The sequence below is a fragment of the uncultured Zoogloea sp. genome, assembly GCF_937894855.1.
Lineage (GTDB): Bacteria > Pseudomonadota > Gammaproteobacteria > Burkholderiales > Rhodocyclaceae > Zoogloea > Zoogloea oryzae.
Genome location: NZ_CALAYQ010000173.1, coordinates 1 through 53,973 on the forward strand (window position 1 = coordinate 1; position 53,973 = coordinate 53,973).

The 53,973-nt window shown below is 66.4% G+C and carries 46 protein-coding genes and 1 pseudogene; 21 read left to right on the forward strand and 26 right to left on the reverse strand.

The genetic code is table 11. The features are described from left to right. Positions 1-66: 66 nt before the first annotated feature. Together Q0672_RS19210 and Q0672_RS19215 are read right to left on the reverse strand one after the other, a co-directional pair. Positions 67-270, reverse strand: coding sequence for a heavy-metal-associated domain-containing protein (locus Q0672_RS19210; protein WP_153160540.1), 204 nt, complete (start codon positions 268-270; stop codon positions 67-69). Positions 271-297: 27 nt separating this feature from the next. Continuing rightward, positions 298-747: a PACE efflux transporter gene (locus Q0672_RS19215; RefSeq protein ID WP_298624815.1), complete on the reverse strand. Its 450-nt coding sequence runs from the start codon at positions 745-747 to the stop codon at positions 298-300. A gap of 96 nt (positions 748-843) precedes the next feature. Here Q0672_RS19215 and Q0672_RS19220 point away from each other — a divergent pair, with 96 nt between their 5' ends. Both Q0672_RS19220 and Q0672_RS19225 read left to right on the forward strand, forming a co-directional pair. Then, the gene (locus Q0672_RS19220; RefSeq protein ID WP_298624817.1) at positions 844-1,410 is read left to right on the forward strand and encodes a DOMON-like domain-containing protein; all 567 of its coding nucleotides are present in this window, start codon (positions 844-846) and stop codon (positions 1,408-1,410) included. Continuing rightward, positions 1,407-2,615: a DUF1343 domain-containing protein gene (locus Q0672_RS19225; RefSeq protein WP_298624819.1), complete on the forward strand. Its 1,209-nt coding sequence runs from the start codon at positions 1,407-1,409 to the stop codon at positions 2,613-2,615. Before Q0672_RS19220 ends, Q0672_RS19225 begins: the two co-directional genes overlap by 4 nt. 66 nt (positions 2,616-2,681) lie before the next feature. Here the strand turns inward: Q0672_RS19225 and fliW are convergent, their stop codons facing one another. Beyond that, the gene (gene fliW / locus Q0672_RS19230; protein ID WP_153160536.1) at positions 2,682-3,110 is read right to left on the reverse strand and encodes a flagellar assembly protein FliW; all 429 of its coding nucleotides are present in this window, start codon (positions 3,108-3,110) and stop codon (positions 2,682-2,684) included. Positions 3,111-3,318: 208 nt separating this feature from the next. Next, positions 3,319-4,884, reverse strand: a complete 1,566-nt coding sequence (locus Q0672_RS19235; RefSeq protein ID WP_153160535.1) for a DEAD/DEAH box helicase — start codon at positions 4,882-4,884, stop codon at positions 3,319-3,321. A 243-nt stretch (positions 4,885-5,127) separates the two neighbouring features. Here Q0672_RS19235 and Q0672_RS19240 point away from each other — a divergent pair, with 243 nt between their 5' ends. Both Q0672_RS19240 and Q0672_RS19245 read left to right on the forward strand, forming a co-directional pair. Beyond that, positions 5,128-5,268, forward strand: a complete 141-nt coding sequence (locus tag Q0672_RS19240) for a hypothetical protein (protein ID WP_298624822.1) — start codon at positions 5,128-5,130, stop codon at positions 5,266-5,268. Between the two features lie 24 nt (positions 5,269-5,292). After that, the gene (locus Q0672_RS19245; RefSeq protein WP_153160534.1) at positions 5,293-6,150 is read left to right on the forward strand and encodes a neutral zinc metallopeptidase; all 858 of its coding nucleotides are present in this window, start codon (positions 5,293-5,295) and stop codon (positions 6,148-6,150) included. 31 nt (positions 6,151-6,181) lie between these two features. Here Q0672_RS19245 and Q0672_RS19250 read toward each other — a convergent pair whose 3' ends face one another. Continuing rightward, positions 6,182-8,104: a transporter substrate-binding domain-containing protein gene (locus Q0672_RS19250; RefSeq protein WP_298624846.1), complete on the reverse strand. Its 1,923-nt coding sequence runs from the start codon at positions 8,102-8,104 to the stop codon at positions 6,182-6,184. Between the two features lie 95 nt (positions 8,105-8,199). After that, the gene (locus tag Q0672_RS19255; protein WP_153160532.1) at positions 8,200-8,673 is read right to left on the reverse strand and encodes a VOC family protein; all 474 of its coding nucleotides are present in this window, start codon (positions 8,671-8,673) and stop codon (positions 8,200-8,202) included. Positions 8,674-8,946: 273 nt separating this feature from the next. On the opposite strand from Q0672_RS19255, the gene Q0672_RS19260 reads away from it, so the two are divergent. Then, on the forward strand, positions 8,947-9,951 hold the full coding sequence (locus Q0672_RS19260) for a cytochrome-c peroxidase (RefSeq protein WP_298624849.1): 1,005 nt from the start codon (positions 8,947-8,949) through the stop codon (positions 9,949-9,951). 66 nt (positions 9,952-10,017) lie between these two features. Here Q0672_RS19260 and Q0672_RS19265 read toward each other — a convergent pair whose 3' ends face one another. The 4 genes from Q0672_RS19265 to Q0672_RS19280 are packed head-to-tail and all read right to left on the reverse strand — an operon-like array spanning position 10,018 to position 15,903. After that, positions 10,018-10,740: a response regulator transcription factor gene (locus tag Q0672_RS19265; protein WP_153160530.1), complete on the reverse strand. Its 723-nt coding sequence runs from the start codon at positions 10,738-10,740 to the stop codon at positions 10,018-10,020. Further along, positions 10,737-12,788: a PAS-domain containing protein gene (locus Q0672_RS19270; protein ID WP_298624852.1), complete on the reverse strand. Its 2,052-nt coding sequence runs from the start codon at positions 12,786-12,788 to the stop codon at positions 10,737-10,739. Before Q0672_RS19270 ends, Q0672_RS19265 begins: the two co-directional genes overlap by 4 nt. Beyond that, entirely contained in the window at positions 12,785-14,881 is a 2,097-nt protein-coding gene (locus tag Q0672_RS19275; RefSeq protein WP_298624854.1) for an EAL domain-containing protein, read from the reverse strand. The genes Q0672_RS19270 and Q0672_RS19275 overlap by 4 nt, the downstream gene beginning before the upstream one ends. A gap of 29 nt (positions 14,882-14,910) precedes the next feature. Next, complete coding sequence (locus tag Q0672_RS19280; protein ID WP_298624856.1) at positions 14,911-15,903, reverse strand: AraC family transcriptional regulator; 993 nt, start codon at positions 15,901-15,903, stop codon at positions 14,911-14,913. 220 nt (positions 15,904-16,123) lie between these two features. Here Q0672_RS19280 and icmF point away from each other — a divergent pair, with 220 nt between their 5' ends. Continuing rightward, positions 16,124-19,390 (forward strand): fused isobutyryl-CoA mutase/GTPase IcmF, encoded by a 3,267-nt coding sequence (icmF, locus tag Q0672_RS19285; protein ID WP_298624858.1) that lies wholly within the window; start codon positions 16,124-16,126, stop codon positions 19,388-19,390. A gap of 125 nt (positions 19,391-19,515) precedes the next feature. Here icmF and Q0672_RS19290 read toward each other — a convergent pair whose 3' ends face one another. The 4 genes from Q0672_RS19290 to Q0672_RS19305 form a co-directional block, all read right to left on the reverse strand. After that, positions 19,516-20,862 (reverse strand): hypothetical protein, encoded by a 1,347-nt coding sequence (locus Q0672_RS19290; RefSeq protein ID WP_298624860.1) that lies wholly within the window; start codon positions 20,860-20,862, stop codon positions 19,516-19,518. A 70-nt stretch (positions 20,863-20,932) separates the two neighbouring features. Continuing rightward, complete coding sequence (locus tag Q0672_RS19295; RefSeq protein ID WP_298624862.1) at positions 20,933-22,654, reverse strand: DUF2235 domain-containing protein; 1,722 nt, start codon at positions 22,652-22,654, stop codon at positions 20,933-20,935. A gap of 86 nt (positions 22,655-22,740) precedes the next feature. Further along, a complete protein-coding gene (locus tag Q0672_RS19300) occupies positions 22,741-23,454 on the reverse strand; it encodes a site-2 protease family protein (RefSeq protein WP_298624864.1) in 714 nt (237 codons plus the stop codon). Positions 23,455-23,584: 130 nt separating this feature from the next. Beyond that, complete coding sequence (locus Q0672_RS19305; RefSeq protein ID WP_298624866.1) at positions 23,585-24,490, reverse strand: DUF2167 domain-containing protein; 906 nt, start codon at positions 24,488-24,490, stop codon at positions 23,585-23,587. A 198-nt stretch (positions 24,491-24,688) separates the two neighbouring features. On the opposite strand from Q0672_RS19305, the gene Q0672_RS19310 reads away from it, so the two are divergent. The 13 genes from Q0672_RS19310 to Q0672_RS19370 all read left to right on the forward strand — a co-directional run bounded on the left by Q0672_RS19310 (position 24,689) and on the right by Q0672_RS19370 (position 38,677). Continuing rightward, entirely contained in the window at positions 24,689-25,654 is a 966-nt protein-coding gene (locus Q0672_RS19310; protein ID WP_298624868.1) for a hypothetical protein, read from the forward strand. A 218-nt stretch (positions 25,655-25,872) separates the two neighbouring features. Further along, positions 25,873-26,202, forward strand: coding sequence for a hypothetical protein (locus Q0672_RS19315; RefSeq protein ID WP_298624870.1), 330 nt, complete (start codon positions 25,873-25,875; stop codon positions 26,200-26,202). Positions 26,203-26,315: 113 nt separating this feature from the next. Next, on the forward strand, positions 26,316-27,095 hold the full coding sequence (gene blaOXA, locus Q0672_RS19320; protein WP_153160519.1) for a class D beta-lactamase: 780 nt from the start codon (positions 26,316-26,318) through the stop codon (positions 27,093-27,095). A 486-nt stretch (positions 27,096-27,581) separates the two neighbouring features. After that, positions 27,582-27,806, forward strand: coding sequence for a hypothetical protein (locus tag Q0672_RS19325; RefSeq protein ID WP_298624872.1), 225 nt, complete (start codon positions 27,582-27,584; stop codon positions 27,804-27,806). A gap of 206 nt (positions 27,807-28,012) precedes the next feature. Further along, positions 28,013-29,983: a long-chain fatty acid--CoA ligase gene (locus Q0672_RS19330; RefSeq protein ID WP_298624874.1), complete on the forward strand. Its 1,971-nt coding sequence runs from the start codon at positions 28,013-28,015 to the stop codon at positions 29,981-29,983. A 12-nt stretch (positions 29,984-29,995) separates the two neighbouring features. Then, positions 29,996-30,778, forward strand: a complete 783-nt coding sequence (locus tag Q0672_RS19335; protein WP_284187078.1) for an ABC transporter ATP-binding protein — start codon at positions 29,996-29,998, stop codon at positions 30,776-30,778. A 15-nt stretch (positions 30,779-30,793) separates the two neighbouring features. After that, positions 30,794-31,720 carry a branched-chain amino acid ABC transporter permease gene (locus Q0672_RS19340; protein WP_284187077.1) on the forward strand — a complete coding sequence of 309 codons (927 nt, stop codon included), beginning with the start codon at positions 30,794-30,796 and terminating at the stop codon, positions 31,718-31,720. 14 nt (positions 31,721-31,734) lie between these two features. Further along, positions 31,735-32,160 carry a hypothetical protein gene (locus Q0672_RS19345; RefSeq protein ID WP_298624878.1) on the forward strand — a complete coding sequence of 142 codons (426 nt, stop codon included), beginning with the start codon at positions 31,735-31,737 and terminating at the stop codon, positions 32,158-32,160. Between the two features lie 20 nt (positions 32,161-32,180). Next, a complete protein-coding gene (locus tag Q0672_RS19350; RefSeq protein ID WP_284187075.1) occupies positions 32,181-33,248 on the forward strand; it encodes a branched-chain amino acid ABC transporter permease in 1,068 nt (355 codons plus the stop codon). Between the two features lie 174 nt (positions 33,249-33,422). Beyond that, on the forward strand, positions 33,423-34,745 hold the full coding sequence (locus tag Q0672_RS19355; protein WP_284187074.1) for an ABC transporter substrate-binding protein: 1,323 nt from the start codon (positions 33,423-33,425) through the stop codon (positions 34,743-34,745). 160 nt (positions 34,746-34,905) lie between these two features. Then, positions 34,906-35,706, forward strand: a complete 801-nt coding sequence (locus tag Q0672_RS19360) for an ABC transporter ATP-binding protein (RefSeq protein WP_284187073.1) — start codon at positions 34,906-34,908, stop codon at positions 35,704-35,706. A gap of 722 nt (positions 35,707-36,428) precedes the next feature. Then, positions 36,429-37,664, forward strand: a complete 1,236-nt coding sequence (locus tag Q0672_RS19365; RefSeq protein WP_153163140.1) for a phenylacetate--CoA ligase family protein — start codon at positions 36,429-36,431, stop codon at positions 37,662-37,664. Positions 37,665-37,777: 113 nt separating this feature from the next. After that, positions 37,778-38,677 carry an AEC family transporter gene (locus Q0672_RS19370; RefSeq protein ID WP_298624882.1) on the forward strand — a complete coding sequence of 300 codons (900 nt, stop codon included), beginning with the start codon at positions 37,778-37,780 and terminating at the stop codon, positions 38,675-38,677. Positions 38,678-38,721: 44 nt separating this feature from the next. Here the strand turns inward: Q0672_RS19370 and Q0672_RS19375 are convergent, their stop codons facing one another. The 5 genes and pseudogenes from Q0672_RS19375 to Q0672_RS23550 form a co-directional block, all read right to left on the reverse strand. Beyond that, positions 38,722-39,135, reverse strand: a complete 414-nt coding sequence (locus tag Q0672_RS19375; RefSeq protein WP_153163142.1) for a PhaM family polyhydroxyalkanoate granule multifunctional regulatory protein — start codon at positions 39,133-39,135, stop codon at positions 38,722-38,724. Between the two features lie 67 nt (positions 39,136-39,202). Further along, positions 39,203-41,086, reverse strand: coding sequence for an ATP-binding protein (locus Q0672_RS19380; RefSeq protein ID WP_298624885.1), 1,884 nt, complete (start codon positions 41,084-41,086; stop codon positions 39,203-39,205). Continuing rightward, entirely contained in the window at positions 41,083-42,012 is a 930-nt protein-coding gene (locus Q0672_RS19385) for an ABC transporter substrate binding protein (RefSeq protein ID WP_298624887.1), read from the reverse strand. Before Q0672_RS19385 ends, Q0672_RS19380 begins: the two co-directional genes overlap by 4 nt. A 6-nt stretch (positions 42,013-42,018) precedes the next feature. Further along, a complete protein-coding gene (locus Q0672_RS19390) occupies positions 42,019-43,614 on the reverse strand; it encodes a TonB-dependent siderophore receptor (RefSeq protein ID WP_298624889.1) in 1,596 nt (531 codons plus the stop codon). 73 nt (positions 43,615-43,687) lie between these two features. Then, positions 43,688-44,209 (reverse strand): annotated as a pseudogene (locus Q0672_RS23550) (TonB-dependent receptor plug domain-containing protein); the annotation flags it as partial. Here Q0672_RS23550 and Q0672_RS19395 point away from each other — a divergent pair. Both Q0672_RS19395 and Q0672_RS19400 read left to right on the forward strand, forming a co-directional pair. Continuing rightward, positions 44,174-44,824 carry a response regulator transcription factor gene (locus Q0672_RS19395; RefSeq protein WP_298624891.1) on the forward strand — a complete coding sequence of 217 codons (651 nt, stop codon included), beginning with the start codon at positions 44,174-44,176 and terminating at the stop codon, positions 44,822-44,824. The pseudogene Q0672_RS23550 and the gene Q0672_RS19395 sit on opposite strands and share 36 nt — an antisense overlap. Positions 44,825-44,988: 164 nt before the next feature. Next, positions 44,989-47,019, forward strand: coding sequence for a ferrous iron transporter B (locus Q0672_RS19400; protein ID WP_298624893.1), 2,031 nt, complete (start codon positions 44,989-44,991; stop codon positions 47,017-47,019). 6 nt (positions 47,020-47,025) lie between these two features. Here Q0672_RS19400 and Q0672_RS19405 read toward each other — a convergent pair whose 3' ends face one another. The 7 genes from Q0672_RS19405 to Q0672_RS19435 are packed head-to-tail and all read right to left on the reverse strand — an operon-like array spanning position 47,026 to position 53,865. Continuing rightward, entirely contained in the window at positions 47,026-48,354 is a 1,329-nt protein-coding gene (locus Q0672_RS19405) for a type II secretion system protein GspD (protein ID WP_298624895.1), read from the reverse strand. After that, positions 48,351-48,695 (reverse strand): hypothetical protein, encoded by a 345-nt coding sequence (locus tag Q0672_RS19410; RefSeq protein WP_298624897.1) that lies wholly within the window; start codon positions 48,693-48,695, stop codon positions 48,351-48,353. The genes Q0672_RS19405 and Q0672_RS19410 overlap by 4 nt, the downstream gene beginning before the upstream one ends. Next, the gene (locus tag Q0672_RS19415) at positions 48,692-49,240 is read right to left on the reverse strand and encodes a hypothetical protein (RefSeq protein WP_298624899.1); all 549 of its coding nucleotides are present in this window, start codon (positions 49,238-49,240) and stop codon (positions 48,692-48,694) included. Before Q0672_RS19415 ends, Q0672_RS19410 begins: the two co-directional genes overlap by 4 nt. Beyond that, complete coding sequence (locus Q0672_RS19420) at positions 49,237-49,833, reverse strand: DUF6752 domain-containing protein (protein ID WP_298624901.1); 597 nt, start codon at positions 49,831-49,833, stop codon at positions 49,237-49,239. Before Q0672_RS19420 ends, Q0672_RS19415 begins: the two co-directional genes overlap by 4 nt. A gap of 1 nt (position 49,834) precedes the next feature. Next, complete coding sequence (pilM, locus tag Q0672_RS19425) at positions 49,835-50,932, reverse strand: pilus assembly protein PilM (protein ID WP_298624903.1); 1,098 nt, start codon at positions 50,930-50,932, stop codon at positions 49,835-49,837. 45 nt (positions 50,933-50,977) lie between these two features. Next, positions 50,978-53,140, reverse strand: coding sequence for a DNRLRE domain-containing protein (locus Q0672_RS19430; protein WP_298624905.1), 2,163 nt, complete (start codon positions 53,138-53,140; stop codon positions 50,978-50,980). After that, the gene (locus Q0672_RS19435; protein WP_298624907.1) at positions 53,137-53,865 is read right to left on the reverse strand and encodes a PilW family protein; all 729 of its coding nucleotides are present in this window, start codon (positions 53,863-53,865) and stop codon (positions 53,137-53,139) included. The genes Q0672_RS19430 and Q0672_RS19435 overlap by 4 nt, the downstream gene beginning before the upstream one ends. Between the last annotated feature and the right edge of the window lie 108 nt (positions 53,866-53,973).

Here is a 53,973-nt window from a genome sequence, read left to right on the forward strand (position 1 = left end):
CAGTCTGGCTCATCGAAGCCGTTTCAGGAGGGAGGAGTCCATCTCATTGACCTACAGGGTCGGGTGTCAGCGGGTGGGGAAGCCGGCGTCCTCGATCGCTGCGCGGATGTCGCCTTCGGATACCAGCGTGCCGTGCTCGATCTCGGCGTGGCCGGTTTCGAGGGACACCTCCACGTAGCCGATGTGGGGCAGATCCTGGATGGCGTTCATCACGGTGCGCAGGCATTCGTCCGACTGCATGCCGGAAATGGTGAGGGTGGTGGTGGGCATGGCGGGGCTCCGGGGGTGGATGTGCGCTCAGTGGGCGCGGGGTTCGATGGGGAAGAGGCGGTCGTAGGCCACGTTGAAGACGAAGGCGTAGGCGGTGTAGGCGGCGGCGAGGCCCAGGTCGGCCACCAGCGCCTCGATCCAGCCCATGGTGGTCCACCAGACGATCACCGGCAGGGTCATGAGCAGCAGCCCGCCTTCGAAGCCGGCCGCGTGGAGGATGCGCAGCGGCCACGGGCGGCGGTCTGCGGTGCGGCCGGTGAGGCGGCCTTCGATCCAGTCGTAGCTGCTGTTGTAGGCGCCGTTCCACACGGCAGCCATCAGCGCCAGCACGGCGAGCAGGGCGAGGGATTCCTTCGGCGGCACGCCGGACAGCCACACGAAGGGCGGCGTGATGAGCAGCAGCCCGCCCACTTCAAACAGGGCGATCTGGCGGAGGCGGTCGGGCAGGCTGCGCAGGGCGGGCGCGGTGGCGGACATGGGGCGGGGCTGGTTACAAACTGAGAGGGTTGCGGAGTTTAACGCGCCGGGCGAGACCGGCTAAACTGCCGGGCCGCCCGATCTCGATCCGACACCATGCCCGCTGCCGTGTTCCCGACCGAACCGCTCGAACTGCGCTCCCTCGTCTGCCACCCGGCGCTGCCGGACGGCGCGGTGAGCGGCATCGCCGTGACGCTGGCCGCCGGCCCGGACGGGCTGGTCATCCGCTACCGCCTCGACGGCGACCTCGCCGCGCTGCGCGTGCCCGACCCGGCCACGCCGCTGCCGCCCGAGCGCCTGTGGGCCCACACCTGCTTCGAGCTGTTCGTCGCTCAGGCGGGCGTGGCGGGCTACCGGGAGTTCAATTTCTCGCCCAATGGCCAGTGGATGCGCTTCGACTTTGCGGATTACCGCCAGCGCATTGCGTCGCCGGCCAGCCCCGCGCCGCGCATCGAAACCCGCCGGGATGCCGCCGGGCTGGAACTGGACGTCACCCTGGGCGTCGAACAGTTTCCGCCGGGCGATCTCGTCATCGGCCTCACCGCCGTCGTCGAACACGCCGATGGCAGCCACGCTTACTGGGCCCTGCGCCATCCCGCCGCCCAGCCCGATTTCCACCATCGCGACGGCTTTGCCCTCGCCCTGAAAGCTGTGAACCCATGATCCAATTCGGCCTCGACCGTCTGCTCGCCGACCCCGCCCTGCGCAAGCCGCTGGCCGGCAAGCGCGTGGCGCTGCTCGCCCACCCGGCCTCCGTCACCCGCGACCTGACCCACGCCCTCGATGCCCTGATGGCCCTCCAGGATCTGCACATCACCGCCGCCTTCGGCCCCCAGCACGGCCTGCGTGGTGACAAGCAGGACAACATGGTCGAGTCGCCCGACTACTTCGATCCCCAGCACGGCATTCCGGTGTTCAGCCTGTACGGCGAGGTGCGCCGCCCGACGGCCACCATGCTCGACCGCTTCGACGTGCTGCTGGTGGATCTGCAGGACCTCGGCTGCCGCATCTACACCTTCATCACCACCCTGCGCTACGTGCTGGAGGCCGCTGCGAAGCACAAGAAGGCGGTGTGGGTGCTTGACCGCCCGAACCCCGCCGGCCGCCCGATTGAAGGCACGCTGCTCCAGCCCGGCTGGGAGAGCTTCGTGGGCGCCGGCCCGCTGCCGATGCGCCACGGCATGACGATGGGCGAGCTGGCGAAGTGGTTCATCGCCACCCTCAAGCTGGATGTGGAATGCGAGGTGATCGCGATGCAGGGCTGGGAGCCCGAGGCCGCGCCGGGCTACGGCTGGCCGCTGGCGGAGCGCAGCTGGATCAACCCCAGCCCCAACGCGCCCAACCTGTCGATGGCCCGCGCCTACGCCGGCACGGTGATGCTGGAAGGCACGACGCTCTCGGAAGGCCGTGGCACCACCCGGCCGCTGGAGCTCTTCGGCGCGCCCGATCTCGACGCCCGCCAGATCATCGCCCACATGGAAACCATCGCACCCAAGTGGCTGGCCGGCTGCAAGCTGCGCGAATGCTGGTTCGAGCCCACCTTCCACAAGCACGCCGGCAAGCTGTGCAACGGCGTGCAGATCCACGTGGAAGATCCGCTCCACTACAACCACCAGGCCTTCCGCCCGTGGCGCTTGCAGGCCCTGGCCTTCAAGGCGATCCGCCACCTGCGCCGGGATTACCCCCTGTGGCGCGATTTTCCCTACGAATACGAGCACGACCGGCTGGCGATCGACCTCATCAACGGCTCGGAGATCCTGCGCGAGTGGGTGGATGACCGCAACTCGCGCCCCGGCGATCTCGACGCCCTGGCCCAGGCCGACGAGCGCGAATGGGACGAAACCCGGCGGCCCTTCCTGCTCTACTGAGCGCGGCTGGCCGCAATGAAAAAGGGCGCCCTGGTGGCGCCCTTGTTACATCGGCTGGCAGCGGGGTCAGCCGATGGCCTTGAGGGTGACGCTGGCGTCCACCTTGCCGATGATCTTCTGCAGGCCACGACGGGTGGCGGTGTTGAGCACCAGCGGGGCCATCACGTTGGCGCGCACCGGCGAGGCGCCTTCGCCGCGGCTGACGATCAGCAGCACGCTGGCGTCGTCGGCGCTGCCCAGCTGAAGGGCGGCGACCTCGTCATCGCCGAGGGTGAATTCGTAGTTGAGGCCGAGGATGTCCGGCGTGGTGACGGTGAAGGCGACCTGGGGATCGTCCAGGCACTGGAGCACGAACAGCTTGGGCGCATCGGTGTCGGCGGTATGCACCAGGGTGAACTGGCGGCAGTTCTCGAAGCCCGGCAGGCCGGCCGGAAAGTCGATGACGCGGTCGGCCGAGACTTCCATTTCGCCGACGACAGGACTGGTGATTTTCATGGTTGTTCCCCCTTTGGTGTGAGCGCGGACGGGCACGGATGTCCGCGCCTTCGGATGCGTACTTTCATCATAGGCGGGGCGGGGGGAATCAACCCCGGGAGAAGAGGGGTTTTTTGACGGCTTTCCCGCGCTTGGCGGCCCGGCCGGGGGATGAAAAAAGGGACGTCCGAGGACGTCCCTTGATCTGGCTTGCAGCTACCGCCGCGACTTAGCGGTCGCGGTTGAAGGTGCGGCCGGCACGCGGCTTGCCGCCGTCGCCGCTGCGGCCACCGCCAAAGCCGCTGCCGGCGTTGTGGTGGGTCGAGCTGCGCTTGGCAACATGGGGGAACTCGGTGCGATGTTCCGGGTGACGCGGACGGTCGGCGAATTCGGTGCGACGGTTGTCGCCGAAATCACGGGTGCCTTCGCTGCGGCCGGCCCACGGGCTGGCCGGGCGGCTGTCGCCACGGGTGTCGTCACGACGCTCGTTGCGGTCGAAACGGCCACCGCCGAAACCGCCGGCGGGCTTGTCGCCGAAGCGGGCGCCACCGTGGCCGGCGGACGGACGCTTGTCGCCGAAGCGCGGTGCGTTGCCGAAGCTGCGGCCGCCTTCGCGACGGGGGCCGCCGGGGCGGCGGTCGTCGGCGGGCATGGTGCTGCGCGGCTCGAGGCCCGGCAGGGTGTGCACTGCCAGGGGCTGGCGGGTGTAGCGTTCGATGGCGCGCAGCAGGCGCACGTCACGGCGCTCGGCCAGGCTGATGGCGATGCCGCTGGAGCCGCCACGGCCGGTGCGGCCGATGCGGTGGACGTAATCGGCGGCAACCTTGGGCAGGTCGTAGTTGATCACGTGGCTGATGGTGCGCACGTCGATGCCGCGGGCGGCAACGTCGGTGGCGATCAGCACGCGCAGGTGACCGCGACGGAGTTGATCCAGGGTGCGGGTGCGCATGCGCTGGTTCATGTCGCCGTGCAGGGCGGCAACCGAGTGACCCATGGACTCGAGGTTGAGGGTCAGGGCGTCGGCGTCACGCTTGGTGGCGGTGAACACGATGGCCTGATCCACGCCGACATCGCGCAGCAGGCCGTCGAGCAGGCGGTTCTTGTGGCCGATGTCGTCGGCAACCATCAGGCGCTGTTCGATGTTCTCGTGGCGGGTCTGGGCGGAATCGATCTCGATGCGCTCAGGATCTTTCAGCAGGCGCTGCATCATGCGGGCGACCTGGCCGTCGAGGGTGGCCGAGAAGAACAGAGTCTGGCGGCTGGCGGGCAGCTTAGCGCAGATGGCCTCGATGTCGTCCACGAAGCCCATGTCGAGCATGCGGTCGGCTTCGTCGAGGATCAGGATCTCGAGGCGGGCGAAGTCGATACGGCCGCTGTTCATCTGGTCCATCAGGCGGCCGGGGGTGGCCACGAGGATTTCATAGGGGCTGGACAGCAGCTTGTTCTGCACCGGGTAGGGCATGCCGCCGACGACGCTGACGGCCTTGGCGTAGCGCAGGTTCTTGCCGTAGCGCTTGGTGGCTTCGGTGACCTGCACGGCCAGTTCGCGGGTCGGGGTGAGCACCAGCACGCGGGGGCCGCGGGCCTTGATGGTCGGCTCGGTGGTCAGACGCTCGAGGGAGGGCAGCATGAAGGCGGCCGTCTTGCCGGAGCCGGTCTGGCTGGAGACGACGAGATCCTTGCCGGCGAGAGCGGCAGGGATGGCGGCTTGCTGAACGGAGGTGGGGTCGGTATAGCCGGCTTCGTTGACGGCTTTGACAATGTTCTCGGACAGGCCGAGGCTGGCGAAATCCATGTTCGCTTCCTTTATCTTTGTACTGCGGATGCGGTGCCCGCGAAGAAAAAACGGCAACGCGTCGCGGCGCAGGATGTGCGCGCAACAATAAGGCTGCCTGACTGGCATATCGGCACTAACCGATCAGGACAACCTCTCGTCGAATACGGGAGATATAGAAGGTCAGGGACGATGTGACTCGGTGCGAACCGCTTTGCACCGGACCGAGCACTATAGCGATAATGTCAAGGCGACACAAGGAAAATGTTGCGACGCAAAAAAATCAACCGGCCCGAGGCGGCGCTGCTGCGCGGCAGCCTGTTGTCGGATACGTTACTTTGTGTGTCGAAAAGGGCGCGGGTGGCGGGCTTCCTCGCGCCGGGGCGGCGCCCCGATTATTGTTGACCCCTCATCCAAAAAGGAACATCGATGCGTTTCGACAACAGCCGGGAGAGCAGCAACGTCGAGGACCGGCGCGGCGGAGGTGGCGGTGGAATGCCCATCGGCGGGCGGGGGATCGGCCTGGGCACGATCGTGCTGGCGCTGGTGGCGATGTATTTCGGGGTCGATCCGAGCGTCGTGCTGAACCAGGCGGTGCAGGCGCCGGCGCCCAGCGCGTCGCGCCCCGCGGGGCCGCCGGCCAATGATGCGGAGACGGTGTTCATCCGCCACGTGCTGGCCGAGACCGAAGATACCTGGACCCAGCTTTTCCGCGCCGGCGGCAAGGAATACGTCGAGCCGACGCTGGTGCTGTTCACGGGCGCCACCCGCACCGCCTGCGGGGTGGGCCAGGCGGCGATGGGGCCGTTCTATTGCCCGGCCGACCGCAAGGTGTATATCGACCTGGCCTTCTACCAGGAACTGAAGACCCGCTTCAAGGCGCCGGGCGACTTCGCCCAGGCCTACGTGATCGCCCATGAGGTGGGCCACCACGTGCAGAACCTGCTGGGGATTTCGGAGAAGGTGCAGGCCGCGCGGGAGCGCGCCAGCGAGCGCGAAGCCAATGCGCTGTCGGTGCGGCTCGAGCTGCAGGCCGACTGCCTGGCCGGGGTGTGGGCGAAGAACGCCGACGCGGCCCGGGGCATCCTCGAGGCGGGCGATGTGGACGAGGCGCTGCGCGCCGCCACGGCGATCGGCGATGACAGCCTGCAGAAGCAGGCTCAGGGCTATGCGGTGCCCGACAGCTTCACCCACGGCTCGGCGGAGCAGCGGGTGCGGTGGTTCCGGCGTGGGATGGAATCGGGCCAGCTGAACGCCTGCAACACCTTCCAGGCGCGTTCGCTGTAGCGGCGCGTGAGCCAGACCGCCGGCGGATACCTCAGGTGTCTGCCGGCGGTTTGCCGTTTACGGCGTCGCGAAGGGCGGCTTCGAGCCCGTGCTGGGTGGTCTGGATGAGCCCGGCGAGGTCGATGGCGAGGGCGGGGTCGTCGTCCATCAGCGCCCGCTGCAGGGCGGCGGCATCGCGGCCGAGGTTCTGGTTGAGGGGGGCGAGGGCGCGGGTGAGCGCAGTCAGGCGCGCGTCGGTCTCGCGGCGGGCGAGGCGCTCGCGGGTCAGCCCGAACCCCAGGAGGAGGCAGCCGGCCGTAAGGGCGAGGCCGAGCCACAGGTGCAGCGGCTGGATGGTGGTGATCGGCGTGCTCGGCTGGCCGGGGTTGTACACCGTGTCAAGCCAGCGGTTCTTGGCGGTGGCGATGTCGGTGGGCGTGACCGACTCGAGCGCCCGGCGCAGGATGGCGGCGAGCTCGGGGGCGTCTTTGGTGACGCCGAAGTAGAGCTCGCTGTCGCCGTCGGGCACGTGGCCGGCGATGTAGAGGGTGCCGAGAAAGCGCGACTGGATGAGCCGATTGACCGCGTGGAGGTTGCCGATGGCCACGTCGGCCGAGCCGGCGGCCACCAGGCTGAGGGCTTCCTCCTGGGTGGTCACCTCGATCAGCTGGATGCTGGGGTAGGCGCTGCGGATGCGGTTGATCAGGAAGTGATCTTTCAGGAGGGCCAGCTTGCGCCCGGTGAAGCTGGCCAGATCCCACACCTGCTGGAAGTTGCTGCGGGTGACGATGGCGGTGGGGGACGACAGATAGGGGCCGATGAAGTGCAGGTGCTCGCGGCGTTCGGGGGTGTTGGCGACGGCCACCAGCACGTCCATGTCGCCGCCGAAAGCCTTCTTGAGCACCGATGACCACGGGCCGGCGGTCTCGTTGACGGTGAGTCCGGCCTTGTCGCGCAGGAGCCGGAACAGCTCGATGGAGTAGCCCTCGGCTTGGTGATGGCGGTTGGTGTAGCTGAGGGGGTAGAAGGCCTGGTCGTAGCCCATCCGCACCGGCCCGTGGCCGAGCAGCCAGGCCTGTTCGGCTGCGGTGAGCTGGAAGGACACGCCGGGAATGCCGTCGCCCGGGGGCAGGTAGCGGCGCACCAGGGCCTTGCCCTCGTCCTCGCTGATGAAGCGCATCGCCTTTTGCAGGATGCCCATCAGCGTCGGCTGGGTGTTGCTCACCGCGACGGCCAGCGCCGAGAGGTCGGCGTCGAAGCGCTGGCGCACCTGCAGGTTGGCCAGCCCGAGCTGCTCGATGTAGAAATGGGCGACCGCCAGCATGCCCACGTAGGCGTCGGCGTCGCCATTGGAGACGGCGCGCAGGGCGTCGGCGGAGGTGGCGGTTTCGACGAAGATGGCCTTGGGGCGGCTGCGCGTCAGGACGTCGAGGGATGCATGCCCTTTTTCGATGGCGATCCGGATGCCTTCCAGGTTGCCCGGCAGGGCAACCGCGCCGTTGCCGCTGCGGGTGACGATGATGGGCGGGGAGTGCAGGTAGCCACCGGTGAACAGGAACTTGCGCCGACGCGATTCGGTGGGGGTGAGGGTGGGGATGATATCCACCTTGCCGTGCTCCAGGGCCTGCAGCGCGCTGGGGAAGTCGTCGTAACGGGTGAACGTGAAGCGCAGCCCGGTGCGCCGGCTGAGGAGCTCGAGGTAGTCGGCGCTGGGGCCGGTGTAGCGCTTGTCGCGCCATGAATAGAAGGGTTGGTGGTCGGGCCCGTTGCCGACCCGCAGTTCGGGGTGGGCGTCCAGCCACATGAGCTCGGCCTGACTGAGGCTGGCCCGGAAACGCGTCACCGGATCGCCGTCCCAGTCGGTTTCGTTGCGGGCGGCGCTGGCCACCGATGCGGCGAGATATCCGGCAATGGCCAGACAGAGCAGCAGCAGGCGAACGAGGCGTGCAGCCAGGGCCTGGCTGGAGTGATTCATGGCTTCAATCTGATTGGATGGCGCGGGAATGCGAATGGTATTCGTTTTCCCGCGCCGTGGGGGTGCCGGGACGGTTATCTGTCCCTTCGGGGCGATCAGCCCGCGAGTTTGGCGAAGGCGTCCACCACTTCCGGCGGCGCCTGGACCAGCTCGATCAGCACGCCTTCACCGCCGATGGGGAACTCCTCGTTGCCCTTGGGGTGCAGGAAGGTGATGTCGAAACCGGCCGCGCCCTTGCGGATGCCACCCGGCGCAAAGCGCACGCCGTTGGCGCTGAGCCACTCGACGGCCTTCGGCAGGTCGTCCACCCACAGGCCCACGTGGTTGAGCGGGGTGGTGTGCACGGCGGGCTTCTTCTCGGGGTCGAGGGGTTGCATCAGGTCGACCTCGACCTTGAACGGGCCCTTGCCCATGGCGGTGATGTCCTCGTCCACGTTCTCGCGCTCCGACTTGAAGTTGCCGGTGATCTCGAGACCGAACATGTCCACCCACAGGGTGCGCAGGCGATCCTTGGACGGGCCGCCGATGGCGATCTGCTGGACGCCGAGAATCTTGAAAGGTCTGGTCATGGTTGTTCTCCCTCGTTTATTTAGTCAGAACCGGAAATTGTACGAGCGGGGGGCGGGGCGAGGAAGGGGCGCGGCGCCGATGGCGGGGTCGCACCGCCCGGGGTGTTTCGATGGGTAGCCGGCTTGCCTTTGTTTTCGGGTGGTGACGACATTCGGGTATCTCTTAAGCATTGCTTAAGTTTTGTGCGGGATAATCAAAGGCTGTCCGGCCCAGCCTGTCGTGCAGCTCTCGGCGGGCATGCGGGGCGCCGTCATCACCCACTGGAGCGTCCCATGAAATTCGAATTCAAGCCCGGCCTTGCGCTGCTTGCCTGCCTGCTTGCCCCGCTGTCGGCAGCCAATGCTGCCACCGGTGGCGAGCCCATCCAGCCGATCGCCCCCGCCCGCGTCGCCAGCCCGGCCACGGCCGAGTTGGGCAAGATGCTGTTCTTCGATCCGCGCCTGTCGAAGTCCGGCTTCATCTCGTGCAACTCGTGCCACAACCTGTCGATGGGCGGCAGCGACAACCTCAAGTCGTCCATCGGCCACGGCTGGCAGAAGGGCCCGATCAACGCGCCGACGGTGCTCAACTCGCGCTTCAACCTGGCTCAGTTCTGGGATGGCCGTGCGGCTGACCTGAAGGCCCAGGCTGGCGGCCCGATCGCCAACCCGGGCGAGATGGCCTACAGCCATGACCTGGCGGTGAGCACCCTGAAGACCATCCCCGGCTATCGCGGCGCCTTCAAGAAGGCCTTTGGCAGCGACGAGGTGACCATCGACCGCGTGACCCAGGCCATCGCCACCTTTGAAGAAACCCTGGTGACGCCGGATTCGCGCTTCGACAAGTGGCTGAAGGGTGACAAGAAGGCGCTGACCGCCGACGAACTGGCCGGCTACAAGCTGTTCAAGGACAGCGGCTGCGTGGCGTGCCACAACGGCCCGGCGGTGGGTGGCAATTCGTACCAGAAGATGGGCGTGGTGGAGCCGTACAAGGCCAGCAGCCCGGCCGAGGGCCGCGTGGCGGTGACCGGCCAGGACGCCGACCGCTTCAACTTCAAGGTGCCCACGCTGCGCAACGTGGAGCTCACCTATCCGTACTTCCACGACGGCGCCGCCAACACCCTGCCGGAAGCGGTGGACACCATGGGTCGGGTTCAGCTGGGCCGCAAGTTCAGTGCCGAGGAGAACGCCCGCATCGTGGCCTTCCTGAAGACGCTGACCGGCAAGCAGCCGCAGTTTGCGATGCCGATCCTGCCGCCGTCGGCCGATGCCACGCCGCGGCCCAAGCCCTTCGACTGAGGCTGTTTTCGCGTCGATCCCGAACCCGCTTCCGCCCTCAGGCGGGGCGGGTTTTTTGTTGGCGAATCAGCCCAGCCACTCGACGCTGGCGCACAGCAGGTAGCCGGCGCCGTAGACCGTCTTGATGATCTTCGGGTCTTGCGGGTCGTCCTCGAGCTTGCGGCGCAGGCGGGAGATGCGCACGTCGATGCTGCGGTCGAAGGGGTCGAGCTCGCGTTCGCCGATGAGCTGCTCGCGGGTGAGGATCTTGTTGGGGCGCTTGAGGAGCGTCTGGAGCAGGGCGGCTTCGGCGGCGGAGAGGCTCACCTCGCGGCCGTCTTCGTGGGTGAGGCTGAGACGGCCGATGTCGAAATGCCAGCCGGCGAAGCGCACGGCGCTGTGGCCGGCGGGTTCGCTGGCGGGGGCCTTCTGGTAGCGGCGCAGGATGGAGCGCACCCGGGCGACGAGTTCGCGGGGCTCGAAGGGCTTGACCAGGTAGTCGTCGGCGCCGAGCTCGAGGCCCAGCACCCGGTCGGTGAGGCCGTCACGGCCGGTGAGGATGAGCGCCGCGCAGGGGTGGTTCTCCTGCAGTTCGCGCAGCACCTGCAGGCCGTCCATGTCGGGCAGGCCCAGGTCGAGGATGGCGAGTTCGGGCTGCTCCCGGCGGGCGCGGGAGAGTAGGGCCCGGCCGGTGCCGAAGGTTTCGCTGCGGAAGCCGTATTCGGCGAGGGTGCCGGCGATCAGCCGGGCGATGTCGGCTTCATCCTCGACGACGAAGATGAGTGGCGTGTCCTTGTCGGGCGTGGTCATGGGGCGGTGGGCTCCGAGGGGGCGAAGGGCGCCACGGCGCTGCGGATGGCGGCGGCGAGGGCGGCCCGGTCGAAGGGTTTGCGCAGGGTCGGGATGTAGGGCGTGCCCGGCGGTGCGTCGCCGGTGGCGTAGCCGGTGATCAGCAGTATCGGCAGTGTAGGCCGAAGGCTGCGGGCGGCGGCGGCCAATTCGCGGCCGCCCATGGCGGGCATCACGGTGTCGGAGACGAGGAGGGCGATGTCCTCGACCGCCTCCAGCATGGCTCGGGCCTCGAAGCCGTTGGCGGCCTCGATCACCGGAAAACCGAGCTCGGTGAGCTGCTGGCGGATCACCTTGCGCACCTCGGGCTCGTCCTCGACCAGCAGCACGAGGCGGCTTTCGGCGGCGAGGTCGATGGTTTCGGGCGGCGGCGCGGCGGGCCTGGCGGCGGGGGCTGCGGTCATCGGCACGATGAAGCGCACGTTGGTGCCCTTGCCCGGGGTGCTGAGGATGCGGATGTTGCCGCCGGACTGGCGGATGAAGCCATACACCATCGCCAGCCCGAGCCCGCTGCCGGTGCCGAAGGCCTTGGTGGTGAAGAAGGGCTCGAAGAGCCGTGGCAGGAGCTCGGGCGGGATGCCGGTGCCGGTGTCGGAGACATCGAACTGCACGTATTCGCCGGCGGGCACCTCGACCAGCAGGGCGAGGCTGGCCGACACGTGCCGGCGGGCCACCGCGATGCGCAGCTCGCCGCCTTCGGGCATGGCGTCGCGGGCGTTGATGGCGAGGTTGAGGAGGGCGTTTTCGAGCTGGTGCGGGTCCACCAGCGCGTAGAGCTTTTCGGTGGGGAGCTCCAGGTGGATCGCGATGCGCTCGGTGAGGGAGCGCGACAGGAGCTGGGTCATGCCGTGCACCAGGGCGCCGACTTCCACCGGGCTGGGCTCCAGCGGCTGCTGGCGGGAGAAGGTGAGCAGGCGGCGGATCAGCTCGGTGCCGCGGCGGGCGGCGGAGAGCGCCGGGGCGAGGTAGTCCTCGTAGCCCCGGTGGGCTGGGAGCTTGTCCTGCAGGGTGGCGAGGTTGCCGGTGATGATGGTGAGCAGGTTGTTGAAATCATGGGCGAGGCCGCCGGTGAGCTGGCCGACGGCTTCCATCTTCTGGGCCTGGATCAGCGCGGCCTGACTGGCCTTCTGCTCGGTGATGTCGATGGAGAGCACGAAGTAGCCCTGCACGCCGCCGGCCACCGAGGCTTCCGGCACCACCGCGCTGCGGGCATACACCTGCTTGCCGGCGGCGTTGGTGCGGGAGTATTCGTAGCTGACCTGCTCGCCGGTGGCGGCCTGGTCGAGGTAGGGCTTGATCTGGGCGTAGGCCTCGACGCCGAAGACTTCCTCGATGCTGCGCCCGACGATGGCGTCCCGGTTGAAGCCGAACCATTCGGTGTAGCCGCGATTGGCGAAGCGGTAGCGCTCGCCGGCATCCACATAGGCGATGAGGGCGGGGATGGCGTCCATGATCAGGCGCAGGCGCTCCTCGCTGCGCGACAGCTGGCCGGCCAGGGCGTCGAGGCGGGCGGTTGCGGCTTCGAGCTCGGCAGTGCGGGCGCGGACGCGGGTTTCGAGCTCGGCGTTCTGGCTCTCGATCAGGCGCTCGTAGCGGCGCTGTTCGGTGATGTCGGTCCACAGCGACACGAAACCCAGATTGGGGATGGGCACGCCGCGGATCGCCAGCACCTGACCGTTGGGGCGGGTGCGCTCGGCGTTGTGGGGCTGGAAGGCGCGCACCGAGGCCATGCGCTCGGCGATCAGGCGTTCCACGTCGCCGCTGCCGTATTCGCCCCGCTGGAAGTTGAAGCGCAGGAACTCCTCGAAGGGCGTGCCGACGCGCACCAGATCCTCGGGGAAATCCAGCAGGCGCAGCAGGGCCTTGTTCCAGGTGACGAGCTTGGGCGTGGCGTCGAACACCGCGATGGCCTGGTCGAGCAGGTCGAAGCCGGCGAGGAGGAGATCGTAGCGGCGCAGCTCTTCGGGGGAGCTGGGCTTGATGAACGGCGTGGCGATGCGGGCGATCATGCGGGCTGGCAGGCGATGAGTTTGAGGAAGGCGTCCTCGGGCATCGGGCGGGCGAACAGGTAGCCCTGGCCGTAGTCGCAGTGGGCGGCGATGAGGCAGTCGCGCTGGGCTTCGGTCTCGACGCCTTCGGCAACCACTTCCAGCCCGAGCTTGTGGGCCATGGCGATGATGGCCTCGGTGATGGCGAGGTCGCTCGGGTCGGTGGTGAGGTCGCGGATGAAGGAGCGGTCGATCTTGAGGGTGTGGATGTCCATCCGCTTGAGGTAGGCCATCGCCGAGTAACCGGTGCCGAAGTCGTCGAGGGAAATCTGGATGCCGGCCGCGGAGAGGCGGGCGAGCTGGGCGGTGACCGTGGGGCGCTCGTCGAGCAGCAGGCCTTCGGTGATCTCCAGCGCGATGCAGCTGCCGGGCAGGTGGCGGTGGTCGAGCTCGTCGAGCAGCACTTCGAGCGAGGTGCCGGTGGCGAACTGGCGGGGCGAGGCGTTGACGGTGATCTGCACCTCATCGGTCGCGCCCGCGGGCTGCATGTCGCGCCAGCGGGCGACGGTGGCCACCGCCTGACGGAACACCCAGGCGCCGATGGCGTCGATGAGGCCGAGCTCCTCGGCCACCGGGATGAACTCTGCCGGGGGCACCGGGCCGCGCTGGGGGTGGGTCCAGCGCAGCAGGGCTTCGGCCTTGTGGATGCTGCCGCTGCACAGGCTGGGGATGGGCTGGAAGTGCAGGCTGAGCTGGCGCTCGGCGAGGGCGGCGCGCAGGTCCTTGCCCAGTTGCACGCGCAGCATGGCGCGCTCCTGCATGGCGGGCGAGAAGTACGAGAAGCGGTTCCGCCCTTCTTCCTTGGCGTGGTACATGGCCTGGTCGGCCTGCTTGAGGATCGCGACGGGGTTGTCGGCGTCCTGGGGGAAGAGGGTGATGCCGATGCTGGCGGAGACGTAGGCCTGCTCGTTACCCAGCTGGAAGGGCTCGGTGAGGGCCAGGATGATGTCTTCGGCGATGCGCTCGATGGGCGCCCGCTCGGAGAGGCCGGGCAGCAGCACGGTGAATTCGTCGCCGCCCTGGCGGGCCACGGTGTCGGTGCCGCGCACGCAGCCCACCACGCGGCGGGCGGCTTCCATCAGCAGCTGGTCTCCCGCTTCGTGGCCGAGGGCGTCGTTCACTTCCTTGAAGCGGTCCAGGTCGATGAAGAGCACGGCCAGGCTGCCCTGGTCGCGCTGGGCGCGCTTGATCTGCTCGGCGAGGCGGTCGTTGAGGAGGCGCCGGTTGGGCAGGCCGGTGAGCGGGTCGTAGTTGGCCTGCATCCAGATCAGGGCTTCGGTCTGCTTGCGGTCGGTGATGTCGGTGATCACGCCCACGAGCCCGCCCACGCTGCCGTCGGAGCGCAGCCAGGTGGCCTTGTTGAAGATGACTTCCTTGCGCATGCCGTCGGTGGATTCGACCGACGCCTCGTAGGTCTGCACGCCGGGGTGGTCGAAGAGCCGCTGGTCGGCCTCGTGGTAGCGGGCGGCCAGCTCGGGCGGGGAAATGTCGAACACCGAGCGGCCGATGAGTTCGCCCCGCTGGCGGCCGATGTAGGTTTCGAAGGCCTTGTTGCAGCCCAGGTAGCGGGCCTGGTTGTCCTTGAAGAACACCGGGCTGGGGATGGCCTCGAGCAGCTGACCGATGAAGTGCAGCTGCTCGACGGTGGTCTGCTCGGCGGCCTTGCGGGCGGTGATGTCGAGCATCAGGCCGATGATCGCCGGGCGGCCTTCGAGCTGGGTGCGGTTGCCGAAGACCTCCATCTCCAGGGTGCGGCCGTCGCGGTGCTTGCCGCGGAAGGTGTAGTGGGCCGTGCTGGCTTCGCCGCGGATGCGCCGGGCCACGTTGGCGAGCACCCGCTCCCGGTCGTGGGGCGCGACGAACTGCTCGAGCGCCGGTTGGTTGCGGATGTCGTCCGGGGTGTAGCCGAACATCTCGGCAAAGCGCCGGTTGGCGTAGCGGAGCACGTGATCCTGGATGACGTAGACGCCGATAAGGTCGTTGCGCAGCAGGCCGAGCAGCAGCGACTCCGCTTCGCGGACGAGGGCGTCGGTCAGAGGGGGGGGAGGGGGCATGATGTGGCGGACGGACGGATGGCGCAATTCTAGGATGGGTCGCCGCGTTTTTCGTGGCTTTGACCGGCGAGTTGCCGTCGGTAGCGTTCGGGCGACATGCCAGTCCAGCCGGTGAAGGCGCGGTAGAAGGCCGAGGTGTCGGCGTAGCCCAGGTCGGCGGCCACCTGGGCGATGGGCTGGCGGGTCTTGGTGAGGCGGGCCAGGGCGATGTCGCGGCGCAGGGCTTCCTTGATGCCGCGGAAGCTCGCCCCTTCTTCTTCGAGGCGGCGGTGCAGGGTGCGCGGCGACATGTGCAGGCGGCTCGCCACGTCGTCCTGCGAGAGGCTCGCCGGCAGGGCGTCGCGGATCAGGTCACGCACCCGCAGCACGGTGGCCCGGTCGCGCCGGTAGAGCATGCTGATGCGGCCCGGCGCGCCTTCGAGGAAGCTGGCGAGGGCGGCCTCGTCGCGGCGGATCGGCAGGTCCAGCAGGGTGGCGTTGAAGTGGGCGGTGAGGCGCTTCCCGCCGACGAAGCTGGAGCGTTCGGTATAGACCAGCACGTAGTCGTCGGCGTGGTCCGGGCGGCTGAACGGGAAATCCACCGAATCCAGCGCCAGCCCGCGCCCGGCCAGCCAGCACGACAGGCTGTGGAGGAGGCGCAGCAGCCACTCGAAGGCGAACACCCGCGCCGGATCGTCCGGGTGGGCGGTGAGGGGCGCGGATTCGACGATGTGCAGCTCGGCCCGGGTGTCGCGGCGTTCGATGCTCACCGCCAGATCGGGCAGCACGATGGACAGGAAACGCCGGGCCCGGTCGAGGGCGTCGGCGAGGGTCGGGGCGCCGAGCATGCCCCGGCACAGGAACTCGAAACTGCCCGGCCGCATGCTGCCGGAAAACAGCCCGAAGCCTTCGTCATCGAGGGCGGCGATGATCCGGTTGTAGAGGGTCGCGTAGCGGTCGACCGGCACCCGACTGGCCGCGTCTGCAAGATCGATGTCGAGTCCGGCCAGGTGGGGGGCTGGGTCGATATTGCGACGCAGCATTCCGGAAAGCATTCCGGTGACGAAACCCATTGATACGCTTGTGCGTTTGCGGGCTGCGGAGCTTGCCAAAGGGGGTTCTCCGATCCGGTGGAGTCAGGGCTGGCGACGCTGCCTGCCGTTTGGCGGATTTTGCACGAATCCCGTCGACAACGGCAATGGCAAAGGCGTGGGCGGCCTTCTACCATTCAAGGACTGATAAACATGAGTTGGGGGAGACAGCATGACCGACCTGAGCGTTGCCAAGAAACTCGTCGCCTATAAGCCCAAGAACAAGGTGCGTTTCGTCACTGCCGCAGCACTTTTTGATGGACATGATGCGTCCATCAACATCATGCGGCGGATTCTTCAGTCCACCGGCTCCGAGGTGATCCACCTCGGCCACAACCGCTCGGTGGGCGAGATCGTGAACGCGGCGCTCCAGGAAGACGTGCAGGGCATCGCCATCACCTCGTACCAGGGCGGCCACGTCGAGTTCTTCAAGTACATGATCGACCTGCTGCGCGAGAACGGCGGCGAGAACATCAAGGTCTTCGGCGGCGGCGGCGGCGTGATCGTCCCGGCCGAGATCAAGGAACTCCACGACTACGGCGTCACCCGCATCTACTCGCCCGAAGACGGCGCGGTGCTGGGCCTGCAGGGCATGATCAACGACCTCGTCGAGAAGTGCGACCAGGACCTCTCCCACGCCGGCCCGCAGGGTGCCGACGCCGTGGTGGAAGCCCTCAAGTCGGGCGATCGTCGCGTGCTCGCCAAGATCATCACCGGCCTTGAAAATGGCGCCTACCCGGACGCCGTGAAGACCGCGGTCATCGAGGCCGCCAAGAGCCTCAAGACCCCGGCGCTGGGCATCACCGGCACCGGTGGCGCCGGCAAGTCCAGCCTCACCGACGAGCTGGTGCGCCGCTTCCGCCTCGACCAGAACGACCAGCTCAAGCTTGCGATCATCTCCATCGACCCGTCGCGCAAGCGCACCGGCGGCGCGCTGCTGGGCGACCGCATCCGCATGAATGCCATCGAGCATCCGAACATCTTCATGCGTTCGCTGGCCACCCGCGACACCGGCAAGGAAGTTTCCGTCTCCCTCCCCGAAGTCATCGCCGCCACCAAGCTGGCCGGTTTCGATCTCGTGATCGTCGAAACCTCCGGCATTGGCCAGGGCGATGCCGCCATCGTCCCCTTCGTCGATGTGTCGCTGTATGTGATGACCCCCGAATTCGGCGCTGCCAGCCAGCTCGAGAAGATCGACATGCTCGACTTCGCCGATTTCGTGGCCATCAACAAGTTCGACCGCAAGGGCGCGGAAGACGCCCTGCGCGACGTACGCAAGCAGTACCAGCGCAACCGCGAGCTGTTCAACCAGAACACTGACGAGATGCCGGTGTTCGGCACCATGGCCGCCCGCTTCAACGACGACGGCGTGACCGCCCTGTACCAGGCGCTGGCTCCGGCGCTCGCCGCCAAGGGCCTTAAGCTGCACGGCGCCAAGCTGCCCATCGTGGCGGTGAAGGCCTCCAGCCGCGGCCGTGCCATCGTCCCGGCCGAGCGCACCCGTTACCTCGCCGAGATCGCCGATACCGTGCGCGGCTACCACAAGCACACGTCCGAACAGGCCCGCGTCGCCCGCGAACGTCAGGCCCTGCGTATCTCCAAGCAGCTCTTCGAAGGCTGCAAGAAGGACGCCGGCAGCTTTGCCGAACTCATCGAGTGGAAGGACGGCGAGCTCACCGCCACCAGCCGCAAGCTCCTCGACATGTGGCCGAAGACCGTCGAGCTGTATTCGGCCGACGAGTACGTGGTGAAGATCCGCGACAAGGAAATCCGCACCGTTCTCACCACCGAATCCCTCTCGGGCAGCAAGATCCGCAAGGTCGCCCTGCCGCGCTTCGAGGACGACGGCGAGACCCTGCGCTTCCTGATGAAGGAAAACGTCCCCGGCTCCTTCCCCTTCACCGCCGGCGTGTTCGCCTTCAAGCGCGAAGGTGAAGACCCGACCCGGATGTTCGCCGGCGAAGGCGACGCCTTCCGCACCAACCGCCGCTTCAAGAAGGTTTCCGAGGGCATGCCGGCCCATCGCCTCTCCACCGCCTTCGACTCGGTGACGCTGTACGGCTGCGACCCGGATCCGCGTCCGGACATCTACGGCAAGATCGGCAACTCCGGCGTGTCCATCGCCACGCTGGACGACATGAAGGTGCTGTACGACGGCTTCGACCTGGTCAACCCGACCACCTCCGTGTCGATGACCATCAACGGCCCGGCGCCCATCATCCTGGCGATGTTCTTCAACACCGCGCTGGAGCAGCAGCTCGCCAAGTTCAAGGCCCAGAACGGCCGCGACGCCACCGACGACGAATACCAGAAGATCCGCGAATGGGTGCTCGCCACCGTGCGCGGCACCGTGCAGGCCGACATCCTGAAGGAAGACCAGGGCCAGAACACCTGCATCTTCTCCACCGAATTCGCCCTCAAGATGATGGGCGACATCCAGGAGTTCTTCGTCCATAACAAGGTGCAGAACTTCTACTCGGTGTCGATCTCCGGCTACCACATCGCCGAAGCCGGCGCGAACCCGATCAGCCAGCTGGCCTTCACGCTGTCCAACGGCTTCACGTATGTCGAGAGCTACCTCGCCCGCGGCATGCACATCGACGACTTCGCGCCCAACCTGAGCTTCTTCTTCAGCAACGGCATGGACCCGGAATACTCGGTGATCGGCCGCGTCGCCCGCCGCATCTGGGCCGTGGCGATGAAGAACAAGTACGGCGCCAACGAGCGCAGCCAGAAGCTGAAGTACCACATTCAAACTTCCGGCCGCTCGCTGCACGCCCAGGAGATGGACTTCAACGACATCCGCACCACGCTGCAGGCGCTGATCGCCATCTACGACAACTGCAACTCGCTGCACACCAACGCCTACGACGAGGCGATCACCACCCCGACCGAGGAATCGGTGCGCCGGGCGATGGCGATCCAGCTGATCATCAACCGCGAATGGGGCCTCGCCAACAACGAGAACCCCAACCAGGGCGCCTTCATCATCGAGGAACTCACCGACCTCGTCGAAGAAGCGGTGCTCAAGGAGTTCGAAGCCATCAGCTCCCGCGGCGGCGTGCTGGGCGCAATGGAAACCGGCTTCCAGCGCGGCAAGATCCAGGAAGAGTCGCTCTATTACGAGCACAAGAAGCACGACGGCTCCTACCCGATCATCGGCGTCAATACCTTCCTCAACCCGAAGGGCATGGCCCAGCAGGAAATCGAACTGGCCCGCTCCAGTGAAGACGAAAAGCAGAGCCAGCTCCAGCGCCTGGCCGACTTCCAGGCCCGCAACGCCGAGGAAGCGCCCAAGTGGCTCGCGAAGCTCAAAGAGACCGTCATCGAAAACGGCAACGTCTTCGCGGTGCTGGTGGATGCGGTGAAGTACTGCTCCCTGGGCCAGATCACCACCGCGCTGTACGACGTGGGTGGTCAGTACCGGCGGAGCATGTAAACTCTCTTGGACCCTGTACGCGCTAAGCCCGTGTTGGCAGACGCGTACAGGTGTTCTGGACAGTGCTCCAAGTAGTGAATCACGTCTGATTTTTCAATCGGTTATTGGGGCGTAACTGAAAAGTTCTATTTCCATTTTTCCTCAAAAATAGCGAGCATGGTGCTTGCTTTGAAATCGCTGCTGGATATTTCGTTTGATCGATCGTCTGAAATGCTCCGCAAGCGGTTGATGAGAATCAAAGACTGCTCAGAGTTCAGTTTTTCGTTGGCTTTTGGATCGGTGGAAAAGCTTTTCTCTAGGTCGTTAAGCGCAATCTTTATTCTCGCCTTTGTTTTGGGGTCGATGTTGTTTTTTCCAATATGTGCCTCCCCGCTTTCTATTGCGCTCAGAATGCGGCGGTAGTTGCTATTGGCTTGCAGGGTTTCTGCGATTTTATCGCCTGCTTTCTTGAAGTCGTTCGTTTTTGTTTCTTCTGCGTTTTCGATTAGCGTTTTCAATTCCGAAAACGTCTGATAGTTGGCGGCTGTCGATTCCGTTTGTTGCTTGTTGACCTGAATGACTGCGTAGGCGTCGCCGGGCGTTCTGCCTGGCCATAAGCGCTTGCACTCTTCGTCTTCATACAGCCGGCTTTCCGTCGGGTTGTAGAAAAGTGATCCGATCTCCTGGAAAGGTAGATCCCGCTTCTCGTTGCGTAAGAGGATATAGTCACCGTAAGCAAGAAATGCCGCAGGTAACTCGCCTCGCAGACCTCCGGCGTCCAGGCTTATCGTGTCGTAACGTAAGTTGAGATCGTCTTTGTTTAGGCGCACTAGCGTTGTGCCAATAGTTTCCAATACGTTCAGTACAGGTGAAGCAGGCGCTGCGACGGTTCGTCCGATTGCAGCTAAGGTGGATATGAGATTTGCGCTGCGTTCGTTCTTCTTGTCGCTATCGATCTCAATGGCGAACAAACTGATGGCGACCGGGTTTCCTTTGTATTGGACAGGGCCGGAGATGATTAATTGCCCGAAGTTAAGGAACTGACCCGGACGAACATCGTCGCTGAAGTAAATGACTCGTCCTGATGTGTGGGCTTGTGGGGAAAAGTCCAGGCCACCGCTGCTGTCACCATATTGGAAAGCTTTTGCGACAAGAGCGTATTGCGAGTGGGGCGCGTCGAAGGAGAACCATTGCCGTTCCGGGGTAAAGTTCCCCATCCATACTGATTTCAAGAGTACGACAAAATTGTGGCCAGGCGCCGCCATGGCCTCTTTCGCTTCTGCGGTTTTCGGGCGAAGGAAGCGCGGCAGAATCGATACGCAGTTGCAGTTGAGAATCCTATTGTTAATTTGCACTGTTGATTCATCTATGGTTGCGGATTTGCACTCCGCGGGTATTTTGGCCCGTCCGTAGGTCGCAAATCCTACATTAGTGCCTGCGTGGGCTTGAGTAATGCAGGCCATCACTGCAGCCAGGATAAGTGTTTGCTTCATTGTCGCCTCCTCGTCGATTTTGTGTTGGAGTGATGAATCGCCTGAACGCTAATCTTGTAATTGGGTGTGGCTACCGGATGGTTGTTACGCTTGCCCCTGTTTTTTTGTGGACTCGTCGGCCTTGTGTGAGAGCGCTTACTCCGGTGTAAAGCAAAACGAAAGCCAGTGAAGCTAGTAAGACGAATTTCATAACAACGAACATCGAGGTGCCGGCTGAATAGACGAAGATCCAAAATTCAATCGGGAGCAGTGGCACACTTATAGCTTTTTGCAGGTGGGTCTGAATTGCCCAAGCCGAGAGCGTATTCTTTGCGATATCGGCTAGCGGTAGCCCGACTGCAGAGAAGCATGCAAGACGGCCTAGGTGCTTGGATGGATAGCTGGTTTGGCTGCGCCATTGAAGCATGTAGAACAACAAGAGAATAATGGAGATTGAGTAGAAGAAGATGAATAGTCCGTCTAGTCTTAATAAATACAGTACCCCCTCGCGCCCGGAGGGAAAAGCTTCGAGGTAACTGCCGAGGTCTTGGCATGCGCCAAGGATGTAGCAGGGTTGAAAGTCCAGTGCGAGTTGCCTGGCTCTTGCTCCTCCGGAAGCAAAGATTGCGCTAGCGATTGCAGCGCAGATAGCCATCGTCAGAAGCAGTAATTTTGAAGAGTGTTGGTGGCGGGGTTGTCCGGGTGCGCTATTTAGATAAGTTTTTGTTGAGGGGGTGCTCTTTTGGGTCTTTTCACATGAATAAATAGTGGGCAGTGTGAGTGGCGGAGGATCACCCGCTTGCGTGCGTTCCATAACGCTGTCGTGGATGGTGAGCTCGGCTGGAAGCTCGCGGCCAAACATGCCCGTCAGAACCCACATAGGCATCGATGTAATCTCGCTATGCAGGGTGGCCAAGGCGTCACCCTGATATTGACTCGTCAGTGCTACTGTATCTACAAAAAGTGCTTTCTCTGAGGCTTCGTGGACCATCCAGCCTAAAGTGATATTGGCTAGCCCCGAGTCATCCTTGTAGCCTCCACCGACATCCGAGTGTGATCCACGGAACCAGACCTGTTTGTAGCTGTGATTTTCCAGCTTTTCGACTGGTGAACTGTAGAGCCTGGGTTTGAATGGCCACCGAAGTTCGTCTAACGCTAGCGCGTGGCGGACATGATGGAGGCCCGGTTTAACCGTCGGGTCGCTAGTGATCGACGCGCCGACGAATTGCCAGATGCCTACGGATTCGACCGTATCCCATACCCCAATAAAGTGAATTGGGACGTCACGCGTGTCGCCATAGCGTTGAGCGAAAGAGCTCTTGAAGTCCCTAGCGGCTTCTTCTCTGTTCTTCTTGCTTTTCTTGGTCGAGTTCTTGCTTCGGTAAATGCGTAAGGCAGAAGTAATAAGGTTTTCATGTTCTTGGCGTAGTAGTCCGAACATGAGGACCAGGCCTGAGAGGGCGCGGACGGTAAATGCTCCGCGAGAAAAGCCGAAAAGAAATATTCGGTCGCCTTCGCGGTAGTTGCGTAAGAGGAATGTGTAGGCTTCGGCTACATTGGTCCAAACGCCATCCCCAAATGCGAGACCGCCGACACGCTGGAGGGTGTCGCGAAATCGCAAACCCCCGCTACCATCGCCGGCAAGCGTGCCATCTGCGGTGCCGACTCCAGGGTCGTAATAGGTGAGCTGTCCGTCTGACTTCTCTAGTGCTTCGTATAGCTTGGTGACATTGGTTTTATCTCGCCCGGGGCTCCATACATTACCGGTGCCGTCACAGCACACGACGATATTGCGGGGCTCTGATGAGTGCATACCGGACCTCCGTTGGCATATCTGAATGAAAACGTCCTTAAGTATCTATAGCAGACATTTTTCCGGTATGCATGTTGACTTGTTGGCTACCCTCGGCGCACGGCGGACAGCATCTCGTGCACGTCGTGGGTCATCACGGCCAGCCAGGCGGTCAGGCCCAGGTAGAGCACGGCGTATTCGATGCGCTTGGCCGGCGGAGTGTCGTAGTAGCCGGGGGCAGGCGCGGCCTCGCCGCGGAAGGCGCGCCACATGTGGGGGGCGGCCAGCAGGGCGACGATCACCAGCATCGGGCTGGGGCGCCACAGGAAGATCGCCACCAGCACCGGCGCGCCGACGAGCCAGAACTTCGGCGACACCACGCCGGTCATCCGCCCGCCATCCAGCGGCGGAACCGGGATCAGGTTGAACAGGTTGAGGAAGAAGCCGGAATAGGCCAGGGCCAGCAGCAGGTCGCTGCCTTCCGAGCGGGCCACGAAATAGCACAGCAGCGAGGCGGCGGTGCCCGCCACGGGGCCGGCCATCGCCACGTAGGCTTCGGTCTCGGCGTTCATGGGCTGCTCCTTCAGCTCGATCCATGCGCCGAGGAAGGGGATGAAGGTGGGCGCACCCACGTTGAGGCCACGCCGGCGCGCGGCCAGGTAGTGGCCCATCTCGTGGCAGAAGATCAGCGCGACAAAACCGGCGGCGTAGCGCCAGCCCCAGATCAGGGCGTAGGCGCCGATGGACAGCAGCATGGTGCCGGCGGTGGTGAGCAGCTTGCCGAACTTGGCGCCGCCGAGAAGAAGCAGGAGGAGTTTCATGACCGGGCGCATCCATGAAAAACGGCCCGCGCAGGGCCGTCCATCCGAGATGCCGAATTAGTTTGCCAGTGGATTCTCCTGGACATGCCGCTTGTGGGCAAGTTCTCGACTGGCGGCGAAATCGCTCAAATCAGGGCGTGGTGTCCTTCTTGCGGCCCAGCACACGGCTGGCGCCGGCGCCCAGACCGACCATCGCCAGCAGGCCGACCTTCCAGAACTTGGCGACAAACAGCCCCAGGCTGGCGAACAGCCCGAGCTTCTTGGCGGCCATCCCGCCCACCAGCGCGGCCAGGCCGTACTCGGCCATGCGGTCGGTGGCGGCGTTGAAGCCGGCGTAGCGCTTGCCCTCGTTGAAGGTCAGGGCGGCCAGCAGTTCGCGGGTGGTGGGCTTTTCCAGTTCGACCCGATCCATGCTGGTGACGAGGTTCATCGAGAAGTAGCCCTCGCGGCCCAGCACGTAGGTGTTGTAGTTGACCCCGTCGCCGCGGCCCTGGGGATCCTTGGCGCGGGCGGCCACCGACCACACCAGCCGGTGGGTGGCGGGGTCGTAGCTCGGCACCTCGACCCAGCCGACCACGTTGAACTCTGGCAGGCCGCGGTTGCGGCGCTCGGCATTGGCGGCCTCGGTGCCGTCCTTGAGGTTCTTGAGGAGCTCGTCGGCGTTCCAGTCGCGGGCTTCCTCGTCCTTCACGTAGCCGGCGGGGGTGAATTCCACCGCCACGAAGCCGGCCAGATCGGGGCTCACCACCAGCCCGTGGAAACCCTTGCCGCCGTTCTTGTTGCCCTGGGCTTCCATCAGCGCCTGGGCCTCGGCCTTCGGGATGAAGCCGAAGCCTTCGGGCAGCTTGAGCACGCCCTGATCGCCCAGCTCGATCTCCCGCGGGCCCATCTGCACGGCAGCCTGGGCGGCCAGGGCCGCGGCCTCGATGCGTGCCTCGGCAGCCGTCGGCGGGGCATCGACGGCGAGGGCCGTGGACAGGCAGGGAAGGCAGAGCGCCAGCGTGAGAAGGGAGCGGCGAAGGGCAGAGATCATCATCTAGGGGCCGATCCGGAGGTGAAAAAGTGTGACGAGAACGGATCACATCCGATGATAACGCCCACGGTGGGTGAGACTTTGTGTGCTAATTGGCACTTGGAGGGCGGATTGCCGGTCGTCTTGGCATTCTTTCGGGGCGATCTATGATGGAACGAGGGGCGGGCATCCGGCCGGCTCCGTCGCCAGATCGCGGGTGACATGAACAGGAAGCGCAGACGCTCGTTCTTCCGTGATGCCGTCACGGCCGACTGGCTGCGGCGGGGCATGCGCGTGCCCTTCATCCTGGCCTCGGTGATGTGCTCCCTGGCCTGGGCCGACGGCGGCGAGGTGCCGGTCAAGAAATCCCAAGGCCGCAAGCTCGGCCTGAGCATTCAGGTGCAGGGCGGCGGCTGGGGGCGCGGGCGCAAGGAATCCATCGAGACAGTGCTGAACGCCGTGGCCGATGAGTTGCTGCCCCGTCTGCCGAGCGGGCTCACCGTGCCCATCGTCGTCACCCACACCGATGGCCCGCCGATGGCGCTCTACGGCCGTGGGCCCGGCGGCGAGTTCCGCATCCGCCTGCACGCCCGCGACGAGAACTGGCATCTCTACGCCTACGAGTTCGCCCACGAGCTGTGCCATGTGATGTCCAACCACGACGCCCACCCGGCAGGCAGCCCGCCCCGGCGGGACAACCAGTGGTTCGAGGAAACCCTCTGCGAGACGGCCTCCCTGTTCACCCTGCGTCATCTCGCCCAGCGCTGGGAATCGGAGCCACCCGGGCCAGAATGGGCGGGCGAGGCCGACCGGCTGCGGCGCTTCTTCGACCTGCTGGTCTCCGAAGGCCACCGCCGCCTGCCGCCCGACGCGCCGCTGGCTGCCTGGCTGCAGGCCCACGAGGACGAGCTGCGCCACAACCCCTATCTGCGCGAGAAGAACGAGGTGCTGGCCAATCTGCTGCTGCCCCTCTTCGAGCGCAACCCGGAAAACTGGCAGGCCCTCGGCTACATGAACCTCGACCCCGACGACGCCCGCAGCAGCCTGCGCAGCTATCTCTCCCGCTGGTATGCCAATACCCCGCTGGCCCACCGCTCGCTGGTGGCCGGCGTGCTGGCCCTGCTGGCGCTGGATGACGTGTTGCCGCCCGAGCGGGGCAGCGGCCCGCTGCGCACCGCCGCCAAGTGATCGCCCCGGTGTGGCGATTCTCCTTTGTTGAGTAAATCCGTCGACTATGATGAAAAGGTGACAGAAGCCGATCCGGACCTGCCTCCTGGGCGGGTCAATCTGGTGGTCATGGCAGGCGGGCATTCAGGTGCCCGCCTGCAATCGGGAGCGGCTCCCGGGTTCATCCGGGCGCTGTTCCACCACTCTTTTTCAGGGAGGAACACCCAACGGAGGACAACATGAAAAAGAGTCTCTTGGCGAAAATCGGTGCCGGTTTCCTGATGGGAAGCGTTCTGGCCGTCGCGCCCGCCGGCGCAGCCGATCTTTACGACAGCCTGCAGGCGTTTTCCTACGACATGAGCCTGCACCGCAGCATGGGGAGCGATCCCTACGACAGCATGGAGCCTACCGCCGCGGGCGGCTCGCAAGGCTCGGTCAGGACCGACATGATGAAGGACTCCGATGCCTATCGCAGTGGCGACACCTATCAGGGCTCCTATTACGGCTGGACCCAGTGGTCCGATGTGAACCAGCAGCTTGGCCCGATCGGCGGCCGCGACACCAATTGACCGCCAGCCCGATCGTCGTTCCACCCCACGCCGCCTGAGGGCGGCGTTTTCATGGGCGATGGCGGCCGTCGCGCCGGTAAGATGACGGACCCGCCACGCCCTGCGTCCCGCCCGTGAAACGCCTCGTCTTCGTCGCCCTTTTCGCCTTCGCCCAGCTTGCGTCTGCCGAGGACGCCCGCATCGCCGCGGTGTTTGCCGGCCAGCAGGTCGAGGGGACGCTGGTGGTGAGCGCCCTGCGCGACGGCCGCACGTTCATTCACGACGACACCCGGGCGGCGCGGCGCTTTGCCTCCGCGTCCACCTTCAAGGTCTTCAATACCCTGATCGCCCTGCAGGAAAAGGCCATCACCGCCGACAGCGTGCTCAAGTGGGACGGCCGGCAGCATGACATCCCCGACTGGAACCGCGACCAGACCCTGGCCAGCGCCTTCCGCGTCTCCTGCGTGTGGTGCTACCAGCAGATGGCCGAGCGGGTCGGCGGCGAAGCCTACCGCCGCTACATCCGCAAGGCCGGCTATGGTGAGCTCACCGAACCTTTCGACACCACCACCTTCTGGCTGGATGGGGCGCTGCAGATCAGCGCGCAGGAGCAGGTGGCGTTTCTCAAGCAGGTGGTCCGCCGGCAACTGCCCTTCGATGCCGAAAACTACGCCACCCTCAAGGCCGTGATGCTCGCCGAGCGCACTCCGGCCTACGCCCTCTACGCCAAGACCGGCTGGGCCGCCCGCGCCACACCGCAGATCGGCTGGTACGTGGGCTACGTGGAAACCCCGGACGACACCTGGGTCTTCGCCACCAACATCGACATCCGCCAGCAGGCCGATCTGGCCCTGCGCCCGGCGCTTACCAGGGCCTCGCTGAAAGCCCTCGGCATCCTCCCCGACACGCCCTGAAGTGCCGGGAAAGGCCGGCAAATCGCGCGCGTCCTGAAGCCGCGGGCGAAAACCGGCGCGTGAATACACGCGAAGAATCGCCCAGCTAAAGCTGGACCCACTGCCTAGATTGAACGTCGTGATCGATGAGCGGGTTGTCGCTCGCCTAAGCGTGCTGCCGGGCATTGGTGACGGCCAGGGCTAGGCTCTCTGGCCCGCCGCCAACTTCCTCGCCGAGTTGAAGCGTGGGGCCGAGCCCGGGCGGTGGACGGCGATCGAGAAAAGCCTGGGCGGAAGTACGCAGCGCCCTAGCGAGCGAAGCGCCGTTCGGTGGCATTTTTTTTCCAGGTATTGAGCGCCTGATCAATCGACGCACCCGTTACGCCGATCGATATCTTCCCGATCTGCCCATATGCGAACCACGTCGGTCCCGAGATCACGATGACTGACACTTCGTGAAGACATCCGTCGATATCAACCCAATGGATCGAAGTATCTGGAGGCGGCATGGAGATCGATCTTTGGGGGGCTGGCAGGGCTCACCTTGTAGCACCGCCGATGTATAAAAAGTATAAAAAAGCGCCCTTCAGAGCAGACGATCGCCCACCGCCCCCTGCGGACAAGTTGCAGCGCCTCGATGCGCGTGGAATCAACCCTTACCCGGCGCTGCCGGAGATCGCGGAGAAGCGCGTCTGGCATTCATCGTGCGCCATTCGCCTTTGCGACATGTAAGTGCGCCCGACGCGACTTTTCGCGCCATTTTGGCCGCCGTTTTCGCGCGCGGCTTCAGTTTCCGTACCCCAATCACAATTCCGTACATTTGAAAAACAGTTGAGCAAACATGGTTTGCCAGACTGTCCTCACGTCACAAAACACACTATCCGCGGCCGTTTCCGGACCGCGGGCACGACGCGAGACAAGACCGGAGGAGGATGGGGATGGCAAACACCGGCGAGACTTCGGCCGAGATGGGCAGCCTGGACACCTTTCCGCGCCTGCTGATGCACCACGCCCGGCAGCGGCCCAATCGGCCGGCGATGCGCGAAAAGGAATACGGCATCTGGCAAACCTACACCTGGGCCGAAGTGGCCGAGCGGGTGCGCGCCATTGCCAGCGGGCTGGCCGAGCTGGGCTTCAAGCGCGGCGACCGCCTGGCGGTGGTCGGCGACAACCGGCCGCGGCTGTACTGGTCGGTGGCGGCCTGCCAGTGCCTGGGCGGCATTCCGGTGATGATGTACCAGGACGCCGTGGCCCAGGAGATGTCCTACGTGATGCAGGACGCGGAGATCCGCTTCGCCTGCGTCGAGGACCAGGAGCAGGTGGACAAGATGCTCGAGATCAAGGAAGGGCTGCCCCTCCTCGAGCACGTCATCTACGACGACCCCCGCGGCCTGCGCCACTACAACCAGACCTTCCTGCACGGCCTGGATGAAGTGCTCGAGATGGGCCGCATCCACGACCGCAACCACCCGGACTTCCTCGGCCACGAGATCGACAAGGGCAGCCCCGACGACGTGTCGGTGATGCTCTACACCTCGGGCACCACCGGCAAGCCCAAGGGCGTGTGCCAGACCCACGGCGCCTTCATCGCCGCGGCCCAGGGCGGCTGCCAGTTCGACAAGCTGTCGGACGAGGACGACATCCTCTCCTACCTGCCGATGGCGTGGGTGGGCGATCACCTGTTCTCCTACGCCCAGGCGCTGGTGGCCGGCTTCACCATCAACTGCCCCGAATCGGGCGAGACGGTGATGAACGACCTGCGCGAGATCGGCCCCACCTATTACTTCGCCCCGCCGCGGGTCTTCGAGAACCTGCTCACCCAGGTGATGATCCGCATGGAAGACGCCGGCGGCATCAAGCGCAAGCTCTTCCATCACTTCATGGACGTGGCCCGCCGCTGCGGCGCGGACATCCTCGACGGCAAGCCGGTCTCCGGCGGCGACCGCCTGCAGTACTGGCTCGGCAACCTGCTGATCTACGGCCCGCTCAAGAACGTGCTCGGCATGAGCCGCATCCGCGTGGCCTACACCGCCGGTGCGGCCATCGGGCCGGATCTGTTCCGCTTCTACCGCTCCATCGGCATCAACCTCAAGCAGCTCTACGGCCAGACCGAAACCTGCGCCTACGTGTGCCTGCAGCCCGACGGCCAGATCAAGCTCGATTCTGTCGGCACCCCGGCGCCGAATGTCGAGGTCAAGCTGGCCGACAACGGCGAGATCCTGGTGCGCGGCCCGATGCTGCTCAAGGCCTACTACAAGCGCCCGGATGCCACCGCCGAGTCCATCAACGCCGAGGGCTACTTCATGACCGGCGACGCGGGCTTCTTCGACGCCGACGGCCACCTGAAGATCATCGATCGCGCCAAGGACGTGGGCAAGCTCACCAGCGGCGGCATGTTTGCGCCCAACTACATCGAGAACAAGCTCAAGTTCTTCCAGCACATCAAGGAAGTCGTGTGCTTTGGCAACGGCCGTGATTTCGTCACCGCGTTTGTGAACATCGACCTGGAAGCCGTGGGCAACTGGGCCGAGCGCAAGGGCATGGCCTACTCGGGCTACACCGATCTCGCCTGCCAGCCGCAGGTGTACGACCTGATCCGCGAGTGCGTCGAGCAGGTCAATGCCGACCTCGCCGCCGACCCCAAGATGTGTGATTCGCAGATCAAGCGCTTCCTCGTGCTCCACAAGGAGCTCGACGCCGACGACGGCGAGCTGACCCGCACCCGCAAGGTCCGCCGCAACTTCGTGGCCGAGAAGTACGAGGTGCTCATCGACGCCCTTTACGCCGGCAAGAAGAGCCAGTTCATCGAAACCCAGGTGACCTACGAGGACGGCCGCACCAACAAGGTGTCTGCCGACCTGCGTATCGAGGACGCCAAGATCTTTCCGCCCGCGCGGAAAGCGGCCTGACGGAGAGCGACCATGGCCAGACAGATTGGCGACGTGATCGTCGACCTCCAGAACATCTCCCTGCGCTTCGGCGGCGTGAAGGCGCTCACCGACATCAGCTTCAACGTGAAGCAGCACGAGATCCGCTCCATCATCGGCCCCAACGGCGCGGGCAAGAGCTCGATGCTCAACGTCATCAACGGCGTGTATCACCCCCAGGAAGGCCAGATCTTCTTCAAGGGGGCGCTGCGCAAGAAGATGGAGCCCCACGAGGCGGCCGAGCAGGGCATCGCCCGCACCTTCCAGAACATCGCGCTGTTCAAGGGCATGACCGTGCTCGACAACATCATGACCGGGCGCAACCTCAAGATGAAGTGCAACTTCCTGCAGCACGCGCTCTACTGGGGCGCAGCGCAGAAGGAAGAGATCGCGCACCGCATCAAGGTGGAAGAGGTGATCGAGTTCCTCGAGATCCAGAACATCCGCAAGACGCCGGTGGGCCGCCTGCCCTACGGCCTGCAGAAGCGCGTCGAGCTGGCCCGGGCGCTCGCCGCCGAGCCGGACATCCTGCTCCTCGACGAACCGATGGCCGGCATGAACGTGGAAGAGAAGCAGGACATGTGTCGCTTCATCCTCGACGTGAATGACCACTACGGCACCACCATCGTCCTCATCGAGCACGACATGGGCGTGGTGATGGACATCTCCGACCGCGTCGTGGTGCTCGACTACGGCAAGAAGATCGGCGATGGCGCACCGGACGAAGTGAAGAACAACCCGGAGGTCATCAAGGCCTACCTGGGCACCTCACACTAAGAGGCGGGGGAGACCATGCAATTTTTCATCGAAGTACTGATCGGCGGCCTGCTGTCGGGCGTCATGTACGCCCTGGTGGCCCTCGGTTTCGTGCTGATCTACAAGGCCTCGGGGGTGTTCAACTTCGCCCAGGGGGCGATGGTGTTCTTCGCCGCGCTCACCTTCGTCGGCTTTCAGGAGGTGCTGCCCGGCTGGCTGGGGCTGGAGGCGGACAGCAGCGGGGTGTTCTGGCTGGCTTTCCTGCTGGCCTTCATCGCGATGATCGTGCTCGGGTCGCTCACCGAGCGCATCGTGCTGCGACCGCTGGTCAATCAGCCGCACATCACGCTCTTCATGGCCACCATCGGCCTCACCTACGTGATCGAGGGCCTCGCCCAGATGACCTGGGGCGCCACCGTGCGCGGGCTGGATCTGGGCATCGTCGATGAGCCCATCGCCTGGCTGATGGACAACTACGAGATCGGCGTCTCCAAGTTCGACCTCTTCGCCGCGGGCGTGGCCGCCTCGCTGGTCGCCCTGCTGGCCCTGCTGTTCCAATACACCAAGGTGGGCCGGGCCCTGCGGGCGGTGGCCGATGACCACCAGGCCGCGCTGTCCATCGGCATCCCGCTGCAGACCATCTGGCGCGTGGTGTGGGCGGTGGCGGGCTTCGTGGCGCTGGTGGCGGGGATGATCTGGGGCGCCCGCAACGGCGTGCAGTTCGCCCTCACCTTCACGGCCCTCAAGGCGCTGCCGGTGCTCATCCTCGGCGGCTTCACCTCGGTGCCCGGCGCCATCGTCGGCGGCCTCATCATCGGCGCCTCCGAAAAGCTGGCCGAGGTGTATGTGGGCCCGTTCGTTGGAGGCGGCATCGAAGGCTGGTTCCCCTACATGCTGGCCCTGGCCTTCCTGCTCGTGCGCCCCGAAGGGCTGTTCGGCGAGAAGCACATCGACCGCGTGTGACCGGGAGCAAGGCGATGAACCGAATCCATGCCTCTGGCGCCGCGACGATGAAGGGTCTGGCCGCCGCGAAGCCTTCTTCCGCGATCAGACAGTCGATGCTGGTGGGCGAAAGGTCGATGTTGAAGGGTGAACTGCTTATGTTCGAGGGCGAAATGTTGATGTTCGACCGTCAACATAAAGGTTTGGAGCGTCAACTCCTTATGTTCGAGGCTGCAACCTTTCTTCGCAGCAACGAAACCTTTCTTCGCAGCGCTGCAACCTTTCTTCGCAGCGACGAAGTGTTTCTTCGCAGCACCGAAACAAAGGGTTTGGGCGTGCAACAGCGTCCTCGCCAGCCTGCGCGCTTCCTGCGCATCGATGCATCCCAGCCCGCGCGCCCCGCAGAGGCCATCGCCGAACACCATAACAAGACTGTCAGCCCGCTGCGGACAGCGGCCTGAGCGGAGAAGGAGACCCACCCATGCTTTACCGTGAAGCCGGCCAGTTCAAGGCCAGTTATGCCGAAGATGCCCGGATCTTTCCGATCCGCCAGGACCGCATCGGGTTCTGGGTGCTGATGCTGGTGTTCGGCGTGGCGGTGCCGCTGCTCGCCGACCAGTACTGGCTCAAGGCCATCCTGATCCCGGTGCTGATCTTCTCCCTCGCCGCCCTCGGGCTGAACATCCTCACCGGTTACGCGGGGCAGTTGTCCCTCGGGTCGGCGGCCTTCATGGCCGTGGGGGCCTTCGCGGCCTACAACTTCATCCTGCGCATCGACGGCATGCCGTTTCTGGTGGCGCTGGTGCTTGCCGGGGCAACCGCGGCGCTGGTGGGCATCCTGTTCGGGCTACCAAGCTTGCGCATCAAGGGCTTCTACCTGGCGGTGGCAACCCTCGCGGCGCAGTTCTTCATCGTCTGGGCGCTGGTGAAGTTTCCGTGGTTCTCCAACAACTCGTCGTCGGGCGTCGTCACCGCCCAGGACGTGACCATCCTCGGCTACACCTTCGCGTCGCCGGAGGCCAAGTACATCCTCACCTTCCTGATCGTGGTGGTGATGGCGCTGCTGGCCAAGAACATGGTCCGCTCCTCCACCGGCCGGGCCTGGATGGCGGTGCGCGACATGGACGTGGCAGCCCAGGTGATCGGTTTCCGCCTGATGCGCACCAAGCTGCTGGCCTTCGCGGTGAGCTCCTTCTACTGCGGCGTGGCCGGCGCGCTCTACGCCTACACCTACATCGGCACTGTCGAGCCCGAAGCCTTCAACCTCGACCTGTCGTTCAAGATCCTCTTCATGATCATCATCGGCGGGGTCGGCTCGATCATGGGCTCCTTCCTCGGGGCGGCCTTCATCGTGCTGCTGCCGATCTTCCTGGACAACTTCGTGCCGATGATCTTCGGCCAATCCCTGGGGGCGGGCTTCGTGTCCAACTTCCAGCTGATCGTGTTCGGCGGGCTGATCATCTTCTTCCTGATCGTCGAGCCCCACGGCCTCGCCCGCCTGTGGCAGATCGCGAAAGAGAAGCTCCGCCTGTGGCCTTTCCCGCACTGACGTTCATGAATAAAGCTACTGCGCGTCCCGATCCTGAAACTCCGGTGCTCGCTGTACCTCACGTACAGCTCCGCTCCTCGTTCCAGCCTCGGGCCTGCTCGCGACGCTTTCTTCACGAACGTGGGTAATAACCCTGTTTCGTCGTAGCACCCACACCAATAAAGGAGACACACCATGAAACTCAAGCACACCGTTCTGCTGGGTGCTGCCATCGCCGGCCTCTTGGGCAGTGCCGTGGCGAGCGCCGACGAACAGTTCATCGGCCTGCCCAGCTATCGCGTCGGCCCCTACGCGGCCGGCGGCGCCGGGATCTTCGGTGGCTGGATCGACTACATGCAGCTCATCAACGAGCGGGACGGTGGCGTCAATGGCGTCAAGCTCACCTGGGAAGAGTGTGAGACCGAATACAACAACGCCCGCGGCGTCGAGTGCTACGAGCGTCTGAAGAAGAAAGGCTCCACCGGCAACTCGGTGTTCCAGCCGGTTTCCACCGGCATCACCTACTCGGTGCTCGAGAAGGTTGCCCAGGACAAGATCCCGATGGTCACCATCGGCTACGGCCGCACCGATGCCGCCGATGGCCGCGTGTTCCCGTGGGTCTTCCCGATGATCACCACCTACTGGTCCCAGGCTTCGGCCATCGTGAACTTCATGGGCCAGAAGGAAGGCGGCATGGACAAGCTGAAGGGCAAGAAGATCGGCCTGCTCTATCACGACTCCGCCTATGGCAAGGAATCCCACGCGATCATGGACAAGCTGGCCGCCAAGCACGGCTTTGAAGTCCTGAAGATCGCGGTGGCCCACCCGGGCAACGAGCAGCAGTCCCAGTGGCTGCAGATCCGCCAGGCCAAGCCCGACTACGTGATCCTGTGGGGCTGGGGCGTGATGAACCCGACGGCGATCAAGGCGGCGGCCAAGACCGGCTTCCCCCGCGAGAAGCTGCTCGGCGTGTGGTGGTCTGGCGCCGAGGAAGACACCATCCCCGCCGGCCCCGCCGCCAAGGGCTTCATTGCTGCCGGCTTCAACGTGCCGGGCGCCAACTACCCGGTCGTCGCCGACATCAAGAAGCACGTGTACGGCAAGGACAAGGGCAACATGGAAGACAAGACCCGCATCGGCTCGGTGTACTACAACCGCGGCGTGGTGCACGGGATCATCACCGTCGAAGCGATCCGCAAGGCTCAGGAGAAGTTCGGCAAGGGCAAGGCGATGACCGGCGAGCAGATGCGCTGGGGCTTCGAGAACCTCAACCTGGATGACGCCCGCCTGAAGGCCCTGGGCGCCACCGGCTTCATGCCGCCGCTCAAGCTGTCGTGTGCTGATCACGAAGGCCCGGGCAAGGTGAAGTTCCAGCAATGGGACGGCAACCAGTGGAAGGTCATCACCGACTGGATCGACTCCGACCGTCCGCTGGTGCGCGGCATGATCGAAGAATCCGCCGCCGCCTACGCCAAGGAAAAAGGCATCAAGCCGCGCGACTGCTCGAAGGAAGGCTGATCGGGGGCCGGTTTCGTCGGGTTACGCCCTGCGGGCTAACCCGACCTACCGAATCCCCGCAGTTGCGTAGGTCGGGTTAGCGCAGCGTAACCCGACATTCCAAGAACAAGAACGACCGAGGGTGGCCCGCGCCGCCCCGCACCGGAGGATGGCCGACGCCATGTCTTACCTCAGCATCAACAACATCGAGGTCATCTACGACCACGTGATCCTCGTGCTCAAGGGCGTCTCGCTGCAGGTGCCCCAGGGCAAGATCGTCGCCCTGCTGGGTGCCAACGGCGCCGGCAAGAGCACGACGCTCAAGTCGATCTCCAACCTGCTGCGGGCCGAGCGCGGTGACGTGACCAAGGGCAGCGTCGAGTTCAAGGGCCGGCGCATCGACCAGCTCACGCCGGCCGATCTGGTGAAGCAGGGCGTGATCCAGGTGATGGAAGGCCGTCACTGCTTCGGTCACCTGTCCATCGAGGAGAACCTCCTCACCGGCGCCTACACCCGCAGCCAGTCCCGCGCGGAGCTGAAGGAGAGCCTGGAGAAGGTGTACGCCTACTTCCCGCGCCTCAAGACCCGCCGCACCTCGCAAGCCGGTTACACCTCGGGCGGCGAGCAGCAGATGTGCGCCATCGGCCGCGCCCTGATGGCCAAGCCCGAGATGATCCTGCTGGACGAACCGTCGATGGGCCTCGCCCCGCAGATCGTCGAGGAGATCTTCGAGATCGTGAAGGACCTCAACAGCAAGGAGAACGTGAGCTTCCTGCTGGCCGAGCAGAACACCATGGTCGCCCTGCGCTACGCCGACTTCGGCTACATCCTGGAGAACGGCCGCGTGGTGATGGAAGGTGACGCCGCCGACCTGCGGACGAACGAAGACGTGAAGGAGTTCTACCTGGGGCTTTCGTCGGAGGGACGGAAGAGTTTCCGGGAAGTGAAGCACTACCGGCGCCGGAAGCGCTGGTTGTCGTAAGGAAGGCTGCGGGGCGCTTCCCTGTAGGTCGGACTTCAGTCCGACATCGCGGGTTGATGCGGTGGTGCCTTCGGTTGGCAGGGATTGGCCGGGGAGTTCGTTCCGGCGGGCGACCTACTTTTTTGCTTCGCCAAAGAAGTAGGCAAGAAAGGCGACCCGGCTTCGGCGGTCATTCGCTTTGCGAATGACTCCCCTGCGCTGCTCCCGTCAGGCGGCCGGCGCAGAACTCGCCCTGCGGGCTCAGACAGCTGCGCCGGAAAGCCCCGCCCGCCGGTGCGCTGCTCGGCGCCTCAGACGGGCTCCGGGGAACCACCGAGCCTTGGCTGGATGGAGTGCGGAGTTGACGCGGTTTTGGGTAGGTCGGGTTAGCGCAGCGTAACCCGACGTGGCCTGGTGCCAGCGCGTGTCGGTCGGTCGGGTTCGGGCGTCGGGTTACGCTGCGCTAACCCGACCTACGTGAATGTCTTTGCTTCCTTTATTGGTGAAGCAAGAGAGTCGGTCGCCCGCCGGGGGGAGTCTCGGCCAACGAATGTGCTGTAGGTCGGACTTCAGTCCGACAAGCCCGGGTTGATGTGGCATTGATGTCGGACTGAAGTCCGACCTACACGGTGCCTTTGGTTGGCAGGGGGGCGGGGGCGCTACCTCGCCAACGGTACGTTGATAACAGGAAAAAACGTCCTGCAACCGGACGAACGAAAAAACCAGAAGGACGCGGAGACCCAATGAACTACTACGACGCCCGTGAAACCCGCGATCCCCTTGATCGCGAGCGCGAACTCCTCGCCCGGCTGCCCGCTCAGGTGGCTCACGCCAAGGCCCACGCGCCGGCCTTCGCCGCGCTGCTGAAGGATGTGGACCCGGCCGCGATCACCACCCGCGAGGCGCTGGCCACGCTGCCGGTGATCCGCAAGTCCGATCTCTCCGAACTGCAGAAGGCCGCGCGGCCCTTCGGCGGGCTGGCGGCGGTGCGGTGGGGCAGCGCCTGCGCCCGGGTGTTCGCCTCGCCGGGGCCGATCTACGAGCCCGAGGGCGCCCGCAAGGATTACTGGCGGCTCGCCCGGGCGTTTTACGCGGCGGGTTTCCGCGCCGGCGATCTGGTCCACAACACCTTCTCATATCACTTCACCCCTGCCGGTTCGATGATGGAAACCGCCGCCCATGCGCTGGGCTGCACGGTGTTCCCGGCGGGCGTCGGCCAGACCGAGATGCAGCTTGCCGCGATGCTCGACCTGCGGCCCGATGCCTACGCCGGCACGCCGTCCTTCCTGCGCATCCTGCTGGAGAAAGCCGACGAGCAGGGCGTGAAGCTCGACAGCCTGAAGAAGGCTTTTGTCTCCGGCGAGGCCTTTCCGCCCAGCCAGCGTGAGGCCCTCGCGGCCCGCGGCATCCAGGCTTACCAGGCTTACGCCACCGCCGATCTGGGCCTCATTGCCTTCGAGACGCCGGCCCGGGAGGGCATGGTGCTCGACGAGGAAGTGATCCTCGAGATCGTCCGCCCCGGCACCGGCGATCCGGTGGCGCCCGGCGAGGTGGGCGAGGTGGTGGTGACCACCTTCAACCCCGACTACCCGCTGATCCGCTTCGGCACCGGCGACCTGTCGGCGATCCTGCCGGGCATCTCGCCCTGCGGCCGCACGAATACGCGGATCAAGGGCTGGCTCGGGCGGGCCGACCAGACCACCAAAGTGAAGGGCATGTTCGTGCATCCGGGCCAGGTGGCGGCAGTGCTCAAGCGCCACCCGGAGATCGGCCGCGGTCGGCTGGTGGTGGACAACCCGGATCTCGCCGACCGGATGACCCTCCACTGCGAACTCGCCGCCCCGGCCGAGGGCCTCGCCGAGGCGGTGGCGGCCTCGATCCGCGAGCTCACCAAGCTGCGCGGCGAGGTGACCTTCTGCGCGCCCGGGAGCCTTGCCAACGACGGCAAGGTGATCGACGACCAGCGCAAGTACGAGTGATCCGTCGGGCTGCCGGCATCCCCGGCGGCCCCTTGCGGAAAGCCCGGATCGAACCGGGCCCGGCCTTCAGGCACACTGGCGTGATGTTGCCCGTCACGCCATTTTTCTGAGCGATGCAGAGCCTGCTGCTGCTCCTTCCCGACTTCGCGCTGATCGCGATGGGCGTGCTCCTGCGCCGTTATTTCGGGCTGGCGGACGCCTTCTGGACCGGCGTCGAGAAGTTGGTCTATTTCATCTTCTTCCCCGCATTGCTGTTCCACGCCCTGGCCCGGGCGACGATCGACATCGCCGCCATGGGCCCGCTGTTCGTGGTCGGGCTGGTCACGATGGCAGCCGGCTTGCTGCTGGGCCTTGCCGGGCGGCCGCTGATGGGGCTGGACGCGATGGCCTTCGCGTCGCGCCTGCAGTGCGCCTATCGTTTCAACACCTACATCGGCATTGCGGTGGCCGGCAAACTGTCGGGGGCGGCCGGCGTGGCGACCATGGGTGCCCTGTGCGGGGCGATGGTGCCCTTTGCCAACATGGCGGCCGTGGCGATGCTGGTACGCCACGGCCAGGGCCGGCTGTGGCAGGAGCTGGCGAAGAATCCGCTGATCATCGCAACCCTGGCCGGGCTGGCGTTCAACCTGTCGGGTGCGCAGCTGCCGGCGCCGGTGGTGCCTTTCCTGCAGCGGCTGGCGGATGCGGCGGTGACCCTGGGCCTGCTGGCGGTCGGCGCGGCGCTGCGGCTGGGGCGCAGCGAAGGCGGGCGTTTCGGGACGATCTATCTGTGCGCCGTGAAGCTGGTGGCGCTGCCGGCTGTGGCCTGGGGGCTGGGGCGGGCGCTGGGGCTCACGGGCGTGGCCTTCCAGGTGGCGGTGGCGTTTGCCGCCCTGCCGACGGCGTCGTCGGCCTACATTCTGGCGATGCGGCTGGGGGGCGACGGGCCCGGCGTGGCGCGGCTGATCTCGGCCACCACGGTGGCCGCGGCGGTGACGCTGACGGCCTGGCTGACGCTGCTGCGCGCGGCCTGAGGCCCAATGGCAAAACCCCGGCGGGTGCCGGGGTTGTGGGGAGATTACTTGTCCTTGCTGCGGCTGGACTTGGCCGGGGCGGGTGCCGGGGCCGGCGCGGCCTGGGCGGCCTTGGAGGCATCCGCGGCGCCCTGCATCAGGTTCCACGGCCACATGCCGCTGGCGAAGGGGTTGGGCTGGGCGGCTTCGGGGGTGCTGCCGCCTTCCGAGGCGATCTTGCTCATGGCCTGCATGGTGGCGATGGTGGCGCGCTGCATCTCGAGGCCCTGGGTGGCCATCTGCAGGGAGCTGAGGTTCATCTTGAGCCAGTTCTCGACGGCCTTCATGTCGGCGATGCGCTTGTCGAGCTCATCCACGTCGAGGGTCGGGGTGACCATGCCGGGCAGGCTGAAGCCCATCTTGCCCCACATGCTGCGCATGAATTCCAGCGGATCCTGTGCATTGTTTTCGGTGCTCATTGCTCTCCCCCTTTTGTCTGGTTGTGAAATCAGTGATTGATCTTAACCGAAGCGTACTCCGCCCGCATCAGCCTTGGGTTTTTCGTTGCAGCAGGGCCCGCAGCTTGGCCGGGCGGACGGGCTTGTGCAGGAGCGGAATCTCGGCCTGCTGGGCGGCGTTGGCGGTGGCCGACGAGGTGTCGCCGCTGAGGATGATCGCCGGGATCGGCTTGCCGAAGTGGGCGCGCAGGCGCTGGATGGTCTCGAGTCCGTCGGCGGCGCCGGCGATCTGGTAGTCGGACAGGATGATGTCCGGCGGCGAGCCGGCGGCTTCAAGGGCGGTGAGGATGTCGGCCTGGTTGTCGGCGGCGCTGACCTGGCAGCCCCAGGATTCGAGCAGCCCGACGGTGCTGGCGACGGCCAGTTCGTCGTCGTCCACCAGCGCCACGTGGAGCCCGTTGAGGGCCTGGCTGGCAACCGGGTGGCTGCCCTCGGCGACGACCCCGGGGGCGGCGGTGGGCAGCTCGACCGCGAACACCGCACCGCGGCCGGGGCTGGACTTGAGGGACAGGGGGTGGTCGAGGAGATCGGTGAGCCGGCGCACGATGGCGAGGCCCAGCCCGAGGCCCTTGGCCCGATTGCGCTCCGGGTTGTCGAGCTGGACGAACTCCTGAAAGATCGCCTCCTGGGCGTCGGGGGCGATGCCGGGGCCGTTGTCGCGCACCTCGATGCGCACCCGCCGGCCGCGCTTGCGGCAGCACAGCAGGATGGTGCCGCCCGGGGCGTAGCGCAGGGCGTTGCTGATGAGGTTGTGGAGGATGCGTTCGAGCAGCAGCGGATCGCTCTCGACCCACAGGCTGGTGGGGCGCAGGCGCAGGCGCTGACCGCGCATCTCGGCCTCGCGGCGGTAATCCACTTCGATCCGTTCGAGCAGCGGCTGGAGCGGGAAGGGCTTGATCTGGCGGTCGAGCACGCCCACGTCGAGGCGCGAGATGTCGAGCAGGCTGTCGAGGAGGTTTTCCATCGTCTCGGCCGACACCGCGATCTGTTCGACCAGCCGGTGGGTGTCGGGGGCGTGGGGCTTCTGGCCGAGCTCGGCGACGAACAGCCCGAGGGCGTGCATGGGCTGGCGCAGGTCGTGGCTGGCGGCCGCCAGGAAGCGGGTCTTGGCCCGGTTGCCCCGTTCGGCTTCTTCCTTCTTTTCGAGGAGCTCGCGGGTGGCGGCCTCGATCTGGCGTTCGAGATCCTCCCGCGAGGCGCCGAGCTTGTCGGCCATGTCGTTGACGCCCTCGGCGAGGGTGCGCAGGCTGCGCCCGCCTTCAACCGGCACGCGGGCGGCGAGATCGCCCTGGCCGAAGCGGGTGACGGTGGTGGCGATGCGCTGGATCGGGCCGGAGATGCCGCGGCTCATCCGCAGGGCCAGGGCCACGCTGGCGATGAGCACGGTGATCACCATCAGGAAGGCGTGCCAGAGCAGGTGGCGCTCTTCGGCGCGCAGGGAATCCTGGGTCATCTCGACGAGCACCTCGCCGCGCTGTTCGGTGCCGGTGGGGGCGTTGCCATTGCCGTTGCCGAGGAAGGCGTCCTCGATGTTCACGCCAACCCCGGTGACCGGTTCGCGGAAGCGCTGGGGCGGATCGTCGCTCCCCGGAGGGCGAGGATCCGGGGTGGCGAGTTCGGTGAGCACCTGCTGCTGGGGGCCGAAGACCACCACGCGCACCACATCCTTCTCGACCACGATGGCGTTGCTCAGCTTGCGCAGGCTTTCGAGGTTGCCCGAGAACACGCCGTACTCGCTGGCGGCGGCGAGCTGGCGCGCCAGCGCCTTGCCCCGCTGGCGATGGACTTCTTCGAGGTCGGAGAGCCGGGATGAGGTGAAGTAGCCGATCAGCAATGACGCCATCACCATCGTCGGCAGCACCGCGATGAGGATGGTCCGGGCCCGGATGTCGAGGTTGCGTTCGCTGATCATGGCGGGTTCTCCGCACGTTCGAGCCGCTCGCGCAGTACGTTGGCGTCTTCGAGGGTGATGCCCAGGGAGCGGGCGACGTAGGTGTTGGTGCTGATCCGGAACTGGCGCGGCGCGGTGGGCGGCGGCAGGCTGCCGCTGACGAGCCCGATCCGGGCGGCCTCGCCGGCCTGCTGGCCGATCTGGGCTGGCGTGCTGTAGAGGGCGAACAGGGCGCCGGCCTTGACGTAGGCGGGCGAGAAGCCGATCACCGGCGAGCGGTGGTGATAGGCCGTCAGGAGGATGTTGGAGATGGTCCGGTTGTTGAAGAGCTGGGTGTCGGGCACCGCCAGCAGCACGGTGGGCTCGGCCAGCATGCGCTGCAGGGCGGGGTAGAGATCGCTCTCCTCGCTGGCGTACTCGAGCACCGGGCGCAGCCGCTTGTCCCGGGCGCTGGCCTGCAGGCGGCTGCCCAGCTCGGTGCTCTCGCGGCCGACCACCAGGCCGACCCGCGGCCAGTCGGGCAGGGCAATGCGCAGCAGCTCGATCTGCCGCGACGCGGGCTGGTCGATGAACACCGCCGACACCCGCCGGGTGTCGTCACCCCGGTTGGGCAGGCGCTCGTAGGCGCTGCGCGGCAGCAGGGTGTGGAGGATCAGGGTGCGGGGGGCGAGGTTGGCGATGGTCTGGGCGGCGCGGGTGCCGAAGGTGACCACCAGCCCGGTGTTGCCGAGGGCGGCGGCGTCTTCGGCGCGCAGCGGAAGCATCAGCGTCTGGGGGCGGTGGCCGGCATTGCGCAGCTCGTTGGTGAGGGCCTCGGCGGCTTCGCTGAAGGCGGCGCTCTCTTCTGACATCACGAGCACCACCGATGCGGCGAGCGCGTGCAGCGGCACCCCGCAGGCCAGGAGGGCCAGCAGGGTGACGACGAAGGCGCGCCGGATCAGCCTCATCAGGCGTCAGAGTTCCAGAGTCACGCCGGCGAAGATGGTACGGGCCCACCAGGAGGTGTCTGGCGCGTAGGTCTGATCCGGGCCGTCCACGTTGCGGGCGGTGACGGAGACCTCACCCCGGGCGATGCTGGCCGGGAGACGGCGGGCGAGGCGCAGGTCGAGCTGGCGGTAGGGCGCGGTCTTGTGCCAGTTGTCCTGGTACCAGCTCATCGACCCGATCCAGTGCTTGGCAAAGCTGAACTGCCAGCCGGGCAGGAACTCCCACGCGCCGAAGAGGGTGGAGCTCTGCTTGGGCGCGCTGTATTCGATCCAGCCGCTGGAGTTGGTTTTGGCTTCGGTGGCGCTGAAGTTGGGGTTGTCGATGCGCAGGGCGGTGTGGTGGGCCGTCAGCCAGGTGCGCGGGGACGGGCGCCAGGTGGCCGAGATCTCCAGGCCGCGGATGTTGGCCTCGCCACTGTTGGTGAAGTAGCGCGTGTTGCTGCGGGAGAAAAGGCCGACGGTGGATGGCTCGAGCTTCATCTCGACCAGATCGCGGGCGCGTTCGAGGAACAGCCGGGCGTCGATGATGGTGGCGATCTCGCGCAGCTCGGCCAGATAGCCCAGCTCATAGGTGGTGATCCGCTCGGCATGGAGATCGGGCGACGGGCGGAAGGTCTGGTTGATCGGGGTGCCCGCCGGGATGGTCCGCCCGGGAATCGAGAACGGCGCCGAGTTGCTGAAGATCATGCTGGACCTCTGCTCGAACGCCATCGGGTTGCGATGGGAGCGGTTGACCGAGATACGCCAGGTCTGGCTGTCCGTCATATGATAGTTGGCTGACACCCGCGGTGCCAGTGCCACCCGGGTGAGGGAGTTGTCCTCGATCATCGTCCCGACGTTGAACAGCCAGCGCTCGCTGGCGCGCCACTCGAGGGTGCCGAAGGCGCGGGTCACGGTGCTGCGCACCGGCTCGTTGGTGTTGAAGCGTGACGGCGCGGCGATCAGGTCGGTGCGCCAGCCGGCGCCGATCACGGCCCGCAGCGACGGGGCCAGGGTGGTGATGCGCTGGAGTTCCAGGTCGTCGCGGGTGGCCTTGAAGTCGTAGTCGAAGCGCACCGGCACGTAGATTGTCCGGGTTGTGCCGCCGAGGGTGACGCGTGCCGGCACGTCGAGGTTGTAGTGGTCGCGGCCGTTTTCTTCCTGGTGGTAGAAGGTGACGGTCAGCTCCTCGCCGGGGGCCGGGGCGTTGCGCCAGCGCAGCAGGCCGAAGCCGGTGTAGATGCGCATCGGCCGTTCGGGGTCGGTGGCGTTCTGATCCTTGCCGGTGCCTTCGTGGGAGTCGGTCCAGCCGGTCTGGAAGTCGACACTGTTCGCGCTGTCGGCGCGCCATTCGGTGTTGAGGGTGGCGAGCTGGGTGTAGCGCCAGTCGTTGATGTTCTGTGCGCCCTTGTCGTAGTTGCCGAAGCCGTGGTCGTAGGTGCGCGAGACGGAGAGGCGCATGGCCACGTCGTTGAACTGGTGGCCGATGCGGGCACCGACATCGTTGATGCCGTTGTCGCCCACGCGGTAGCGTACTGCGCCGCCGAGGGTCTCGGAGGGCGAACGGGTGATGATGTTGGCCACGCCGAGGAAGGCGTTGCTGCCGTAGGTCGCCGATCTGGTTCCACTCGACCCCGGAGATCAGGTAGGGCGAGTAGATCGAGCGGCCGTCCACCTGCACCAGCATCCGCCGGGGGGCGTCGTCGGACAGCCCGTGGTAGGTGACCAGCGGCTGGTTGCCGGTGTGCATCCCGAGCTGAAAACCGGGCACGAGGCGAAACAGCTCGTAGATGTTGCGCGCACCTGATGCGCGGATCATCTCCCGGTCGAGAACGGTGACGGCGCCCGGCGCATCGGCCGGCGCCTGGGACAGGCGCGTGGCCGACAGCACGACCGGCAGGTCACTCAGGTGACCGGCCTCGCTGATGTCATCGGGGTTGGCAAGCGCTGTCAGCGGCAGGAGCGTGATCAGCAGGGGGAGCGTGCGCAGGGGCGCAGAGAGGCGATGTGTAATCTTGATGGGCGGCATGGTTTTTGCCGAATTGGCTAGCAAACCACGATTTTGTACGTTTTGGGCAGGGCTGGGTAGGCTAAACTGCCAAGGCGAATCGAAAACCGACTTATCCGCAATGAATTGGCGGCCATGATGCAGACACGTATTCTGATTATCGAAGACCATGTGCTGGTGAGGGAAGCCATGGCCCTGACCCTTGCCCAGGTGGGCGAGGGCGTGCACTGCCAGCAGGCCAGCAATGCCACCGATGCGCTCGCGCTCCTTGAGGCCGATCCGGACTGTGACCTGCTGGTCGTCGATCTGATGCTGCCGGAAATCAATGGTTTTTCCCTGCTTGGCGTGATCGCCAAGCGCTTTCCCGACGTGCCGGCCCTGGTGGTGTCGGCGCTGGACGACCGGGAGTCGGTGCAGCGGGCGATGAAGGCCGGTGCGTCCGGTTTCGTCTCCAAGGCGAGCCCCAGCAACACCCTGATCGAAGCCGTGCGTACCGTGCTGGCCGGCGGGGTGTTCACCCCCGAGGCGGCCACCGGCGGCAGCGATGGCGGCAGCCGCAGCCGGCGCGCCAGCCAGGCCTTCGCCGAACGCTTCCAGCTCACTGCGGCCCAGGGCCGGGTGCTCGAGCTCGTGGCCCAGGGCAAGTCGAACCGGGACATCGCGGAGTTCCTTGGTCTGTCGGAAGGCACCGTGAAGGTCCACGTCTCGGCCATCCTGCGGGCGTTGGGGGTGACCAGCCGGGCGCAGGCCCTGCTGATGATGACCCGGGCTGGTCTGCGGGTCTGAGGTTCTGGCGGTATTGCGTCCGGTCGCTTCCGCGACGTCCGGGCGAGCAGGGATGTATGCACCACCTTTTTGCGAACAATTCTTATTACTGATTATAATCGGGCGCAATGGATCACTGCCGGGCGATTGTCGATGAGTCGGATTGAAGGGCGAGGTGACTGCTGATGGGTGCTGCAGCGCCGGTCGTCGCAACGGTTTCACTGCCGCGCAGCCTGCTCAGGGGCGAGCGCCGGCCACAGATTGCCCTGGTGGGCCTGCCGCGCACCGGCAAGAGCACCATCTTCCAGGCGGCCTCGAGCACCGCGGTCGAATCCGGCCAGCTCGACGGCAGCAGCCTGGCTTTCTCCACCTGCCAGGTCAATGTCGGCCTCGAGGAGGCCGCCCTCGTCGATCTGCCGCCCCTGCGCAGCTTTCATGATCTCGACGAGGCCGACCGCCTGCTGCTGATGGCGCTCCTCACCGGGCAGCCGGCGCGGCATGGGCAGGCCGGCTTCAAGGCGCCCGACCTGCTGATCCAGGTGGTGGACGCCACCGCCCTCGAATCCAGCCTGGCGCTGGCCCAGGAACTCTGCGAGCTGGGCAAGCCGCTGGTGATCGCCCTCAACCGCCTCGACGAGGCCCGCGAGAAGGGCGTCTACATCAACGTGGCGGCGCTGTCCGAGGCGCTCGGCGTGCCGGTGGTGCCCACCGTCGCCCACATGGGCAAGGGCATCACCACCGTCTTCGAGACGGCGCTCCAGCTGCTCCACGCCCGAAGCTGCCCGCTGCCCCAGCTGCCCAGCGCTCACCTGCGCAAGGCCCTGGCGCCGCTCAACGCAATCCTCGACACGCCGGAGGTGGAGGCCGCCTTCCGCGTGCCCCGGGCGCTGCTGCTCACCCAGGTGGCGCGGGGCGACACCTGGTTCGCGTCCGAGCTGGCCCGGCATTTCCCCGATCTGGTGCCGGCCGTCGAGGCGGCTCGCGCCGACGCCGCCCGGGTGCTGCCACGGCCGCTGCCGGACGAGCTCTTCGCTGATCGCCACTACCGGGCGGCGGCGCTCCACGAACAGGTCAGCCGGCTCGGCCACGCCGCCGAGAAGGCCGGCTGGAAGCGCGCCCTCGACCGCATCTTCCTGCACCCCCGCTGGGGTTTCATCGGCACGCTGGCGGTGTTTGCGCTGGTGCTGTTCATGGTCTTCGAGGTGAGCACCGCCCTCGACGCGCTCACCTCCGCGCCGCTGGCGGCGTGGGTCGGCCAGTGGGAGCCGGACACCACGCTCGGCGTCATCGGGCGTGCGGTGGCCGACGGCCTCGTGGGCCTCGTCGGCATCGTGGTGCCCTACATGCTGCCGCTGGTGCTGCTGCTGGTGAGCCTTGAAGAATCGGGGATCATGCACCGGGTCGCCTTCGTGGTGGATCGGGGCTTTCACCGCATCGGACTGCATGGCGGCGTGGCGGTGCCTTTCCTGCTGGGGCTGGGCTGCAACGTGCCGGCGCTGTCGGCGGTGGCGGCCAGTTCGTCCGGGCGCGAGCGCATCGTGGCGTCGCTCCTCATCACCTTCGTGCCGTGCTCGGCGCGCTCGGCCATCGTGCTGGCGATCGGCGGCAAATACCTCGGCTGGGAAGGCGTGCTGGGCATCTTCCTGCTGACGATGCTGATCATCGCGGTGGCCGGCAAGCTGCTTACCCGCCGCTACGTGAAGGCCAGCCCGGGCCTGATCCAGGCGATCCCGTCCTACGCGCTGCCCCAGTGGCGGCGTCTGCTGGCGATTACCTGGGAGCGCACCAGCGACATCCTGACCATCGTCACGCCGCTGCTGGTGCTGGGCAGCGTGGTGCTGGCGCTGCTGGCCCACTTCGGTGCCGATGAAGTGATAAACATGCTGCTGCTGCCGGTGACGAGCTGGTGGCTGGGCCTGCCGGTGGCGCTGGGCGTGCCGATCCTGTTTGGCGTGCTGCGCAAGGAGCTGTCGCTGCTGATGGTCTATCAGGCCCTCGGCACCCAGGACATCTCGCTCCAGCTGGGCTGGGTGCAGATCGCCACCTTCCTGGTCTTCCTGACTTTCTACGTGCCCTGCGTGTCCACCTTTGCGGTGATGCTGAAGACTATCGGCAAGCGCGACGCGGTGTTCTCGGTGGGGCTGTCGGTGGCCGTGGCGCTGGGCATCGCGGCGCTGTGCCGGATCGTCCTGCAGGGCGTCAATCTGGTTTTCTGAGGCGGATCAGTCCCGCGGGCGCAGGCGTTCGAGGGATTCGTCCAGCCCGGCCGCGCTGCGCAGGAGCGGCGGTTCGCTGTCCTCCAGCCGGGCGGCCGGATTGCCCGGCGCGGCCGCTGGCGTGGCGACGACCTCGGGCTCGCGCACGATGCGCGGGGTGATGACCACCACCGTCTCGGTGCTGGTGCCCGCATCCTCCCAGTGGGAAAACGCAGCCCCCAGCACGGGCAGCTCGCCCAGCACCGGAATGCCCGAGCGCTTGTAGTTGGCGCTGTTGCGGATCAGCCCGCCGATGAAGATCGCCTGCCCGTCCTCGGCGATCAGGGTGGTGTTCACCTGCGTGCTGTTCTTCGACGGGATGCTGTTGTTCACGCTCGCGGTGCTCACCTCGGGGTGGATCTTCATCAGGATGCGGCCGCGCTCGTCGATGGACGGCGTGACCCGCAGGATCACCCCGGATTCGAGAAACTGGATGGATTCGGTGGTCACCTGGTTGATGGTGGTCGTCACCTTGTAGCCGGTCTGGTCGCCGATGGAGGTGATCGCCTGCTGGTTTTCCAGCGCCAGCAGCTTGGGCGTGGCGAGGGTATGCACCCGGCCCTTGCTGGCCAGTGCGCTCAGGTAGATGTTCAGGTTGTCGCTCACCACGCTGAAGAACAGCCCGCTGGCGGTGCGGTCGGCGAGGCCCTTGGTGCCCACGCTGTAGCTGCGATCGCTGCCGCCCACGATCTTCGACCAATCCACCCCGAAGGCCTCGCTGCGGTCGAGCCGCACCTCGAGGATCTTGGCCTCGATGAGGATCTGGCGGGGCTGCACGTCCACCTGCTGGAGCAGGGTCTCGATGCGATCGACGAAGGCCGGCTGGTCTTCGACGACGATCAGGTTGCGTTCGAGCAGCGGGGTGATCTTGCCGTAGCGGGAGATGTGCTTGGTGAGGATGTCGGCGACCGTCTTGGGGTTGGAGTACTGGACCTTGAAGGTGCGCAGCCGGGTGTTGCCGGAGAGGCCGTCGAGCCCGGCGTCCTTGCGCTCGACCACCAGGAAGGTGTCGCCGCGGCGCTCGGCCACGTAGCCGGCGGCCTCGGCCACGGTGCGCACGGCCTCGTCGGCGCTCACGTTGTAGAGGTTGACCGACACGTTGCCGGTGACGCCCTTGCCCACCAGCACGTTGATCTTCTCGTTGCGGGAGAGCATCTCGAACACGTCGCCCACCGGCACGTCGCGCAGATTGACGGTGATTCGGCGGGGCGCGGGGTCGGCGGCGAAGGCGGCCGGCTGGCCGGTGGCGGCGAGGGCGCAGGCCACGAGGGCGGTGGCGAGGCGATGGCGGATCACGGTCTGGACTCCCGGGGCGGACGGCGCATGTCGAGGGTGACGCGGCGTCCGTCCTTCTCAAAAACGGCCTGGTATTCGGTGACCGACAGCAGGCGGTAGCCGTCGAGTTTTTCGCCGATGGCGACCATCTGGCCGTCCACGTTGGCGAGGGAACTGGGGCCGGACAGCAGCACGCCGCGCAGGCGGGGCTGCCATTCGACGGGCGCCGGCGCTTCGCCCGCGACGGGCGCAAGGGCGGTGCCGCCGGGCCGGCGGAAGGGGTCGTGGTGCAGCCTGGGCTCGGCAGCGGTGGCCGCCGTGGCGATGAGCAGCAGGAGGGCGGGGGGCAGGCGGTGCTTCATGGCTGGCGGGCGCCCGGACGGCGATACACGGCGAGGCGCAGGCGCAGGTTCACGCTGCCGCTGCTCGCCTGTCGGGTGAAACGGAGCTCCTGCAGGCCGGCGTTGGGCAGGCGGGCCTCGATGGCGGCGAGCCAGCCCACCAGCTGCGGGTAGCTGCCGCCGGCTTCCAGGTCGTAACGGGTTTCGACGAGGCCGTCGGATTCGCTCTGCTGGCCCGGAAACACCGGCAGCAGCTCGACGCCCTGGCTGCGGGCCAGGCTGTCGAGCACGCCGGGCAGGCGCGCCGGCGCGGTGTCGGCGGCGTCGAGGGTGGTTTCGAGGCGGGCCGCTTCGGCTCCCAGGGCGTCGGCCCGGGCCTGCTGGTCGGGCAGGCTGGCGATGGCCTCGCGGATGCCGGCGGCCTGGGCGAGCACCGCCTGGCGCGACTGCCACGCCGGGCGCAGGATCTGGCCCCAGCCCACCAGCAGGATCACCGCCGACAGGGCGCCGGCGACGAGCCGCAGCACGCGGATGTCGAGGGCGAGGAGGGCGCGGGGAAACTTCACGACTTGTCTCCGCTACGCAGCGTGAGCGGGCAGCTGAGGGCGAACTCCATCAGCTCGAAGCGGTTGTACTGCTTGACGTTGCCGGGCACCAGCCGGGGCTTGGCGCAGGGGCCGGCGCTGGCGAGGGCCTCGGCGAACGCGCCGATGGTGGCCGGGTCCGGCGCCTTTCCGTGGATGGCCAGGCTGGCGTCGGCCGGGGCGATGGTGGTGCCGGGCTGGGGCAGGGCGGGGATGCGGGTGTAGATCAGCTCGTCAAACCACACCGACTCGCCCAGGGCGTCGTCGATGGGCACGAGCACGCCGCCCACCACGTCGGGGCCGCGCAGGGCGGCGATCTTGCGGGACAGCTCGCGGGCTTCATCGACCCGCGCGTTGAGGGCGGTGAGCCGGGCCGCGATGCGGTCGCTGTCGCGGCGCTGGGCTTGCAGGGTCTGCAGCGCGGTGGTGGCCTGGCGGTTGGCGATTTCGATCCCGACGCGCGCTGCGGCGACCGCGGCGATGGCGCAGCCGACGGCGACCAGCCCGCCGCGCAGGGTGCGTCGCGCCCGCTGTTCGGCACGCCAGGAGGCGGGGATCAGGTCGATGTCGGCCATGTCAGGCGGTCGCGCGCAGGGCGAGGCCGGCGGCGACGGTCATCCCGGCCGGCGGTTCGACGATGGGCACGCCCTCGTTGCCGGGGATCTTCCACAGGTCGAGCACCTGCACGGGCATCGCCAGCAGGCGGCCGATGAATTCGGCAGCGCCGTCCAGGCGGGCGATGCTGCCGCAGATGTAGATGCCATCCACCGAGCCGCCGTGGGTCTGGGAGGCGAAGTAGATCAGCACCCGCGCCACCTCGTGGGCGAGCTGCTGGAAATCCGGCTGGAGCAGCTCGACGATGGTGCTGCTGATCTCGTCGCCACGGCTGGGCAGGCCGTGCTTGCGCAGCAGGGCGAGGGCCCGTTCGGCGGGCAGGTCGAGGTTGCGGGCGAGGGTGTCGGCCAGATGGGCTTCGCCGAAGTCGAGGCTGCGGTCGAACATCAGCCGGCGGCCCCACAGCAGGGTGAGGTAGCTGTGGCGGGCGCCGAAGTTGATGATGAGCTGGTTGGCCCGTGGATCGCCGGTGACCAGCGCCCGGGCGACCCGGGCCAGCGCGGCGGGGCCGATGTCCACGGCCACGGGCTCAAGCCCGGCGGACTGGAGCAGTTCGAGATGGGCGATGACCCGCTCCCGGGGGGCCACGGCGACCACCGCCGAGCGCAGGTTGCTCTCGGGCGGGCGGCGGATCGGGAGCACGTCCACCACCGCGTCGTCGAGGCCGCTCTTGAAGCGATCCTTGAGGGTGCGCAGCAGGGTGGCGGTGTCGTCCTGGCCGTTGGGGGTGGTGTAGTCCACCGAGATGACCTGCAGCTCACCCGGCGGCAGCACGCTGACCACGCGCCGGCCGCGAAAACCGTGGCGCTTGAACCCGTCGCGGACGAAGCTGCGGAAGGCCGCCGGATCGGCGAGCAGCTCGGCGCGGGGCGTGGGGTAGGGCAGCCCGGCCACCGCCTGCCAGCGCAGCTCGGTGCCGGCACGGGTGATCTGGGCGAGGTTGAGGCGCTCGCTGGCGAGATCAAAGCCGATGGGCGTGTTCCGCCGGATGGCGGGCCACGGGGCATTGAGGCCGGCGAGGCGGCCTTTCAGGGATGTCCAGAGTGCGTTGTACTCCATGGCACCCATATCGGCGGGCGCCGGTCATTCCTTGAGCATCGAGGCCTAATTGGTGGTGATGACGAGGCGGGGTTCCTGGCGCAGGCTTTCGCGGCTGGAAATGGTGGCGGAGTCCTCGCCGAAGGTCATCAGGGCGACCAGCCCGTTGTTGGGCCGCACGCCGTCGACCCATTCCTGCACCGTGGTGGTGATGTTCACCTCCCAGTAGCGCTGGGGCGAGGCGCCCAGGGGCAGGGAGAGGGTGCCGGCGAGGCTGTTGGCGAAGGTGCCGCCGGCGTTGGTCCAGGCGAGGTCCGGGGCGTTCTGGCGCCTGCTCCAGCTGACGCCGCCGCTCGAGATGGCGCCGTTCTGGGTGCCTTCGAGCCAGCTTTCGGTGAGCGGGTAGAGCTTGGCGCTGAGGGAGAGGCTGAGGATGACCGAGTTCTCCACGTGGAAGGACAGGATGGCGCGCTTGATGACGGTGCCGGCAGGTATGTTCGACAGGTCGAAACGCAGGATCGGCCGGTTGTCAGGAATGTAGGCGACCTGCAGCGGTGTGGTGGTGCCGTAGTTGACGTTGCTGGGCAGGTTGCTGGAGACGTAGGCGTCGGCAGCCGGCAGGCGCACGCTGCCGCCCATCGCGCCGAGCACACCGGTTGCGTCGAGGGTCGAGGCGATGATCTGCACGTCGTCGAGCCGCCCGAGGAAGTTCTCGTTGTAGGGGGTGTTGCCGATCAGCAGGTTGCGGCTGTTGACGACAGGCGTGTTGCCGAAGCTGGCCGTGAAGGTGCCGACGAGATTGCCATCCACGTAGAGCTTGATCTGGCGCAGGATGTCCTTGTAGGTGGCGGCCAGGTGGTAGTAGGTGCCGGGTTTCAGGTTGAGGCCGGTGGTGGTGTAGGTGCGCCAGGCGTTGTTGGCGAAGTATTCGAAGTACATCTCGCCGTCGCGGGTGCCCATGGCGTAGTTGGCCTCGTTGGCGGCGGTGCCTTTGTAGAGGACGGGGCGTTTGCCGTTGCGATCGCTCATGTTGATCCAGGCGGCCAGACTGAAGTCGCCGCTCATGGAGAGGTCGCTGGTGTGGGTGACCGTGATCTTGCCTGCCGAGCCAAAGCTGAGCGCGCCGCCAGCCACGCCGCCAGCGCTGCTCCAGCTGCCGCCGGTGACGCTGCCGGTGTGGCCGCCGATGGCGTCGCCGGCAGAGGCGCCGGTGGTCTCGTCGAGCTTCCACCAGGCCACCCGGCCGCTGATGCCGTCCTGGGGTGGGTTGAGCGCGCCGCAGGGGGCGATGTACTTGATGACCAGCTTGGGGATGCGGGTGGCGTCGGAGGCCTCGGCCGAGGCGTAGGCCTCGCTGAAGCTGGAGGTGGGGACGAGCAGGACACCGTAGTTGGGATAGCGTTGGTCCACCCAGCCCTGGACGAGGTTGGTGAGGCCCCAGGTGATCGTGTAGCCCGACAGGTAGTAGTGGGTGTGAGGCGTATCGAGCGCGCTCGTCGACTCGACGCTGGGGCCGACCATCTGCCAGGCCTTGAAGCCGTCGCGGGTCAGCCAGGTAGCGCCGTCGGCGGCGTTGCTGCCGTTCTTGGTGCCGGGCTCCCAGGGCTCGAGCACCCGGTGGGCGTTCACGACGCGCCCCGACAGGGACAGGCTGCCGGCGTTCTCCCGGTACAGGACGAGCTGGGCGTCGACGATGCGGCTGCCCTTCGGGAGTGTGGAGAGGTCGAACTGGAGCAGGGGGTAGCTGGCGCCCTGCTGGAGCAGCAGGGTGGTGGAAGCGCCGTAGTTCTTCGCCAAATTGGTGGCGTCAAGGTAGGTGTCGGCGCCGCTGCTGTCGGTCTTGACGGTGTAGGTGAGGGTGTTGCCGGCGGTCTTGGGCACCTGCCGGCTGACCGTGACCCGGGCGCCTGGCAGTCCGCTGGCCAGGGTGGCGGTGGCGGTGAGGGTGACCGGGCTGCCGGAGGTGGGGCTGACGCTGACCTTGTAGCTGTCGCTGCCTGCCGCGGTGGCGGGCAGGTCGGTGTAGCCGCTGCAGGTGGTGAGCTGGTTGAGCTTCCAGGTGGCGTGGGCGATGCCGGCCTCGGCGAGGCGGCGGGCCCGTTCGGCTTCGCGCAGGTTGCTGCGGGCGCCGGTGCCGATGTCCTGCACGAGGCCGAAGGTGATCACCCCGATGACGATCAGCAGCAGGCTGACCGGCAGCAGCAGAAAGCCCCGGACGCGGCGGCTCATCGCGCCCCCACCCGCAGGCGGCGCGACCAGCTGCCGGTTTCACCGCCGGGGCCGGTCAGGGTGAGCTGGACGAGGACTTCCCGGTAGCGCCGGTTGCCGGTGGCGACGCGGGTGACGCTGAAGGCGGTCACGTTGTCGGCGATGGGGCGCACGGAGTAGTCGTTGCCGTTGAAGGGCGCGATGTTGGGCAGGCGCTCCACCAGCTGGGTGCCTACCCGGTAATACACCACCGGGTCGATCCAGTCGGCGCCGGTCCTGGGGGCGACCGGCGCGCTGCCGATGGTGCCGTTCTCGTCGTTGTCGGCGACGCTCACGCCGTAATCCACCAGGCCGTTCCCGTCGTCGTCGATGCCGATGATGCCGGCGCCGCCGTCGTTGGTCTCGTCGGCGGGGAGGTCGTCGTCCACGACGCCGTTCTTGTTGTTGTCGGCATCGGCGTAGCCGTCGCCGTTGCGGTCGAGCCCGGGTGGCAGGGCTACCGCGAGCACGTCGCGGGTGGTGGTGGTCACTTCGAGGGGCACCATCAGACGGGTGCTGGCCTCGACCATCGCGGCGATGCGCTCCAGCGCCAGCCGGGCGTCGCGCTGCAGGGTGGCGCGTTCTCCGATCACGGCGTCGCTCTGGCGCAGGCCGCCGAGCATGCCGGCGAGGCTGCCCAGCACCAGCGCGGCGATCATCGCGGCGACCAGCAGCTCGACCAGGGCGACACCCCGCTGCGGCTTCATCGGGTCACCAGGGTGGTCATCTCGACCGGCGGGTCGGTGATGGCGGCGCGGACCCAGATCAGGTCGGCGTCGGTGCCGGTGAAGGGGTTGTTGTCGCCGTCGGCGTTG

What these genes read in the sequence shown, in the direction of transcription:
- Q0672_RS19350 (WP_284187075.1), top strand. Translation starts at nt 32,181, where the DNA reads ATGCTTTACCGTGAAGCCGGCCAGTTCAAGGCCAGTTATGCCGAAGAT.
- Q0672_RS19235 (WP_153160535.1), bottom strand. Translation starts at nt 4,884, where the DNA reads ATGGATTTCGCCAGCCTCGGCCTGTCCGAGAACATTGTCAAAGCCGTC.
- Q0672_RS19340 (WP_284187077.1), top strand. Translation starts at nt 30,794, where the DNA reads ATGCAATTTTTCATCGAAGTACTGATCGGCGGCCTGCTGTCGGGCGTC.
- Q0672_RS19325 (WP_298624872.1), top strand. Translation starts at nt 27,582, where the DNA reads ATGGAGATCGATCTTTGGGGGGCTGGCAGGGCTCACCTTGTAGCACCG.
- Q0672_RS19300 (WP_298624864.1), bottom strand. Translation starts at nt 23,454, where the DNA reads ATGAAACTCCTCCTGCTTCTTCTCGGCGGCGCCAAGTTCGGCAAGCTG.
- Q0672_RS19310 (WP_298624868.1), top strand. Translation starts at nt 24,689, where the DNA reads ATGAACAGGAAGCGCAGACGCTCGTTCTTCCGTGATGCCGTCACGGCC.
- Q0672_RS19375 (WP_153163142.1), bottom strand. Translation starts at nt 39,135, where the DNA reads ATGAGCACCGAAAACAATGCACAGGATCCGCTGGAATTCATGCGCAGC.
- Q0672_RS19315 (WP_298624870.1), top strand. Translation starts at nt 25,873, where the DNA reads ATGAAAAAGAGTCTCTTGGCGAAAATCGGTGCCGGTTTCCTGATGGGA.
- Q0672_RS19335 (WP_284187078.1), top strand. Translation starts at nt 29,996, where the DNA reads ATGGCCAGACAGATTGGCGACGTGATCGTCGACCTCCAGAACATCTCC.
- Q0672_RS19370 (WP_298624882.1), top strand. Translation starts at nt 37,778, where the DNA reads ATGCAGAGCCTGCTGCTGCTCCTTCCCGACTTCGCGCTGATCGCGATG.
- Q0672_RS19330 (WP_298624874.1), top strand. Translation starts at nt 28,013, where the DNA reads ATGGCAAACACCGGCGAGACTTCGGCCGAGATGGGCAGCCTGGACACC.
- Q0672_RS19345 (WP_298624878.1), top strand. Translation starts at nt 31,735, where the DNA reads ATGAACCGAATCCATGCCTCTGGCGCCGCGACGATGAAGGGTCTGGCC.
- Q0672_RS19255 (WP_153160532.1), bottom strand. Translation starts at nt 8,673, where the DNA reads ATGACCAGACCTTTCAAGATTCTCGGCGTCCAGCAGATCGCCATCGGC.
- fliW (WP_153160536.1), bottom strand. Translation starts at nt 3,110, where the DNA reads ATGAAAATCACCAGTCCTGTCGTCGGCGAAATGGAAGTCTCGGCCGAC.
- Q0672_RS19260 (WP_298624849.1), top strand. Translation starts at nt 8,947, where the DNA reads ATGAAATTCGAATTCAAGCCCGGCCTTGCGCTGCTTGCCTGCCTGCTT.
- Q0672_RS19275 (WP_298624854.1), bottom strand. Translation starts at nt 14,881, where the DNA reads ATGCCCCCTCCCCCCCCTCTGACCGACGCCCTCGTCCGCGAAGCGGAG.
- Q0672_RS19360 (WP_284187073.1), top strand. Translation starts at nt 34,906, where the DNA reads ATGTCTTACCTCAGCATCAACAACATCGAGGTCATCTACGACCACGTG.
- Q0672_RS19210 (WP_153160540.1), bottom strand. Translation starts at nt 270, where the DNA reads ATGCCCACCACCACCCTCACCATTTCCGGCATGCAGTCGGACGAATGC.
- Q0672_RS19220 (WP_298624817.1), top strand. Translation starts at nt 844, where the DNA reads ATGCCCGCTGCCGTGTTCCCGACCGAACCGCTCGAACTGCGCTCCCTC.
- Q0672_RS19280 (WP_298624856.1), bottom strand. Translation starts at nt 15,903, where the DNA reads ATGCTGCGTCGCAATATCGACCCAGCCCCCCACCTGGCCGGACTCGAC.
- Q0672_RS19355 (WP_284187074.1), top strand. Translation starts at nt 33,423, where the DNA reads ATGAAACTCAAGCACACCGTTCTGCTGGGTGCTGCCATCGCCGGCCTC.
- Q0672_RS19245 (WP_153160534.1), top strand. Translation starts at nt 5,293, where the DNA reads ATGCGTTTCGACAACAGCCGGGAGAGCAGCAACGTCGAGGACCGGCGC.
- Q0672_RS19305 (WP_298624866.1), bottom strand. Translation starts at nt 24,490, where the DNA reads ATGATGATCTCTGCCCTTCGCCGCTCCCTTCTCACGCTGGCGCTCTGC.
- Q0672_RS19380 (WP_298624885.1), bottom strand. Translation starts at nt 41,086, where the DNA reads ATGATCAGCGAACGCAACCTCGACATCCGGGCCCGGACCATCCTCATC.
- Q0672_RS19395 (WP_298624891.1), top strand. Translation starts at nt 44,174, where the DNA reads ATGATGCAGACACGTATTCTGATTATCGAAGACCATGTGCTGGTGAGG.
- pilM (WP_298624903.1), bottom strand. Translation starts at nt 50,932, where the DNA reads ATGGAGTACAACGCACTCTGGACATCCCTGAAAGGCCGCCTCGCCGGC.
- Q0672_RS19400 (WP_298624893.1), top strand. Translation starts at nt 44,989, where the DNA reads ATGGGTGCTGCAGCGCCGGTCGTCGCAACGGTTTCACTGCCGCGCAGC.
- Q0672_RS19385 (WP_298624887.1), bottom strand. Translation starts at nt 42,012, where the DNA reads ATGAGGCTGATCCGGCGCGCCTTCGTCGTCACCCTGCTGGCCCTCCTG.
- Q0672_RS19410 (WP_298624897.1), bottom strand. Translation starts at nt 48,695, where the DNA reads ATGAAGCACCGCCTGCCCCCCGCCCTCCTGCTGCTCATCGCCACGGCG.
- Q0672_RS19365 (WP_153163140.1), top strand. Translation starts at nt 36,429, where the DNA reads ATGAACTACTACGACGCCCGTGAAACCCGCGATCCCCTTGATCGCGAG.
- Q0672_RS19295 (WP_298624862.1), bottom strand. Translation starts at nt 22,654, where the DNA reads ATGCACTCATCAGAGCCCCGCAATATCGTCGTGTGCTGTGACGGCACC.
- Q0672_RS19290 (WP_298624860.1), bottom strand. Translation starts at nt 20,862, where the DNA reads ATGAAGCAAACACTTATCCTGGCTGCAGTGATGGCCTGCATTACTCAA.
- Q0672_RS19215 (WP_298624815.1), bottom strand. Translation starts at nt 747, where the DNA reads ATGTCCGCCACCGCGCCCGCCCTGCGCAGCCTGCCCGACCGCCTCCGC.
- Q0672_RS19435 (WP_298624907.1), bottom strand. Translation starts at nt 53,865, where the DNA reads ATGAAGCCGCAGCGGGGTGTCGCCCTGGTCGAGCTGCTGGTCGCCGCG.
- icmF (WP_298624858.1), top strand. Translation starts at nt 16,124, where the DNA reads ATGACCGACCTGAGCGTTGCCAAGAAACTCGTCGCCTATAAGCCCAAG.
- Q0672_RS19430 (WP_298624905.1), bottom strand. Translation starts at nt 53,140, where the DNA reads ATGAGCCGCCGCGTCCGGGGCTTTCTGCTGCTGCCGGTCAGCCTGCTG.
- Q0672_RS19270 (WP_298624852.1), bottom strand. Translation starts at nt 12,788, where the DNA reads ATGATCGCCCGCATCGCCACGCCGTTCATCAAGCCCAGCTCCCCCGAA.
- Q0672_RS19240 (WP_298624822.1), top strand. Translation starts at nt 5,128, where the DNA reads ATGTTGCGACGCAAAAAAATCAACCGGCCCGAGGCGGCGCTGCTGCGC.
- Q0672_RS19250 (WP_298624846.1), bottom strand. Translation starts at nt 8,104, where the DNA reads ATGAATCACTCCAGCCAGGCCCTGGCTGCACGCCTCGTTCGCCTGCTG.
- Q0672_RS19420 (WP_298624901.1), bottom strand. Translation starts at nt 49,833, where the DNA reads ATGGCCGACATCGACCTGATCCCCGCCTCCTGGCGTGCCGAACAGCGG.
- Q0672_RS19225 (WP_298624819.1), top strand. Translation starts at nt 1,407, where the DNA reads ATGATCCAATTCGGCCTCGACCGTCTGCTCGCCGACCCCGCCCTGCGC.
- Q0672_RS19265 (WP_153160530.1), bottom strand. Translation starts at nt 10,740, where the DNA reads ATGACCACGCCCGACAAGGACACGCCACTCATCTTCGTCGTCGAGGAT.